This is a genomic window from Vibrio sp. M250220 (assembly GCF_036533795.1).
Taxonomy (GTDB): domain Bacteria; phylum Pseudomonadota; class Gammaproteobacteria; order Enterobacterales; family Vibrionaceae; genus Vibrio.
On record NZ_JATABI010000020.1, the window covers coordinates 1 to 53,614 of the forward strand.

Annotated in this window: 52 protein-coding genes; 32 read left to right on the forward strand and 20 right to left on the reverse strand. The window is 45.8% G+C overall.

Annotated elements, in window-relative coordinates:
• The first annotated feature begins 154 nt into the window (after positions 1-154).
• Together hslV and hslU are read left to right on the forward strand one after the other, a co-directional pair.
• On the forward strand, positions 155-700 hold the full coding sequence (gene hslV, locus QTN94_RS09145; RefSeq protein WP_269378378.1) for an ATP-dependent protease subunit HslV: 546 nt from the start codon (positions 155-157) through the stop codon (positions 698-700).
• Positions 701-736: 36 nt separating this feature from the next.
• Complete coding sequence (gene hslU, locus QTN94_RS09150) at positions 737-2,071, forward strand: HslU--HslV peptidase ATPase subunit (RefSeq protein ID WP_331427478.1); 1,335 nt, start codon at positions 737-739, stop codon at positions 2,069-2,071.
• A gap of 54 nt (positions 2,072-2,125) precedes the next feature.
• Here hslU and frdD read toward each other — a convergent pair whose 3' ends face one another.
• Genes frdD through frdA form a run of 4 tightly spaced genes read right to left on the reverse strand, consistent with a single transcriptional unit; the run spans position 2,126 to position 5,483 of the window.
• Positions 2,126-2,503, reverse strand: coding sequence for a fumarate reductase subunit FrdD (frdD, locus tag QTN94_RS09155; protein WP_138973547.1), 378 nt, complete (start codon positions 2,501-2,503; stop codon positions 2,126-2,128).
• A 12-nt stretch (positions 2,504-2,515) separates the two neighbouring features.
• Positions 2,516-2,899 (reverse strand): fumarate reductase subunit FrdC, encoded by a 384-nt coding sequence (gene frdC, locus QTN94_RS09160; protein WP_331418545.1) that lies wholly within the window; start codon positions 2,897-2,899, stop codon positions 2,516-2,518.
• Positions 2,900-2,901: 2 nt separating this feature from the next.
• Positions 2,902-3,666, reverse strand: a complete 765-nt coding sequence (locus tag QTN94_RS09165) for a succinate dehydrogenase/fumarate reductase iron-sulfur subunit (protein WP_138973545.1) — start codon at positions 3,664-3,666, stop codon at positions 2,902-2,904.
• On the reverse strand, positions 3,666-5,483 hold the full coding sequence (frdA, locus tag QTN94_RS09170) for a fumarate reductase (quinol) flavoprotein subunit (protein WP_331427479.1): 1,818 nt from the start codon (positions 5,481-5,483) through the stop codon (positions 3,666-3,668). Before frdA ends, QTN94_RS09165 begins: the two co-directional genes overlap by 1 nt.
• A gap of 422 nt (positions 5,484-5,905) precedes the next feature.
• On the opposite strand from frdA, the gene epmA reads away from it, so the two are divergent.
• The 5 genes from epmA to cysE all read left to right on the forward strand — a co-directional run bounded on the left by epmA (position 5,906) and on the right by cysE (position 10,176).
• Entirely contained in the window at positions 5,906-6,877 is a 972-nt protein-coding gene (epmA, locus tag QTN94_RS09175) for an elongation factor P--(R)-beta-lysine ligase (protein ID WP_331427480.1), read from the forward strand.
• Between the two features lie 146 nt (positions 6,878-7,023).
• Complete coding sequence (locus QTN94_RS09180) at positions 7,024-7,458, forward strand: rhodanese-like domain-containing protein (RefSeq protein WP_331418548.1); 435 nt, start codon at positions 7,024-7,026, stop codon at positions 7,456-7,458.
• Positions 7,459-7,617: 159 nt separating this feature from the next.
• A complete protein-coding gene (gene secB, locus QTN94_RS09185) occupies positions 7,618-8,085 on the forward strand; it encodes a protein-export chaperone SecB (RefSeq protein WP_138971081.1) in 468 nt (155 codons plus the stop codon).
• Positions 8,086-8,261: 176 nt separating this feature from the next.
• Positions 8,262-9,293: an NAD(P)H-dependent glycerol-3-phosphate dehydrogenase gene (gene gpsA, locus QTN94_RS09190; RefSeq protein ID WP_331427481.1), complete on the forward strand. Its 1,032-nt coding sequence runs from the start codon at positions 8,262-8,264 to the stop codon at positions 9,291-9,293.
• A 61-nt stretch (positions 9,294-9,354) separates the two neighbouring features.
• Positions 9,355-10,176 carry a serine O-acetyltransferase gene (cysE, locus tag QTN94_RS09195; protein ID WP_138971079.1) on the forward strand — a complete coding sequence of 274 codons (822 nt, stop codon included), beginning with the start codon at positions 9,355-9,357 and terminating at the stop codon, positions 10,174-10,176.
• Positions 10,177-10,276: 100 nt separating this feature from the next.
• Here cysE and QTN94_RS09200 read toward each other — a convergent pair whose 3' ends face one another.
• The 3 genes from QTN94_RS09200 to argE all read right to left on the reverse strand — a co-directional run bounded on the left by QTN94_RS09200 (position 10,277) and on the right by argE (position 15,303).
• Positions 10,277-10,816: a PadR family transcriptional regulator gene (locus tag QTN94_RS09200; protein WP_331418549.1), complete on the reverse strand. Its 540-nt coding sequence runs from the start codon at positions 10,814-10,816 to the stop codon at positions 10,277-10,279.
• A 394-nt stretch (positions 10,817-11,210) separates the two neighbouring features.
• Complete coding sequence (gene ppc / locus QTN94_RS09205; RefSeq protein WP_269378369.1) at positions 11,211-13,844, reverse strand: phosphoenolpyruvate carboxylase; 2,634 nt, start codon at positions 13,842-13,844, stop codon at positions 11,211-11,213.
• Positions 13,845-14,166: 322 nt separating this feature from the next.
• Positions 14,167-15,303, reverse strand: coding sequence for an acetylornithine deacetylase (argE, locus tag QTN94_RS09210; protein WP_331427482.1), 1,137 nt, complete (start codon positions 15,301-15,303; stop codon positions 14,167-14,169).
• Positions 15,304-15,456: 153 nt separating this feature from the next.
• On the opposite strand from argE, the gene argC reads away from it, so the two are divergent.
• From argC to argH, 4 genes are all read left to right on the forward strand, one after another.
• A complete protein-coding gene (gene argC / locus QTN94_RS09215) occupies positions 15,457-16,461 on the forward strand; it encodes an N-acetyl-gamma-glutamyl-phosphate reductase (RefSeq protein ID WP_331427483.1) in 1,005 nt (334 codons plus the stop codon).
• A 37-nt stretch (positions 16,462-16,498) separates the two neighbouring features.
• Positions 16,499-17,293 carry an acetylglutamate kinase gene (gene argB, locus QTN94_RS09220; protein ID WP_331417652.1) on the forward strand — a complete coding sequence of 265 codons (795 nt, stop codon included), beginning with the start codon at positions 16,499-16,501 and terminating at the stop codon, positions 17,291-17,293.
• A gap of 111 nt (positions 17,294-17,404) precedes the next feature.
• The gene (locus QTN94_RS09225) at positions 17,405-18,619 is read left to right on the forward strand and encodes an argininosuccinate synthase (RefSeq protein ID WP_138971075.1); all 1,215 of its coding nucleotides are present in this window, start codon (positions 17,405-17,407) and stop codon (positions 18,617-18,619) included.
• A 245-nt stretch (positions 18,620-18,864) separates the two neighbouring features.
• A complete protein-coding gene (gene argH, locus QTN94_RS09230) occupies positions 18,865-20,739 on the forward strand; it encodes an argininosuccinate lyase (protein ID WP_331427484.1) in 1,875 nt (624 codons plus the stop codon).
• Positions 20,740-20,944: 205 nt separating this feature from the next.
• On the opposite strand, the gene QTN94_RS09235 is transcribed toward argH, so the two are convergent.
• The 3 genes from QTN94_RS09235 to QTN94_RS09245 all read right to left on the reverse strand — a co-directional run bounded on the left by QTN94_RS09235 (position 20,945) and on the right by QTN94_RS09245 (position 23,684).
• On the reverse strand, positions 20,945-21,199 hold the full coding sequence (locus tag QTN94_RS09235) for a DUF3624 domain-containing protein (protein WP_331417654.1): 255 nt from the start codon (positions 21,197-21,199) through the stop codon (positions 20,945-20,947).
• 116 nt (positions 21,200-21,315) lie between these two features.
• Positions 21,316-22,773, reverse strand: a complete 1,458-nt coding sequence (locus QTN94_RS09240; protein WP_331417655.1) for a dihydrolipoyl dehydrogenase — start codon at positions 22,771-22,773, stop codon at positions 21,316-21,318.
• Between the two features lie 182 nt (positions 22,774-22,955).
• Positions 22,956-23,684, reverse strand: a complete 729-nt coding sequence (locus QTN94_RS09245; RefSeq protein ID WP_269378362.1) for a redoxin family protein — start codon at positions 23,682-23,684, stop codon at positions 22,956-22,958.
• Between the two features lie 170 nt (positions 23,685-23,854).
• On the opposite strand from QTN94_RS09245, the gene oxyR reads away from it, so the two are divergent.
• On the forward strand, positions 23,855-24,751 hold the full coding sequence (gene oxyR / locus QTN94_RS09250; RefSeq protein ID WP_331417656.1) for a DNA-binding transcriptional regulator OxyR: 897 nt from the start codon (positions 23,855-23,857) through the stop codon (positions 24,749-24,751).
• 55 nt (positions 24,752-24,806) lie between these two features.
• Here oxyR and QTN94_RS09255 read toward each other — a convergent pair whose 3' ends face one another.
• Positions 24,807-27,323 carry a penicillin-binding protein 1A gene (locus tag QTN94_RS09255; protein ID WP_331427485.1) on the reverse strand — a complete coding sequence of 839 codons (2,517 nt, stop codon included), beginning with the start codon at positions 27,321-27,323 and terminating at the stop codon, positions 24,807-24,809.
• Positions 27,324-27,459: 136 nt separating this feature from the next.
• Here QTN94_RS09255 and pilM point away from each other — a divergent pair, with 136 nt between their 5' ends.
• The 12 genes from pilM (at position 27,460) to trpS (ending at position 38,416) form a co-directional block, all read left to right on the forward strand.
• On the forward strand, positions 27,460-28,440 hold the full coding sequence (pilM, locus tag QTN94_RS09260; RefSeq protein WP_331417658.1) for a type IV pilus assembly protein PilM: 981 nt from the start codon (positions 27,460-27,462) through the stop codon (positions 28,438-28,440).
• On the forward strand, positions 28,430-28,996 hold the full coding sequence (locus QTN94_RS09265) for a PilN domain-containing protein (RefSeq protein WP_331417659.1): 567 nt from the start codon (positions 28,430-28,432) through the stop codon (positions 28,994-28,996). The genes pilM and QTN94_RS09265 overlap by 11 nt, the downstream gene beginning before the upstream one ends.
• Positions 28,989-29,576 (forward strand): type 4a pilus biogenesis protein PilO, encoded by a 588-nt coding sequence (locus QTN94_RS09270; RefSeq protein ID WP_331427486.1) that lies wholly within the window; start codon positions 28,989-28,991, stop codon positions 29,574-29,576. The genes QTN94_RS09265 and QTN94_RS09270 overlap by 8 nt, the downstream gene beginning before the upstream one ends.
• A complete protein-coding gene (locus QTN94_RS09275) occupies positions 29,566-30,042 on the forward strand; it encodes a hypothetical protein (protein ID WP_331427487.1) in 477 nt (158 codons plus the stop codon). The genes QTN94_RS09270 and QTN94_RS09275 overlap by 11 nt, the downstream gene beginning before the upstream one ends.
• Before the next feature lie 42 nt (positions 30,043-30,084).
• Positions 30,085-31,488, forward strand: a complete 1,404-nt coding sequence (locus tag QTN94_RS09280; RefSeq protein ID WP_331427488.1) for a type IV pilus secretin PilQ — start codon at positions 30,085-30,087, stop codon at positions 31,486-31,488.
• 152 nt (positions 31,489-31,640) lie between these two features.
• Entirely contained in the window at positions 31,641-32,159 is a 519-nt protein-coding gene (gene aroK / locus QTN94_RS09285) for a shikimate kinase AroK (protein ID WP_138971063.1), read from the forward strand.
• A 25-nt stretch (positions 32,160-32,184) separates the two neighbouring features.
• Positions 32,185-33,273, forward strand: coding sequence for a 3-dehydroquinate synthase (aroB, locus tag QTN94_RS09290; protein ID WP_331427489.1), 1,089 nt, complete (start codon positions 32,185-32,187; stop codon positions 33,271-33,273).
• Positions 33,274-33,351: 78 nt separating this feature from the next.
• On the forward strand, positions 33,352-34,845 hold the full coding sequence (locus QTN94_RS09295) for an SPOR domain-containing protein (protein WP_331427490.1): 1,494 nt from the start codon (positions 33,352-33,354) through the stop codon (positions 34,843-34,845).
• A 90-nt stretch (positions 34,846-34,935) separates the two neighbouring features.
• The gene (locus QTN94_RS09300) at positions 34,936-35,763 is read left to right on the forward strand and encodes a Dam family site-specific DNA-(adenine-N6)-methyltransferase (RefSeq protein ID WP_331417665.1); all 828 of its coding nucleotides are present in this window, start codon (positions 34,936-34,938) and stop codon (positions 35,761-35,763) included.
• Positions 35,764-35,887: 124 nt separating this feature from the next.
• Positions 35,888-36,559 (forward strand): ribulose-phosphate 3-epimerase, encoded by a 672-nt coding sequence (gene rpe, locus QTN94_RS09305; RefSeq protein ID WP_331417666.1) that lies wholly within the window; start codon positions 35,888-35,890, stop codon positions 36,557-36,559.
• A gap of 4 nt (positions 36,560-36,563) precedes the next feature.
• Positions 36,564-37,247: a phosphoglycolate phosphatase gene (locus QTN94_RS09310; protein WP_331417667.1), complete on the forward strand. Its 684-nt coding sequence runs from the start codon at positions 36,564-36,566 to the stop codon at positions 37,245-37,247.
• A gap of 131 nt (positions 37,248-37,378) precedes the next feature.
• On the forward strand, positions 37,379-38,416 hold the full coding sequence (trpS, locus tag QTN94_RS09315; protein WP_331427491.1) for a tryptophan--tRNA ligase: 1,038 nt from the start codon (positions 37,379-37,381) through the stop codon (positions 38,414-38,416).
• 278 nt (positions 38,417-38,694) lie between these two features.
• On the opposite strand, the gene trmL is transcribed toward trpS, so the two are convergent.
• From trmL to QTN94_RS09330, 3 genes are all read right to left on the reverse strand, one after another.
• Positions 38,695-39,171, reverse strand: coding sequence for a tRNA (uridine(34)/cytosine(34)/5-carboxymethylaminomethyluridine(34)-2'-O)-methyltransferase TrmL (trmL, locus tag QTN94_RS09320; RefSeq protein ID WP_331417669.1), 477 nt, complete (start codon positions 39,169-39,171; stop codon positions 38,695-38,697).
• A 96-nt stretch (positions 39,172-39,267) separates the two neighbouring features.
• A complete protein-coding gene (gene cpxA, locus QTN94_RS09325; RefSeq protein ID WP_331417670.1) occupies positions 39,268-40,647 on the reverse strand; it encodes an envelope stress sensor histidine kinase CpxA in 1,380 nt (459 codons plus the stop codon).
• Positions 40,647-41,342, reverse strand: coding sequence for a response regulator (locus QTN94_RS09330; protein WP_331427492.1), 696 nt, complete (start codon positions 41,340-41,342; stop codon positions 40,647-40,649). The genes cpxA and QTN94_RS09330 overlap by 1 nt, the downstream gene beginning before the upstream one ends.
• Positions 41,343-41,526: 184 nt before the next feature.
• Between QTN94_RS09330 and QTN94_RS09335 the strand changes: the two genes are divergently transcribed.
• The 3 genes from QTN94_RS09335 to pfkA all read left to right on the forward strand — a co-directional run bounded on the left by QTN94_RS09335 (position 41,527) and on the right by pfkA (position 44,267).
• Positions 41,527-42,012, forward strand: coding sequence for a CpxP family protein (locus tag QTN94_RS09335; protein ID WP_331417672.1), 486 nt, complete (start codon positions 41,527-41,529; stop codon positions 42,010-42,012).
• Positions 42,013-42,124: 112 nt separating this feature from the next.
• Positions 42,125-43,033, forward strand: coding sequence for a CDF family cation-efflux transporter FieF (fieF, locus tag QTN94_RS09340; protein ID WP_269378344.1), 909 nt, complete (start codon positions 42,125-42,127; stop codon positions 43,031-43,033).
• Positions 43,034-43,304: 271 nt separating this feature from the next.
• On the forward strand, positions 43,305-44,267 hold the full coding sequence (pfkA, locus tag QTN94_RS09345) for a 6-phosphofructokinase (RefSeq protein WP_138971051.1): 963 nt from the start codon (positions 43,305-43,307) through the stop codon (positions 44,265-44,267).
• 73 nt (positions 44,268-44,340) lie between these two features.
• On the opposite strand, the gene QTN94_RS09350 is transcribed toward pfkA, so the two are convergent.
• The 4 genes from QTN94_RS09350 to epmB form a co-directional block, all read right to left on the reverse strand.
• Positions 44,341-45,666, reverse strand: coding sequence for an anaerobic C4-dicarboxylate transporter (locus QTN94_RS09350; protein ID WP_331427493.1), 1,326 nt, complete (start codon positions 45,664-45,666; stop codon positions 44,341-44,343).
• A 172-nt stretch (positions 45,667-45,838) separates the two neighbouring features.
• Positions 45,839-46,333, reverse strand: a complete 495-nt coding sequence (locus QTN94_RS09355) for an MgtC/SapB family protein (protein WP_331427494.1) — start codon at positions 46,331-46,333, stop codon at positions 45,839-45,841.
• Positions 46,334-46,412: 79 nt separating this feature from the next.
• Positions 46,413-46,904, reverse strand: coding sequence for a type II secretion system protein (locus tag QTN94_RS09360; RefSeq protein WP_331417673.1), 492 nt, complete (start codon positions 46,902-46,904; stop codon positions 46,413-46,415).
• A 2-nt stretch (positions 46,905-46,906) separates the two neighbouring features.
• Entirely contained in the window at positions 46,907-47,929 is a 1,023-nt protein-coding gene (epmB, locus tag QTN94_RS09365; protein ID WP_331427495.1) for an EF-P beta-lysylation protein EpmB, read from the reverse strand.
• 32 nt (positions 47,930-47,961) lie between these two features.
• Here epmB and efp point away from each other — a divergent pair, with 32 nt between their 5' ends.
• The 3 genes from efp (at position 47,962) to rraA (ending at position 50,163) form a co-directional block, all read left to right on the forward strand.
• On the forward strand, positions 47,962-48,528 hold the full coding sequence (gene efp / locus QTN94_RS09370) for an elongation factor P (RefSeq protein WP_331427496.1): 567 nt from the start codon (positions 47,962-47,964) through the stop codon (positions 48,526-48,528).
• A gap of 116 nt (positions 48,529-48,644) precedes the next feature.
• Complete coding sequence (locus tag QTN94_RS09375) at positions 48,645-49,562, forward strand: 1,4-dihydroxy-2-naphthoate polyprenyltransferase (RefSeq protein WP_331417676.1); 918 nt, start codon at positions 48,645-48,647, stop codon at positions 49,560-49,562.
• A gap of 76 nt (positions 49,563-49,638) precedes the next feature.
• Complete coding sequence (rraA, locus tag QTN94_RS09380; protein WP_138971044.1) at positions 49,639-50,163, forward strand: ribonuclease E activity regulator RraA; 525 nt, start codon at positions 49,639-49,641, stop codon at positions 50,161-50,163.
• 47 nt (positions 50,164-50,210) lie between these two features.
• On the opposite strand, the gene QTN94_RS09385 is transcribed toward rraA, so the two are convergent.
• The gene (locus QTN94_RS09385; RefSeq protein ID WP_331427497.1) at positions 50,211-51,554 is read right to left on the reverse strand and encodes an MATE family efflux transporter; all 1,344 of its coding nucleotides are present in this window, start codon (positions 51,552-51,554) and stop codon (positions 50,211-50,213) included.
• A gap of 109 nt (positions 51,555-51,663) precedes the next feature.
• Positions 51,664-52,434, reverse strand: coding sequence for a triose-phosphate isomerase (gene tpiA, locus QTN94_RS09390; RefSeq protein WP_331427498.1), 771 nt, complete (start codon positions 52,432-52,434; stop codon positions 51,664-51,666).
• Positions 52,435-52,705: 271 nt separating this feature from the next.
• Between tpiA and QTN94_RS09395 the strand changes: the two genes are divergently transcribed.
• Positions 52,706-53,053 (forward strand): 5-carboxymethyl-2-hydroxymuconate Delta-isomerase, encoded by a 348-nt coding sequence (locus QTN94_RS09395; protein WP_138971042.1) that lies wholly within the window; start codon positions 52,706-52,708, stop codon positions 53,051-53,053.
• A gap of 41 nt (positions 53,054-53,094) precedes the next feature.
• A complete protein-coding gene (locus QTN94_RS09400; RefSeq protein WP_331427499.1) occupies positions 53,095-53,490 on the forward strand; it encodes a DUF805 domain-containing protein in 396 nt (131 codons plus the stop codon).
• The last annotated feature ends 124 nt before the right edge of the window (positions 53,491-53,614 follow it).

Sequence of the window (53,614 nt, forward strand, 5' to 3'; positions counted from 1 at the left end):
CTCTCGCCTCTCGCCTCTCGCCTCTCGCCTCTCGCCTCTCGCCTCTCGCCTCTCGCCTCTCGCCTCTCGCCTCTCGCCTGCCCCTTGAATTTCCAATCCCTAAACCTCATATAATCTCTAACATTGAGATTAAAATAACTATGAGGCCCTGCTCGTGACTACCATTGTATCTGTACGTCGTAATAACAAAGTCGTCATCGCTGGTGATGGCCAAGTATCACTAGGTAACACCGTGATGAAAGGCAATGCACGAAAAGTGCGTCGTCTGTACAACAACAAAGTGCTAGCTGGCTTTGCGGGCGGTACTGCAGATGCCTTTACGCTGTTTGAAAAGTTTGAAAGTAAACTGCAAATGCATCAGGGTCATCTAACTAAAGCTGCGGTAGAGTTAGCGAAAGATTGGCGAAGTGACCGTGCCCTACGCAAACTGGAAGCTCTATTGGCTGTTGCTGATGAAACGGCTTCTTTGATCATTACTGGTAACGGTGATGTTGTTCAGCCAGAAAACGATCTGATCGCAATTGGTTCGGGCGGTAACTTTGCTCAGGCTGCGGCTACAGCTCTGCTAGAAAATACAGAATTAGATGCTCGTGAAATCGCAGAAAAGTCACTCAAGATTGCAGGTGATATCTGTGTGTTTACGAACCATTACCACACTATTGAAGAACTAGAAATTCCAGCTCAACAAGCAGCTGAATAACCAAAGATAGTGGCTAACTAATTTAAGGAAAAGATTATGTCTGAAATGACACCTCGCGAAATCGTCCATGAACTTAACCGCCATATCATTGGTCAGGACAAAGCTAAGCGATCGGTAGCGATTGCATTACGTAACCGCTGGCGTCGCATGCAGCTTGATGAAAGCCTGCGTGTAGAAGTGACACCGAAGAACATTCTGATGATTGGTCCAACGGGTGTGGGTAAAACTGAAATTGCCCGCCGTCTTGCGAAGTTGGCGAACGCACCTTTCATTAAAGTTGAAGCGACAAAATTTACCGAAGTAGGTTATGTCGGTAAAGAAGTCGAAACCATCATCCGTGACCTAACGGACGTGGCGATTAAGATGACTCATCAACAGGCAATGGAAAAAGTGAAATTCCGTGCCGAGGAGCAGGCTGAAGAGCGTATTCTTGACGCACTGCTACCGCCAGCGCGTGATGCTTGGGGGCAAAATGAGCAGCATGACGAAACTTCGTCTAACACGCGTCAGGTTTTCCGTAAAAAACTACGTGAAGGGCAGCTAGACGATAAAGAGATCGAGATCGATGTCGCAGCACCACAAATGGGTGTTGAAATTATGGCGCCTCCTGGCATGGAAGAGATGACGAATCAGCTGCAAGGCATGTTCCAGAATCTAGCCGGTGATACGAAGAAAAAGCGTAAGCTCAAAATCAAAGATGCGATGAAAGCTTTAACTGAGGAAGAAGCGGCCAAGCTTGTTAATCAAGAAGAGCTAAAGGAGCAGGCGATTTTCAACGTAGAAAACAACGGTATCGTATTTATCGATGAAATCGACAAGATCTGTAAACGTGGTGAGAGCTCGGGTCCAGATGTTTCTCGTGAAGGTGTTCAACGCGATCTCCTACCATTGATTGAAGGCAGTACGGTTTCAACCAAGCACGGTATGGTTAAGACAGACCACATTCTGTTTGTTGCTTCAGGGGCATTCCAAGTGGCAAGACCTTCAGATTTAATCCCTGAACTTCAAGGTCGTCTGCCTATTCGAGTGGAACTTGAAGCGCTGTCTAGCGATGACTTCAAACGTATCCTAACTGAGCCTAAAGCGTCTCTGACGGAGCAATACGCTGCGCTGATGAAGACAGAAGATGTCGACATCGAGTTTACGGAAGAGGGGATCATTCAAATTGCACAAGCAGCATGGACAGTGAATGAAAGAACTGAAAATATCGGTGCGCGCCGTCTACATACTGTGATGGAGCGATTAATGGATGAGATCTCATTCGAAGCGACCGATAAAGCGGGCTCCAAGCTAACGATTGATGCCGAATATGTGAAAGCGAAACTTGGTGAAACAATCGAAGATGAAGATCTAAGCCGCTTTATTCTTTAATTGAGCCACATAAAAAAGCCCGCTAACTGAGCGGGCTTTTACTTTGAGTGCTTGTTAAAGCATAAAGATAAAAATGACAGCTAGAGCAGAAATAAGACCTGCAAACGCGTAGCACGCAACTTTACCAACAATACCTGTATGGAATTTAAGATCGTGCATGCCGTGGTGAACACGGTGCATCGCATGCCACATTGGTAGTGCCAGTGTCGCGATGATAAATAGCGCGCCAATGATGCTGGTTGCAAAGTCTACAACACGTTCATAGCTTAGCGCGTCAGCACTGATCACACCGAGCGGTACCAGTACACCTAGCACCAAAATTGTGATTGGTGTGATCATTGCGAACCAAGTACCGCCTGCGCCAAACAGACCCCACCAGATTGGCTCATCAGAACGTTTAGGTGCTCTATCTACAGAGAAATTCGGTTTCATCGTTAAAGCTCCTTAAACCACGATCAAGACAATAAGTGAGATGAAAGCTACCGCCGCCCACTGAGTCAGTACAATGATCTTCTTATCGACAAGTTTACCTTTCAAGCGAATCGGCATTACTTGCGGCATCATACTGAAGAAGGTTTGAGCATGCAGTAGGCTGCCCGCTAGCGCCACGATGTTAATCGCGACGACTACTGGATTCGCCATAAAATCAAGCCAAGTTTGCCAAGCGTCAGGGCCTTTTACCAATGAACCTAAACCAACGGTTAGGAATAGAGTAAACAGGATTAGAGGCAATACAGTTGCTTCACGAAGCATGTAGAAGCGGTAAAAAGGATGATCTTTCCACCAAGTGCGTTTTACTTCACGAACGTAAGGTTTACGGTTACTCATCCTTATGCCTCCTCTGCTGTTTTCGCTGGTGTACCATCAGGCTTCAACATCGCAATAACGAAATCCATCGAAGATTCGACTTTACCTTGGTTCACTGCCGCGGCAGGGTCAACGCTCTTAGGACAAACTTCAGAACAATAACCAACAAAGGTACAGCCCCAAGCGCCGTTTTCGCCATTGATGAGTGCCATACGTTCAGCTTTACCGTTGTCACGGCTATCGAGGTTATAGCGGTGAGCAAGCGTTAGTGCTGCTGGACCAATGAACTCTGGGTTTAGACCAAATTGAGGACACGCGGCATAACATAGACCACAGTTGATACAACCAGCGAACTGCTTGTACTTCGCCATTTGTTCAGGAGTCTGGATGTTAGTCCCATCTTCTGGCTTGCGGTCGTTACCGATAATGTATGGTTTGATCGCTTCAAGGCGCTCAATGAACGGCGTCATATCAACGATAAGATCTTTCTCAATCGGGAAGTTCGCTAGTGGTTCAATCTTCACACCGTTCGGGTAGTCACGCAAGAAGCTCTTACACGCTAGCTTAGGTACACCGTTTACCATGATGCCGCATGAACCACAGATAGCCATACGACAAGACCAGCGGTATGACAGATCTTTGTCTAGGTTATCTTTGATGTAGCCTAGCGCATCAAGCGTAGACATGGTTTCATCAAACGGTACTTCAAAGGTTTGAAAGTGCGGCTCTGCGTCATGCTCAGGGTCATAGCGCAGAATCTCGACTTTTTGGATGCGATTGCCTGACATTATGCTTGCTCCTCTGCATTCTTCTCTGCTGCTTTAGCTGCTTCTTCAGCCGCTGCTTTCTCTGCTGCTTCACCGTATAGACGAGCTTTTGGCTGTGACTTAGTGATTGTCACTGTGCTGTAGTCGATTTCAGGTGCTGCATCTTCTTTGTAGAAGGCCAGAGAGTGCTTGAGGAAGTTTACATCGTCACGCTCCGTACAACCATCATCTAGACGCTGGTGGGCACCACGAGACTCTTTACGTAAGATTGCTGAGTGAACCATAGCTTCTGCTACTTCTAGGCCATAACCCACTTCGATAGCGTATAGAAGGTCAGTGTTAAACACTTTGCCCTTATCTTTGATGCTGATGCGCTTGTAACGCTCTTTTAGTTCAGTGATTTTGTCGATCGTCGCTTGCATCAGATCTTCTTGGCGGTAGATACCACAGCCCGCTTCCATGGTGTGACCCATTTCAGTACGGATTGTTGCCCAGTTCTCATCACCTTCTTGGTTCATCAGAGCGGCAATACGTTCTTCAACCGCTTTAACTTGAGCTGCGATGGACTCTTCGTTCCAGCCTTTGAATTCAGCCGCACGTTTCACAGCTTGCTCACCCGCTACACGACCGAATACCACAAACTCAGCCAGTGAGTTTGAACCTAAACGGTTCGCACCATGCAGACCTACAGACGCACACTCACCGACGGCGAACAGACCTTTAATGCGTGTTTCACATTCGCCGTTAGTCTCAATACCACCCATGGTGTAGTGCACGGTTGGACGAATTGGGATTGGTTCTTTTGCTGGGTCTACGTTTACGTAAGCTTTAGCCAGTTCACAGATGAACGGTAGACGTTCTTGAAGGTACTCTTCACCCAAGTGGCGAAGGTCTAGGTGCACCACGTCACCCAGAGGGTGCTTGATGGTGTTGCCTTTTTGTTGTTCATGCCAGAAAGCTTGAGAAACTTTGTCACGTGGACCCAGTTCCATGTATTTGTTCTTCGGTTGACCAACTGGAGTCTCAGGTCCCATACCGTAATCTTGTAGGTAACGGTAGCCGTTCTTGTTAACGATAATACCGCCTTCACCACGACAGCCTTCCGTCATTAGGATGCCTGTACCTGGTAGACCGGTTGGGTGGTATTGAACGAACTCCATATCACGTAGAGGTACGCCGTGGCGGTAAGCCATTGCCATACCATCACCCGTAACGATACCGCCGTTCGTATTACAGTGGTAAACGCGGCCAGCCCCACCAGTAGCTAGAACAACCGATTTGGCTTTGATCGTAACCAATTCACCTTCTGACATGTGAATCGCGATAAGACCCTGAACCTCGCCTTCATCGACAAGAAGGTCTACCACAAAATATTCATCAAAACGTTTGATGTTTTGGTACTTCATCGAGGTTTGGAACAAAGTGTGAAGCATATGGAAGCCAGTCTTATCGGCAGCAAACCATGTACGTTCAACCTTCATACCGCCAAAGCGACGAACGTTAACTTCACCGTTCTCTTTTCGGCTCCATGGGCAGCCCCACTGTTCCATTTGAATCATTTCGCGAGTTGCGTTCTTCACGAAGTACTCAACAACATCCTGTTCACAAAGCCAGTCACCACCACCAACGGTATCGTTGAAATGGTTGTCTAGGCTATCTTCATCCTTGATAACTGCGGCTGAGCCACCTTCTGCAGCGACCGTATGGGAACGCATTGGATAAACTTTAGAAATCAGTGCAACTTCTAAGTCAGGGTTTGCTTCAGCTGCTGCAATAGCAGTGCGAAGACCAGCGCCGCCTGCGCCGATCACTGCGATATCTGTGGTGATAATTTGCACAGTTATCCTCCAGTGTGAAAATGCGGAATAGTCCGCTTGTTATAATTAATTGGGGAATGCCCCAAAAGTGGTAGGGCTAGTGTAGAAGAGCTACATGGCAGAAAAATTGATGTATTTGGGTTTTTGCTCCGGTAATGCATATAAGAGCATAAAATTTATAGGTTATGTGATTGCAATCACGGCAAAGAAGGTTTGCTCTTCTTAGATTGCACCGTGTTTTGTTAAATGACTGTTGCATAACATTTGATTGATTGATAACAGGCTGGCGGCGAATGTTTTCTGTGCTGTAATACGACAAATGCTTGCTTCAAAAATAAGCAGAGTGGTGTGTTGTGCAGAGTACAAATGTCGACGTTTATTGCTAGGAAAAGTCGGATAAACTTGATACTTTCTCGCCAGATTAACCCAAAGAGAGTTTTCCAATGAACCACGACTGGCAGCCAACTGCTTCAATTGAACAGCTTCGTCAACGTGCTGATCTAGTGAGTCAGATTCGTCAATTCTTTAGTGCCCGAGATGTATTGGAAGTCGATACACCCGCGATGAGTCATGCCACCGTCACCGATATTCATCTGCATACTTTTCAAACAGAGTTTGTCGGCCCTGGTTATGCCGATGGTAGCAAACTCTATTTTATGACCAGTCCAGAATTTCACATGAAACGCCTACTGGCAGCGGGTAGTGGCTGTATCTATCAGATTAATAAAGCTTTTCGCAATGAAGAAAATGGTCGTTACCATAATCCGGAGTTTACTATGCTGGAGTGGTATCGCGTGGGTTTTGACCACCATAAATTGATGGATGAGATGGACGATTTGCTACAACTTGTTCTCAAATGTGGCCAAGCTGAGCGCATGACCTACCAGCAAGCCTTCATCAATGTACTTGGAGTGTGCCCTTTAGAAAGTACGATGGGTGATCTGAAGGAGGTTGCAGCCAAGTTGGGTTTAAGGGATATCGCTGAACCAGAACAGGATAGGGATACGCTTCTCCAACTGCTGTTCAGTGTGGGTGTGGAAGCTAAGATTGGCCAAAATGTCCCTGCTTTTGTTTACGATTTTCCAGCGTCACAAGCGGCATTGGCAAAAATCAATGCGGAAGATCCAAGAGTGGCGGATCGTTTCGAGGTTTACTTTAAAGGTATCGAACTGGCGAATGGCTTCCATGAGCTCGACAATCCGAGTGAACAACTAAAACGCTTCGAATCAGACAATGCTAAGCGAATAGAGATGGGGCTCAGCCCACAGCCGATCGACTACCATCTTATTGCCGCTCTGAAATCGGGGCTGCCAGAATGTGCTGGAGTCGCCTTAGGCATTGATCGCTTAATTATGCTTGCGATCAGCTGTGATCATATTGATCAGGTGACGGCATTTCCGTTTCCAATTGCGTAGCGAAAAGTGCAACAGATTCTTATTCTGAGTGTAATTGGCTCGCTTAGGCATCTTAACCTCGCTATACTTCCAATCTGAATTTTTAGCCTAGGGCAGTCACACATTGTTGGAAATGTGGGCGGTTCTATCATCAAAGAGCACAGGACATGCAAGAGTACATCGCATTTTTTCAAGAGAACATGATTCTATCTTTGGTATGGGTGGGTCTATTAGTCGCCCTTATCATGAACATTGTTAAATCATCTACTGCCGCTTACAAAGAGATTACAGCTGCACAAACGACACAACTTATGAACCGTGAAAATGGTGTAGTTGTTGATATTCGTAGTAAAGATGAGTACCGCAAAGGGCATATTACGGATGCAGTTCACATTTTGCCGTCTGATATCAAGGTTGGTAACTTGGGTAGCCTTGAAAGCCACAAATCCGCCCCAATCATTGTAGTATGCAAGACAGGTCAAACGGCTCAAGAGAGTGCTAATCTTCTTGCCAAAGCAGGCTTTGAAAACGTCAACCTGCTTAAAAATGGTTTGATTGCTTGGAGTGAAGCCAACATGCCTTTGGTTAAAGGTAAAAAGTAAATTAACTCGCTAATACCTTAAACGCTGATTGAAAAATCAGCGTTTGTCTTAGAGAGATGTGAACAGTTCCACGAAAATCATTGGAAACCTAGTCATTCCCAACTCTCTCGGTTAACCTCCAAGCAGATATTTTATTGCAGGATTAAAGGATTTTTTAAAATGGCTGAAGCAGCACCACAACAAGAAGCGCAAAACTTCGCAATCCAACGCATCTTCCTTAAAGATGTTTCTTTTGAAGCTCCAAACTCACCTAGCATGTTCCAAAAAGACTGGAACCCAGATGTTAAACTGGATCTAGATACTCAAAGCCGTGAACTTGGTGAAGGTGTTTATGAAGTGGTTCTTCGTCTAACAGTGACAGTGAAGAACGCAGAAGAAACAGCGTTCCTATGTGAAGTTCAGCAAGGTGGTATTTTCACTGCTGAGAAAATGGAAGCAGGCCAGCTAGCACATTGTTTAGGTGCATTCTGCCCGAACATCCTATTCCCATATGCGCGTGAGACGATCTCAAGCTTAGTCGTTAAAGGTACGTTCCCTCAACTAAACTTAGCACCAGTTAACTTTGACGCTCTGTTTATGAACTACCTACAGCAGCAAGCTCAGCAAGAAGGCCAAGCTGAAGCATAATCAGTGAGACCTCTGATCAGTCAGAGGTATGGTATAAAATGCACAGAGTGTCTTGCACAAGATACGATGTGCATTTTTTGTTTTAAGTGCCAGTTACTGGGTTTTTGTTACTAATTTCTAAACGCTAGAGAGTAGTAACAAGATTCTAGTCAACCTAATGACAATCAGGCGGAACAATGAAAGACAACACCAACAATGCTTACGGTAAAGAAATTGCAATGACAGTCCTAGGTGCTGGCTCATACGGCACTTCACTTGCAATTTCACTCGCGCGAAATGGTGCGAACGTAATCATTTGGGGCCACGAACCAGAACATATGGCTCGTCTAGAAGCCGACCGAGCTAATCACGAGTTTTTACCTGGGATTGAATTCCCAGATTCACTGATCGTTGAATCCGATTTAAAAAAAGCGGTTCAAGCGAGTCGCGATCTTTTGGTGGTCGTTCCAAGCCATGTGTTTGGTATTGTGCTGAATAACGTCAAGCCATACCTGCGTGAAGACTCTCGAATTTGCTGGGCGACGAAAGGTTTGGAGCCAGAAACGGGTCGGCTACTTAAAGATGTAGCAAATGAAGCGCTTGGTGAAGGGTACTCGTTAGCAGTCCTTTCAGGTCCTACCTTTGCTAAAGAGTTGGCGATGGGAATGCCGACTGCCATTTCTGTGGCTTCTCCTGATGCTGATTTTGTTATCGATCTTCAAGAGAAAATTCATTGCAGTAAGACGTTTCGAGTTTATGCCAACAGTGACTTTATCGGCATGCAATTAGGTGGTGCGGTTAAGAACGTGATTGCGATTGGTGCAGGCATGTCTGATGGTATCGGCTTTGGTGCCAATGCGCGTACAGCACTCATCACCCGTGGTCTTGCTGAAATGACACGTCTTGGTGCTGCGCTAGGTGCTCAACCAGAAACCTTTATGGGTATGGCTGGTCTTGGTGATCTTGTTCTGACCTGTACCGATAACCAGTCGCGCAACCGTCGCTTTGGTTTAGCGTTAGGTCAGGGTAAAGATGTCGATACGGCACAGCAAGAAATTGGTCAAGTAGTGGAAGGTTACCGCAATACCAAGGAGGTCTACCTATTGGCTGAGCGTATGGGCGTAGAGATGCCGATTGTTGACCAAATTTATCAAGTATTGTATCAAGGAAAGGATGCCAACTTGGCGGCCAAAGATTTACTTGCCCGAGATAAGAAAGCGGAAGCATAAGAGAACGACAGCAACACTGGATTTGTATCTAGATACTAGGGATTCAGTTCTAGGAAACGACATGAAACAATGTGAGAAACAGAAGGTATGGCACACCATTGTGAAGGAAGCACGTGAGCTTTCTGAGCAAGAGCCAATGTTAGCCAGCTTTTATCATGCGACTATTATTAAGCATGATAGCCTAAGCGCAGCGCTTAGCTATATTTTGGCAAACAAGCTAAATACGGCTTCTATGCCTGCAATGGCGGTTAGGGAAGTGGTAGAAGAAGCGTTGAATGCTGATCCGAGTATCAGCTCAGCAGCGGCCTGTGATATCTGCGCTACTGTTACTCGAGATCCTGCTGTTGCTATGTACTCAATGCCACTGCTCTATTTAAAAGGCTACCACGCGCTTCAGGGGTATCGAGTTGCCAACTGGCTATGGAAGCAGGGGCGTATCGCTTTAGCAACCTATCTACAAAATCAAATTTCTGTTGCGTGTCAGGTTGATATCCACCCAGCGGCTAAGATTGGCTATGGCATCATGCTTGACCATGCCACTGGGATCGTCATTGGTGAAACAGCTGTTGTTGAGAACGATGTGTCGATTCTTCAGGATGTTACGTTGGGCGGGACAGGTAAAGAGTGTGGCGATCGCCATCCTAAAATCCGTGAAGGTGTCATGATTGGTGCGGGTGCCAAAATACTGGGTAATATTGAAGTGGGCGAAGGGGCGAAGATTGGTTCTTGCTCGGTCGTGCTTCAACCAGTGCCAGCCCATACAACCGTTGCTGGTGTACCTGCTAAGATTGTGGGTCGCCCAACAACCGATAAACCGTCGTTGGATATGGATCAGCAATTTAACGGCAAGTCGCAAAGTTTTATCGGTGGCGATGGGATATAGCGTTAAGAACGCTTCGTTCCGAGTTTGGGCTTGATTAATTAAATTTTAAAGAAAAGGGTTGGCACTAGGTGCCAACCCTTAAATTTTTCTCACTTCTCGGTTACGCTAGCGTATCCAATTCAGTCAGTACTTCTTGAGCCCACTCAACCCATGCTTGGCGAATCAGTAGGTTTCTGCGAAGCGTTAGACGCTCTAGACGTTGCTGCTTATCAAGTGTTGATGGCGTTGAGTAGTAAGCGTTTTCAATCTCTTGATAGTGAGCAACGAGCTTACGTGACTCTTCAACAAGTTCACCTAGCTGGGTACGGAATGGCGCAGAAGGTTGCACGGCACAAGCCATCAGCTTTGCAGAGAACTCGTCACGAACCGTTGGGTGTGCGGTTGGTTGGTCGAACCATTCACCAAGAGTGGTGCGGCCCGAATCAGTAATTGAGTAAACCTTACGGTCTGGTTTTCCTTCTTGGGGTTCAAGAACACAAGTAACAAGATTGTTCTGAGCCATCTTACTAAGCTCACGGTACACTTGCTGGTGGCTCGCCTTCCAGAAGTAACCAATAGTCGCTGAAAATTCTTTAGTGATATCGTATCCAGTAGCGTCGCGCGTGCTTAATACGGTCAAGATAACGTGTGGTAATGACATGTCTTCAATCCAAATGGTCAATAAACTACAAAACTTAACCACTTCTTACTGTCGTGCTTCTAAAGGCATTCATTATCAGTATTTAAAGTGGCACCAACAAAGTTGGTCATGTCACCTAAAAAAGCCGTTTATCACCTAGGATCGATAAAAAGATTATCGAAAGCTGCAGTCTGTAGATTATATATAGTTAACCGCAACGGTTGAGTAGTATATCTAAATAATAAGCATAAAGTAGAATAGAAGGGCAAAATATCCCAAAAAAGTTATAAATGACTGCTTTGAATTTGTTTTGTGGGATATTTATCTTTGTTGTGATTGCTAATGTCTCTCGGGTGACATTATTTGCTATCAAAGAAAAGGTTGGTGTGATGACACCAACCTTTAACTGTGAGGGTTAGCCCGTGTTTCGCATACCCGCAGCAATACCCGCTATCGTAACCATCAGCGCTTCTTCCAGTTCTGGAGCGGCTTCTTGATCTTGACGAGTGCGGTAAAGCAGTTCTGCTTGCAGCATGTTCAATGGTTCAACATAGATGTTACGTAAGCGGATGGACTCTTGTCCCCAAGGGTCACTTTGCATCAGGTTCTCGTTGTTCTCTACATTAAGCACTGCTTTGATATCTTTTTGCAGTTGTTCACGTAGACGATCACCCAGTGGCAGTAGTTTAGGGTCTACCAAGCGTTCATCATAGTAACGAGAAATTTCCATATTGCACTTAGTGTAAACCATCTCAAGCATACCAAGACGTGTAGAGAAGAATGGCCATTCGCGACACATTTCCTCTAATAGCGCTTGATGTCCTTTGTCTACGGAGTATTGAATTGCCTCACCTGCACCTAGCCATGCTGGAAGGACAAGACGGTTTTGACTCCAAGAGAAAATCCATGGAATCGCACGTAGGCTTTCTACGCCACCGTTAGGATTACGTTTAGCTGGTCGAGAACCAAGCGGTAACTTACCCAGTTCCAACTCTGGCGTTGCTTGACGGAAGTAAGGCACAAAATCTGGCTCGCCACGAACGATGTTTCGGTATGCTTCACAGCTGACCTCTGACAAGACGTTCATCAAATCACGCCATTCTTGTTTTGGCTCTGGTGGTGGTAGTAGGTTTGCCTCAAGGATTGCACTTGCATAGAGGCTAAAGCTATTGACAGCAACTTCTGGAAGCCCAAGCTTGAAGCGAATCATTTCGCCTTGCTCTGTCACACGCAGACCGCCTTTTAGACTCTTTGGTGGTTGAGAAAGTAGTGCTGCATGCGCTGGTGCGCCACCGCGACCAATAGTACCGCCTCGGCCATGGAATAGGGTCAGTTCGACGCCCTCATCTTCAGCCACTTTTACAAGAGATTCCATAGCATGGTATTGAGCCCAGCCAGCAGACATCACGCCTGCGTCTTTAGCCGAATCTGAATAACCGATCATGACCATTTGATGGTTTTGAATAAAGCCACGGTATAGGTCGATGCCCATCAATTGTTTGATGACAGACTCTGCGTTGTTTAAGTCGTCTAAAGTTTCAAACAATGGACAAACGTCCATACGATAAGGACAACCCGATTCTTGTAGCAACAGGTGAACGGCGAGTACATCGGAAGCGGTACGAGCCATCGAAATGACATAGGCACCGAAAGCTTCACGAGGTTGAAGGGCGATGATATTACACGTGTCCAAAACCTCTTGAACGGCTTCAGATGGCTGCCAATCGCGTGGTAGTAGTGGACGTTTAGAGGCTAACTCGTTAGTTAGAAAAGCAATCTTATCTTGCTCGCTCCAATGGTTGTAATCACCAATACCTAGGTAGCGAGTCAGCTCAGACAATACATCTGAATGACGGGTACTTTCTTGACGAATATCGAGACGAACTAGATGGACACCAAAAGCTTTGATTCGGCGTAGGGTATCGAGTAATGAACCGTCAGCAATGATACCCATGCCACATTCGTGTAGGGATTGGTAACAGGCGTAGAGAGGTTCCCACAACTGTTCGACACGTTGCAGCGGCGCTTTGACGGCCAGTTTTTGACCATGAATCTTGGCGTCGAGAATCTCTTTGGTTTCGTTTAACAGCTCTCGAAGTTGCTTCAGTACAGCACGGTAAGGTTCATGTTCATCGTCACCCGCGAGTGCACGAACCGCGTCGTTACATTTGGTCATCGACAATTCGCTAACCAGCTCGTTGATATCGCCTAGATAGAGATCGGCCGCTTTCCAACGTGAGAGCAGTAATACTTCACGAGTAATGGTATGGGTGACAAATGGGTTACCATCTCGGTCACCGCCCATCCATGATGAGAAGTGCACTGGTCGTGCATCAATAGGTAGCCCTTCGCCTAGATAGCCTTCCAAACGTTGGTCTAGTTCTCTTAAGAAATCAGGTACCGCTTCCCATAATGAGTTTTCAACCACTGCAAAGCCCCATTTGGCCTCATCAAGTGGTGTTGGGCGCTGTTGACGGATGGTATCCGAGTGCCAACTTTGTGCGATTAACTGCTCAAGACGACGTTCCGTTTTTTGGCGCTCTTTAACGGATAGATCACTCAGTTCAAGTTTAGAAAGGCACTTGTTGATCTTAATCAGCTTGTGAATCATGGTTCGACGAGTGATTTCAGTAGGATGCGCGGTTAGTACCAACTCAATGTTTAGATCGCGTACAGCTTGGGCTGTATCAAGTTTACTGATGTCGTTTTGAGCCAGTTTTGAGAAAAGCGTATTGATAGCGTCTGGTTCGCATACATGAGCATCACAGTGACGTGAAATCGTATGGTACTGCTCTGCCATGTTAGTTAGGTTTAGAAATTGGTTGAATGCATGAGCAACTGGAGTCAGTTGATCATTTGGCAGGCTTTTTATTTCATCAATTAAGCTTTTTCTATCTTGCTGATTGCCTGCGAGGGCGGACTTGGAAAGTTTACGAATGGTTTCTACTTTCTCTAGAAGTACGTCACCATGTGCGTCCTTGATGGTGTTGCCGAGCAAGTGTCCTAGCATGCTCACATTGCTTCTGAGCGCAGAGTATTTCTCGTTCATTATCTTCCTGCCTTGTAAAAAAATTACATCCAATGTTTCTTTGTTAGGTAGACAATCTAGCGAAAAATATCGCTGCGAGTCAAATACTGTAGGCTAAGTTTGCAAATATTGTGCAAATGAATGTAACGCCCCAAGATGCATGCGATTGACTAATTATGTTGAAAATTTATTACAAAAACGGACTTTCTGCTTTGAATTGCTAGAAAACTTCGTGCCGATAATCCAGTTCAAAGCGTTCTCAAACAAAAAGGGTTGGCGTAACGCGCCAACCCTTCAATTTATCCGCATCCACTATTCAAGAGCGATTGCTTCTTCTTTGCCTCTAAAAACAATACTTATGCATCGCTTTTGACAAAACATCGATCGTTGGATCAATAAACTCGAACGCGAGGAATTCATCCGGTTGGTGCGCTTGATCGATTGACCCCGGCCCTAGAACGAGAGTCGGGCAGAGTTGTTGCAGGAAAGGCGCTTCTGTGCAGTAGTTGACAGTTTGAGATTCGAGCCCACAGATCTCTTCCACACCACCAATAAATGGGTGGTCATGCTGACATTCATAACCCGGAATGGGTTCATGAAGTGGAGTAATGCTGATTCGGCCAGGCCACTTAGCTTCAACTTCTTTAAGTGCGCCGCGCAACATATTGTCCAAACCGTCTAAACTGATGCCCGGTAAAGGACGTACATCATAATGTAGTTCGCAACAACCACAGATGCGGTTCGCACTGTCGCCACCATGAATATGACCAAGGTTAAGAGTGGGACTAGGGATAGCAAAACCTGGATGGTGGTACTCTTTGATCAATTTATCGCGTAGCTGCATTAGTGCAAACAGAACTTCATGCATGATCTCAATCGCATTCACACCTAATGAAGGATCTGAAGAGTGCCCGGATTTCCCCGTAACTCGCACGGCATTGGCGACATGGCCTTTGTGACCTCGGATAGGTACTAAGCTGGTTGGCTCACCAATAATGCAGTAGTCCGGTTTAAACGGTGCATTCTCAGTAAAGTGGCGTGCACCCAGCATGGTTGTCTCTTCATCACAGGTTGCCAGTATATAAAGAGGCTTGGTCTGTTTACTCCAATCGACTTTTTTTACGGCTTCTATAATAAAGGCGAAAAAGCCCTTCATATCTGCCGTACCTAAACCATAGAAGCGATTGTTTGCTTCAGTTAACGCGTGAGGTTCAAAATTCCATCGCCCTTGATCGAATGGCACGGTATCGCTGTGACCCGCGAGTAGCAGTCCACCTTCTCCACTGCCTTTCTTGGCAATTAGATTGAGTCTCCCTTCTTCGACGGTTGTGACTTCGACGCTGAAGCCGACATCCTTTAGCCATCCTGCTAATTTTTCAATGACTTTGGCGTTGCCTTCATCCCAACTTGGGTCTGTCGAGCTAATAGAAGAGGTGGAAATCAGGCCGCTGTAGACCTCAAGAAAACTTGGTAATTTCATATTTAGTTTACATTCCCTGTTGACAGAGTACGGTTAAGAAGGTAAAAAACATATTAAATCACTTTTATTGAATAAAAAACCAATAAAAGCGAAATTAATTAAATTTATAGTCACTCATTGAGTGGTGATTTTAGGTCGAATTGGATGTCTCAGATGCTTAAAGCCACAATCATAGGCGCAAGCGGTTATACCGGAGCAGAGCTTGCTCTGATGGTGCACAAACACCCTGAACTTACGCTATCAGGTTTGTATGTTTCCGCCAATAGCTTAGATGCGGGGAAATGCATCTCGCAATTACACGGTAAGTTAGCTGGGATTATTAGTCAGTCTGTACTTCCTCTTACTGATGTTGAAGCTGTCGCAATTGAAAGTGATGTGGTGTTTTTAGCGACCGCGCATGAAGTCAGCCACGACCTGGCCCCTCTTTTTCTTGCTCAAGGCTGTCAGGTCTTCGACTTGTCTGGCGCTTTCCGTGTAAAGAAAGAAGGGTTTTATAACCAGTTTTACGGTTTTGAGCATCAGCATGAATCTTGGCTAGATAACTCGGTTTATGGCTTAGCGGAATGGAACGATGACGGAATCAAGCAGTGTCAGCTTATCGCTGTTCCTGGTTGTTACCCAACAGCGTCTCAATTGGCAATTAAACCGTTATTGGAAGCGGGTCTTGTTGATGAGAGTCAGTGGCCAGTGATCAATGCGACTAGCGGTGTCTCTGGAGCGGGTAGAAAGGCAACCATGACCAATAGCTACTGCGAAGTGAGCTTACAGCCTTACGGTGTATTTAATCATCGTCATCAGCCAGAAATTGCTAGCCACTTAGGTCGTGAGGTGATTTTCACACCGCATCTTGGCAACTTTAAACGCGGGATACTTGCCACGATCACGCTCAAACTTGCTCAAAATGTGACAGAGCAGCAGGTCGCTCAAGCATTTCATGCAGCTTATGAAAATAAGCCGGCAGTGCGTCTCACCGTTGACGTGCTACCAAGTATTCAAAATGTAGAAAATACACCTTTCTGCGATATCGGCTGGAAGGTTCAAGGTGAGCACATCATCGTAGTCTCTGCGATTGATAACTTACTAAAAGGTGCATCAAGTCAAGCGATGCAATGTTTAAACATCCACTACGGATTTCCAGAGTTAACTGCCCTTATTTAGGCAAATACGCTTAAGCAAGTAGGTAAAGGGACGAGTAATGACAGATAACAAATCAACTCCATTAGTGATCAAATTAGGCGGTGCTGCACTGTCTTGTACTGAGACTCTTAGCCAGATATTTGGCGCAATTGCGAATTATCAAAAGCAGGCTCAGCGACGAATTGTGATCGTCCACGGAGGGGGTTATCTGGTGGACGATCTAATGGCTGCCCTACAACTTAAAACAGTGAAAAAGGACGGACTAAGAGTCACTCCTTACGATCAAATTGGAGTGATTACCGGTGCTTTGGCAGGCACGGCAAACAAGATGCTACAAGGTCAGGCGATTAAAGATGGGCTGAATGCGGTCGGTCTAAGCCTTGCGGATGGCGGGCTATGCCATGTTGAAGAGCTCGATCCTGAGTTGGGTGCGGTTGGCAAAGCAACCCCAGGCGACTCAACCGTGCTTCAAGCTGTTCTTGCCGCTGGCGCTTTGCCAATCATTAGCTCGATCGGCTTAACAGCAAATGGTCAGATGATGAATGTGAATGCCGATCAAGCGGCAGTTGCTGTCGCAGGTGCTCTCGACGCTGAGTTAGTTCTGCTATCAGACGTGAGTGGTGTTCTCGATGGAAAAGGTCATTTGATCAAGAGCCTCGATGAAAAGCAAGCACAGAGCTTAATTCAAGGGCATGTGATCACTGACGGTATGATCGTCAAAGTGAACGCTGCACTTGAAGCTGCGAACGATTTAGGTCGACCAATTGAAGTTGCGACTTGGCGTTACCCAGACAAGCTGGTTGATCTGTTTGCCGGACAAAGCATCGGAACTCAGTTCTTACCTAAGCAATAAACCAATGAATTAGCTGCAACGCATGTAGCGGTGCAGCCAAAAAAAACAATCAGGATGTAACCCGTAGCACTGACCGCCAAGCGCAGAGCCGGGATTTTGGAGAAAAGAAAGATGAGCAAAGTTCAAGTAAATAAAGTTGTTGTCGCATACTCTGGCGGTCTGGATACTTCAGTCATTATTCCGTGGCTAAAAGAGAACTATGACTGTGAAGTTATCGCATTTGTCGCAGATGTTGGCCAAGGTGCAGAAGAGCTAGAAGGTATCGAAGCAAAAGCAAAAGCTTCTGGTGCATCTGAGTGTTATATCGCGGATCTAAAAGAAGAGATGGTCGCGGAATACATTTATCCAACGCTTAAAACGGGCGCTTACTACGAAGGTAAGTACTTACTAGGAACCTCAATGGCGCGTCCGATCATTGCTAAGGCTCAGGTAGAAGTAGCACGTAAAGTAGGTGCGGATGCACTGTGTCACGGTTGTACTGGTAAAGGTAATGACCAAGTTCGTTTTGAAGGAGCATTCGCCGCTCTAGCACCGGATTTGCACGTTATCGCACCTTGGCGTGAGTGGGATCTTGTTAGCCGTGAAGAGTGTCTTGACTACCTCGCTGAGCGTAATATTCCGTGTACCGCATCATTAACGAAAATTTATTCACGTGATGCAAACGCATGGCATATCTCAACCGAAGGTGGTGTTCTTGAAGAGACTTGGAATGCGCCGAATGAAGATTGCTGGGTTTGGACCGTTGATCCAGAGCAAGCGCCAAACGAAGCGGAATATGTCACGCTAAAAGTTGAAAAAGGCGAAGTGGTTGCTGTTGATGGTGAAACAATGACGCCATACAACGCACTGGTTTACCTAAATGAAAAAGGTGCTAAACACGGTGTAGGGCGTATTGATATCGTCGAGAACCGTTTGGTTGGTATGAAGTCACGCGGTTGTTACGAAACTCCAGGGGGCACTATCATGATGGAAGCACTACGTGCAGTAGAGCAACTGGTGCTGGATAAAACATCATTTGAGTTCCGTGAAGAGCTAGGCCTAAAAGCATCTCATCTAGTGTACGACGGCCGTTGGTTCACACCGCTATGTAAATCGATTCTCGCTGCATCAGAAGAGCTGGCTCAGGACGTGAACGGTGAAGTAGTGGTTAAACTATACAAAGGTCAAGCGACAGTGACTCAAAAGCGTTCAGACAACAGCCTATACTGTGAGAAGTTTGCGACCTTCGGTGAAGACGAAGTGTACGATCAAAGCCACGCGGAAGGCTTCATTCGTCTCTACTCGCTATCAAGCCGTATTCGTGCGCTGAATAGCCAGAAAAAATAATTGAGATATGCATTAACAGTTAGAGCCCATTTGGTATCCAAATGGGCTTTTTACGTATATGTTCATCGCAGATGAGTGATAGATTTTGTCGTGAATAAATATGTAAAAATAATGAATTAATACTTTATTTTTGTTGGGTTTTGCCGTAACTTTGATTCATCATAAAAACTGAATCAGATTCAGAGTCATTTTAAGCAATATAGCTACTAGCACAAATAGTGAGCAAGGTAATCAGGAGAAACGCGATGGCATTATGGGGCGGAAGATTTACCCAAGCGGCAGATACGAGATTCAAAGACTTTAACGACTCATTGCGCTTCGATTACCGACTAGCTGAACAAGATATTGTAGGGTCAATCGCTTGGTCTAAGGCTCTGATGTCTGTTGGCGTGCTGAGTGAAGAAGAGCAGCAGAAGCTCGAACTGGCATTGAATGAACTCAAGCTAGAGGTGATGGAAGACCCACACCAAATTTTGCGCTCAGATGCGGAAGACATCCACTCTTGGGTTGAGCAGCAGTTGATTGGCAAAGTGGGAGACTTAGGTAAAAAGCTCCACACTGGTCGTTCGCGTAACGATCAGGTCGCAACCGACTTAAAGCTATGGTGTCGTCAACAAGGGCAGCAGTTACTTATGGCGCTTGATCGTCTTCAAGCTCAGATGGTATCGGTAGCGAAACTACATCAGGATACGGTTCTTCCTGGCTATACCCATCTACAACGTGCTCAGCCAGTGACCTTTGCTCATTGGTGTTTGGCGTATGTTGAAATGTTCGAGCGTGACTACTCGCGCTTACATGATGCGATTACCCGTCTTGATACCTGTCCATTAGGTTCAGGTGCGCTAGCAGGCACGGCTTATCCGATCGATCGTGAAGTGTTAGCGCATAATCTGGGTTTCCGCAGAGCAACACGTAACTCTCTTGATTCAGTTTCCGATCGTGACCATGTTATGGAGCTGATGTCTGTCGCCTCTATTTCGATGCTGCATTTGTCTCGCCTTGCTGAAGATATGATCTTTTACAACTCGGGTGAGTCTAACTTTATCGAATTGGCTGATACCGTCACCTCTGGCTCATCACTGATGCCACAGAAGAAAAACCCTGATGCTCTTGAATTGATTCGTGGCAAAACCGGTCGTGTTTACGGTTCATTGGCAGGCATGATGATGACGGTTAAAGCTCTGCCTCTTGCGTACAACAAAGATATGCAGGAAGACAAAGAAGGCTTGTTCGATGCGCTCGATACGTGGAACGATTGTATGGAGATGGCTGCACTCTGCTTTGACGGCATCAAGGTAAATAAAGAACGTACGCTTGAAGCGGCCAAGCAAGGCTATGCGAATGCGACTGAGTTGGCTGACTATTTGGTCGCGAAAGGGATCCCATTCCGTGAAGCTCACCATATTGTTGGTGTGGCTGTCGTGGGTGCGATTGCTAAAGGCAGTGCTCTAGAAGAGCTCTCTATCGCTGAGCTCAAAGAGTTTTCAGACGTTATCGAAGAGGATGTATACAGTATTCTGACCATCGAGTCGTGCTTAGAAAAACGCAGCGCTTTAGGTGGGGTTTCACCTAAGCAGGTTGCCTATGCGGTTGAGCAGGCCGAAGGGCGTTTGATTAAACGTGATACCTCCGCAGTGAAGGTGAGACCTGCACGTCTGACGGATATTGAAGCATTGGAAGGTATGGTGGCTTACTGGGCGAATATGGGTGAAAACTTACCGCGTTCACGTAGCGAACTTGTGCGTGATATTGGCTCATTTGCTGTCGCGGAACATCATGGGGAAGTGACTGGTTGTGCATCCCTTTATGTGTATGACTCGGGTTTAGCTGAAATTCGCTCATTAGGTGTTGAAGCTGGCTGGCAAAAACAGGGACAAGGCAGTGCGATTGTTCAGTATTTGGTAGAAAAAGCCCGTTTGATGGCAATCAAAAAAGTGTTTGTTCTAACGAGAACACCAGAGTTCTTTATGAAGCAGGCCTTCTTGCCGACATCGAAGTCATTATTGCCTGAGAAGGTACTAAAAGATTGCGATCAATGTCCAAGGCAACACGCTTGTGACGAAGTGGCACTTGAAGTCAATTTGGTTGAGCAAGCCATTGCACGCGTCAGCGTCGCGTAAGTAATTGAATCTGAATGTATCAAAAAAAGATCAAAAAAGATCGTTCTTTTTTGGAACAAATAAGATTAAGCAGAGTCTATAAAAATACCACTGCTTTTTCTTAGAAGAATCTAAGAAGGCCCCAAACCAGATATTGGTTTTGGGGCTTTTTCTTTTTTAGCGTCTCGCTAAATTTGATTGGCTCGAGCACTTCGCTGTTATGGTGCTACTCTTTGCCATTGCGTTTTCGCCATGGAAGGATCACAAAGCGCATCCAAAGGTGCAGGAAGAGTAGACCGTTGAAAGCAAAACCAGCCAAAATAAGCGCGATCGATTCGATAGTTTTCGGGTTATCTTTAAACGCAAACCACCATACAATCCAACATAAAACAGAAAGCACAGAGAGTTGATCGATACATCTTTGGCAGCGGCCAAGTTTTTTCCAAAACCATTGGCTGTTTTTACAATACTGGCATGTCATGCTGGTGGCTTATTAGTGAGCGTATTGAGTGGTTTATATCCTAACCCAGAGAGAACGTGCTGTTCCACAACCAGATACAAAAAAGCGAGCCATTTAGGCTCGCTTTTGATTTTGGATTAGCAGCCTGGGCCGCAATCTAGACAGTGTTTGATCATCTCTGGACCTAGATGTAGTTTAGCGTTTAGGTCACGTAAGGCTGTGCGTACACCCTCTTCGATCACCGGATGATAGAAAGGCATATCTAACATCTCAGACACAGTCATTTTATTCTGGTGTGCCCAGGCTAGCAGGTGAGCTAGGTGCTCTGCATTCGGTCCCATCATCTCAGCACCGAGGAAGCGACCAGTACCCTGTTCTCCGTATACGTGAAGGATGCCTTTATTGCGTAACATAACGCGAGATCGACCTTGGTTTTCAAATGAAACTTCACCCGTCGCGAAACAGCCACAATTACCTAAACGTGTGGTTAGCTGCTTATAGGTCTCACCAACCATTGCGATTTGTGGGTCAGAGAAGACGGCTGATATTGGTGAACGACGCAGGCCTGCACGAATATCTGGGAAACGACCTGCGTTATCCCCTGCGATACGCGCTTGATCTGCTGCTTCGTGCAGCAATGGAATTTGGTTGCTGGCATCTCCAGCAATAAAGATGCTCTCTACTGACGTTTGCAGCGTGTAATATTCAGCGGTTGGAACGCCACGCTCATCCAGCTCTAGAGTGGTATTCTCCAAGCCTAGTTTATCAACGTTTGGTCGACGTCCAGTGGCTGCCAATACATAGTCAACGATAAAGCTTTCCAATTCACCATCTTGATTAATAAAGAGAATTTCAACTTTGTCTGTGCCGTCAATACGCTTCATGCTTTCGATTTTAACGTCCGCATCCAAGTAAAACTCTTGCTTGAAGGCTTTATCTGCGTAAGCCATGACTTCAGGGTCAGTGATTGGGCCTACTTGACCACCAAGACCAAACAGCTTCACGTTGACACCTAAACGATGCAGCGCTTGTCCAAGTTCAAGACCAATAACACCAGGGCCAAATACAGCAACAGCTTGAGGAAGATCATCCCAGTCAAACACATCGTCATTAATGATGAGACGATCCCCGAGTTCGTTCCAAACCGCAGGGTATGCTGGACGTGAACCCGTCGCGATAACAATACGTTTCGCGTGGATCTGAGTATGGTCATCGACGATCAAGGTGTTGTTGTCGATAAATTTTGCGTAACCAGCAATCTTGTCTTCTGCTGGGATCTCATCGACACCTTCCAGTACAAAGCCTACAAAACGGTCACGTTCACGTTTTACACGATCCATCACTTCGCGGCCGTTAATCACGATTTCGCCTTGAGGATGAACACCAAAACCTGGTGCTTTTTCGATTTGGTGAACGCTTTCAGCCGCAGCAATCAATAGCTTCGAAGGCATACAACCTACGCGAGCACAAGTGGTGCCGTATGGGCCGCCTTCAATCATCACAACGCTGTTTGTATGTGCTTTTGCTGCGCGGTATGCGCCTAAACCTGCTGTACCACCACCAATAACGGCAACATCGACATTTAACTGTTTCATAATTGGGTCTCGCTTTTTACTCCAAGCGTTTCCGAGTGAGAAAGCTTGAGGATTTGAATCTATGTTTGTATCAATCTGGATAAGTCGTGGGACTGCCCTGAGACAACGACTTATCAAGACTGGGGAGGAGTAGAATTTAGGTGTCCCCCGCACCGCAGTGGCACGGGAGACCGAGGGTTTTATTAGCCTAGGTAAGCTTCTAGCTCTTCGCTGCCACCGATGTGTTTACCACCGATGAAAACTTGAGGAACTGTAGAGCGGCCAGTGACTGCACGTAGACTTACTGTTGTCGCATCTTTACCCAAAACCACTTCTTCATACTGAAGACCGTGGTCAATCAGGTTTTGTTTCGCTTTCGCACAGAATGGGCAGCCTGGTTTAGTAAACACAGTGATAGATTCTTGTGTTTTGTAGTCAGGAGCGATGTACGCAAGCATTGTGTCAGCGTCAGAGACTTTGAACGGGTCACCTGGTTCGTTTGGTTCGATGAACATTTTTTCTACTACGCCATCTTTAACCAGCATGCTGTAGCGCCATGAACGTTTGCCGAAGCCAAGGTCGTTTTTGTCAACTAGCATACCCATACCGTCTGTGAACTCACCGTTACCGTCAGGAATGAAGGTAATATTTTCTGCTTCCTGATCCTGTTTCCATGCGTTCATAACGAATGTGTCATTGACCGATACACATAGGATTTCATCAACACCATGCTCTTTGAATACAGGGAACAACTCATTGTAACGAGGTAGGTGGCTTGATGAACAAGTCGGAGTAAACGCACCAGGTAGGCTGAATACTAATACAGTCTTACCTTTAAATAGCTCATCAGTGGTTACGTTAACCCATGCATCACCTTGACGAGTTGGGAAAGTAACTTGTGGTACGTTTTGACCTTCTTTAGATGCAAACATATTTGTTTCCTTTTGATTTTATGTAATTTGGTGGTAAGTCTTATCAGTGCTTTCACTGTGCTCCGTTTCGATGAAGCTATTATTAAAAAAATCCTTTGATAGCTCTAATCGTTTGATGCTATGGTTTTGATAGATAATTTCTATCTACTAGGATGGAGAAACAACCAATTATGAATATTCGAGATTTTGAGTATTTAGTCGCGCTCGCTGAGCACAAACATTTTCGTAAAGCTGCTGAGGCGTGTTTCGTCAGTCAACCTACGTTGAGTGGTCAGATCCGCAAACTAGAAGATGAATTAGGAGCGGCCCTACTGGAAAGGAGCAGCCGCAGGGTACTGTTTACCGACGCGGGGTTGCAATTGGTTGACCAAGCAAAGCGAATTCTCGCAGAGGTGAAAACCTTTAGAGATATGGCCAGTGGTCAAGCTGGTGAGATGGTCGGGCCAATGCATATCGGTTTTATTCCGACAGTCGGACCTTATCTGCTGCCTAAAATCGTCCCTATGCTAAAAGAGCGTTTTCCGGATTTAGAACTGTTTCTACATGAGGCTCAAACGCATCAATTGGTGCGCCAGCTAGAGGATGGCAAACTTGACTGTCTTGTTCTGGCGGCTGTGACAGAAACGGCGCCTTTCAAGGAGATTGAGATCTACAATGAGCCACTGAGTGTCGCTGTTCCTTGTGGCCATGAATGGGCTGATCTTGATGAACTTGATATGTTGGAACTCAATGGCAAAACTGTGCTGGCATTGGGTGATGGCCACTGCCTACGTGATCAGGCCTTGGGCTTTTGTTTTGCCGCAGGTGCGAAAGATGACGAGCGCTTTAAAGCAACCAGTTTGGAAACTCTGAGAAACATGGTTGCCGCAGGCGCGGGAATTACACTCTTGCCTGAGCTGTCATTGCCAAAAGAGAAGCAGAAGGATGGCGTTTGCTACGTTAAGGCGATCAATCCTGTGCCTTCACGTAGTATCGTGTTGGCTTACCGCCCAGGGTCTCCCTTAAGAGCTCGTTTCGAGCAGATTGCTGAAGCCATCGCACATCAGTTAGCGCAATCGCAGGCGTAGAATACTGAGATAAAAAAAGAGGTTGATGTCTGCACATCAACCTCTTTTTTATTGGTTAGAACAGCTCTTCACCACCATTTTCTGAGGTATAGATGTTGTTTGAGATCTCATTGGTGACAAACTCAGTCGGTTCTGTTCCTTCAAGGAAATATTCGAACATGGAGCTTGAATCAAACTTATTGGTAAGTAGACCTGAGTCTCTGTCGATACGAACACGGACAATGTTTTCAGGGATGACTTTCGTTTGTTCAGGTACCCCAACTAAAGCGGTGTGCATAAAGTCTACCCATGCTGGTTGAGCGGTTTTGGCTCCCGCTTCTGCACCTGAAATCTGATTTTTATCCAAGTTGCTGTTTGGCTTGGTTGTCCCTAGATTACGATTGTGGTCATCAAACCCAACCCAAGCGATTGCAACCATACCTGGGCCATAGCCGTTGTACCAAGCATCTTTAGAGTCGTTTGTGGTACCGGTTTTACCCCCTATATCACGACGTTCTAACGATTGAGCTCGCCAGCCTGTGCCGTTCCAGCCAGTACCGTCACGCCAGTTACCGCCACCCCAAATATTGCTGTACATCATTTCGCGCATTAAGAATGCAGTCTGCTCAGAAATAACTTGAGGTGCATACTGGGGTGGCTGTTGTTCAGTCACGTCTTGCTCAGCAAATTGGCCGCTAATGCTTTGCGCTGACTCACAGCCCTGACGGCAGATGGTTTTAGGTGTGGCTTCAAATTCTAGGTCTCCGAATGGTCCTTCTACGCGACTAATATAGAAAGGTTCCACATAGTAACCACCGTTGGCGAAAACAGAATAGCCTTGCGCCATTTTGATTGGCGTTAAGCTGCCTGCGCCGAGTGCAATTGTTTCTGAGCGTGGTAACTGATCAAGTTCAAAACCAAAACGCGTTAGGTACTCACGGGTCTCATCAAGGCCGACTTCACGCAGCACGCGCACTGCCATTACGTTTTTCGATTGAGCTAAACCAATACGTAGACGAGTTGGGCCAATGTAGGTTGGTGGTGAGTTCTTAGGACGCCACGCTGTTCCCTGACTTTGATCCCATTGGTTAATCGGTGCGTCATTGACCAGCGATGCTAGGGTCATTCCTTTGTCGATCGCGGCAGAGTAGATAAATGGTTTAATACTTGAACCTACCTGACGTACCGATTGTGTCGCACGGTTAAATTTGTTGTGGACAAAGTTGAAGCCACCCACCAGAGAAAGTACAGCGCCATTTTCAGGATTCATAGCAACGAAAGCCGTGTTAGCATTTGGAACCTGACTGAGATGCCATGCAAATGTTGCTTCGTCGTTATCTGAGGTGATCTTGACTTGGCGTACCCAGATTTGTTCACCAGCTTTGAGCACTTCTTTTGCATTTGATGGCGACTGACCTTGGCGGTCATCCGTTAGGAACTTACGTGCCCATTTGATGTTATCCCAAGTTAAGGTTTGAATGCCTTGTCCTTTTACTGAGATGGTTGCTTGTTTGTTTTCAACCTTAGTGACAACAGCAGGGATGAGTTCACCGTAGCTTGGCACATCGTTGAGAGTTTTATCTATTTGGGCTTGTTCAAACGCGGCTTGGTCTTCTTTCCACAATACTTTCTCAGCACCGCGGTAGCCGTGACGCTCATCGTAAGCGAGTAGGTTGTTAATCGCAGAGTCGTTTGCTGCGGCTTGCAGTTTAGAATCGACCGTGGTGTAGATCTTCATACCTGAGGTGTATGCCTCGTCTTCACCGTAGCGTGCAACCATCCAAGCACGAGCAAGTTCAGCTACATAAGGTGCACTTAGTTCAATTTCAGCGCCATGGTATTGAGACATGATCGGTTCTTCACGAGCTTGGTCGTACTCATCTTGCGTGATGTATTTTTCATCGAGCATACGAAGTAAAACAACATTGCGTCGATGAGTGGCACGTTCTAATGAGTAAATTGGGTTCATTGTCGACGGAGCTTTAGGCATGCCCGCTAAAATGGCAATTTCACTTAGGCTTAAATCTTTAAGCTCTTTGCCAAAATAGGTTTGTGCAGCGGCACCAAACCCATATGAACGGTAGCCTAAGAAAATCTTGTTGACGTACAGCTCCATGATCTCTTCTTTGCTTAGAAGCTGTTCAATATGGATGGCAATGAATATCTCTTTGATTTTACGCATTATCTTCTTCTCGTTGGAGAGGAAGAAGTTACGCGCGAGCTGCTGCGTAATGGTACTCGCACCTTGTTTCGCTGAGCCAGAAAGTGCCACCACAACCGCCGCTCGAGTAATACCAATTGGGTCAATACCTGGGTGGTCATAGAAACGGCTATCTTCGGTTGCGATAAGCGCTTCAATAAGATGTTGGGGAATGTCGTCATAGGCGACAGGTATGCGACGTTTTTCGCCGAACTGAGAGATCAGTTTGCCATCTTGACTAAATACCTGCATCGGAGTTTGCAGTTTAACGTCTTTTAGGGTGGCTACATCTGGTAGCTCGGGTTTGACATATAAATAGAAACCGAAAATAGTTCCGATTCCAAGAAATATGCAAATCAGTGTGAAAATAAACAAACGCTTTATGAACTTCACCGGAGATTCCCTGAATAATTGGGTTCACTATATGCAAACCCTTGTATTTTAAGCTAACAGTTAGCTCAATCATTTATGTGCTTATTGAACCACTCACTTACACATAAGAGCTTAGCAACTATAAGGCATTAGCAGCATGGGTAAATCAGTAGTTTCAGGTATTGATATCGGCCACCACAGTATAAAAGTGGTCGTACTTAAACCATACAAGGGCAGATACGCACTGGTAGGTTACCAAGAGTTACCGATTGAAGCTGGCATTTTCTCTGATAACCACATGTTAAATTATCAGAAAATTGTAAAGAAACTCAAAGAACTAAGGAAGACTTTACCAAGAATTAGTCGCAAAGTAGCACTTACTCTCGCTGATAATTCAGTAATAAGTAAAGTATTACAGATAGATAGTGCCACTAGTCGGCATGAAATAGAATTTGCTCTTCTCGATGCATTTTCGTCTCAGTCCCCCTTTCCTGTAGAGGAGTTGTGCTTAGATTACGTTGAGCTGGAGGAGCAAAACACCGATCAATTTCGATTGTTTCAAGTTTTCGCGACCAAAAAGGGTGTCGTGAATAATCGAATTGAAGTGCTGCGAGCCGCAGGAATGTCCCCGCTGCTGATAGACCTTCGTTCACACAGCCTAGCCCGAGTTTGGCAACTGGCGGCGAGTCAGTTAGGTCGCAATGACTGGATGCTCATCAATATCGATCGGCATCTCTCGACAGTGTGTATTGATTTTCCTCTTCATGCTCCTTATTGCAAGGATATTCATGTCGGCAATGAAGATGAGCATAAGCCGACCTTATCACAGTGCCAGTTCAAGGCATTCGCGCAAGGATTAGTCGAGAAGCTAAAACGACAAATTCAGCTCATTGCATCCATCTACAATGTCAACATTCAGGGAATTTGGTTATGCGGAGAGGCAGGGCAGCTGTCAAAACTCTCTAAATGGCTACACATTTACTTAAAGCTAGAATGTCAGGTACTTGATCCCTTTGAACTACTAGAGTGGTCGTCTTGTCGCGTGCCAAGAAGTGAGTTAGAGGGAGGGGCATTTGCGATCGCCACCGGAGCGGCCTTGCGAGGTGTTAGCTGGTTGGAGTCGAAGAGTGTTGTATAACGTTAATTTACTTCCTTGGAGAGAATGGCGCAGGCACCAACAAAAGCAGCGCTTGAAGTGGTTAGTTAACTCAGGTGTTATGGTGGCTCTTGCTATTCAAGGTTTGGCGGGTATCTATATTGATCACCAAATTGATATCAAGCTATCTCACTTGGCATTATTGAACTCAGAGTTAGCACAGACAAAACAGCAACAAGGAGAGTTGGACAATGTGCGGCGAGAGCTGAATAACGTACGTGGGCATCATGAAGAATTAGCTGAGCTGAAGCAACGAACCGACACCGTCGTTCAGTTTATTGAATCACTTCCTGTCTATATCCCGTTACGTGTGTATCTCGTTAGCCTTCAGATGGTGGGGAATAAGATTGAAATGGTGGCGATCAGCAGAGAGATCGCCAATATCAGAGCACTACTAGACTCACTCGAAAATTGCCAATGGTGCCAACAGGTCCGAATTCATTCGATAACCAATGACAGTTACTTTTCTGGTCTTCTTTACCACAAAGCGGAGCTCTCATTTTCGCTAGATGGCAGTGAGGGACTCCCAAATGGCTAAGCTAACTTTCAACATTGAACAATGGTCACAATGGCCATTGTGTTACCAACTACTCATCACTCTACTCTTTTTCGTGTTTATACAGGGTATTGGTTATCAATGGTATCTAACCCCAAAACTAGCCCAAGTCGTCGTCACTGAAAAACAGCAACAACAACTGCAATTGCTGATTGATGAGAGTTTGGTGAAACTTGCTGAATTGACAGATATTAAAGCGAACTACCGTCTGGCACTGGAACAAAAGAGGCAGATCTCGGCCCCCTTCTTGTCTCAACCCGATATCACCGATGTGGTGGTTGAAATGAACCGGCTTGGTGTAGAGCGAAACCTGACATTCACTCGTATCGAAGTGCAAGAGCAAGACACGGACCGATTATTCTATCGCCAGCTTATCAATATTGAGCTGAGTGGGCGCTATTTTGATATCGGAGCATTTATCCGCGATCTCGCTCAACTCCCTCAAGTGATCGTCGTTGAAGAGGTTCATTGGCAAAATAGCGCAGAGGCAAATTTGCCATTGAAACTCCGACTGCGGGTCTATCTTTATCAGTTGTTGATTGGAGAGAACAATGAAGACTAAGGTTCTCTCTGCCTTAGTGGTTGGCTTGATGGCAAAAGGATGCCTAGCCAAGCAAGAACTCGTGGCATCTAAGATGGATTATCTTACTGAGGCATCGGCATCTGTATTATTGGCTAGGGATGCACAAGGTCTTAGTGCTAAACGGGCGGTTCGAGATCCGTTTGAGCTGCCAGTCATCGAGATTCAGACTCAAAACAATAGTGTCGAGAACCAATTATCAACGTGCCAGCCCACGATTGATTGTCCGCTCAACAACTGGTTACTCAAAGGCACCATCATTGGTGCGAAAGCAGCCTCTGCGTTTCTCCAAACACCTCAAGGAGAGATAAAACGTGCGACGACAGAGCAATCTCTCGATTCGGGAACAATGGTTGTTGAGCAGATAACGGCTGACTCAGTCGTGATGCGAGAAGTGCTTTCTGAACCAGAACGGCGGTCAGTTCGACATTCTCTCAAACTGCGTTGAGTAAATAGAAGGTATCTTATGAGTGAGTCTTGGCCTAGGAAAATGAGTAGCAACATCCACTCTCTATCACTGTGGTTGCTTGTCACGATGCTATGTATATGGACAAGTGATAGCACTGCTAATGCGCTGGAGTCTACAGGTCGCGACGAATACAGCGACCAGCAAAGGAATGAGGTAGAGGTGGATGGAGACCAACTGTCGATTAACTTCCAAGATATTCCAGTGAGAATCGTATTGCAGTTGTTGGCGGAACATAGCGATTTTAACATTGTGGTGTCAGATTCGGTTAGTGGGAATCTGAGTTTACGACTCACTAAGGTCTCTTGGCAGCAGGTGTTTAATACCATTCTCAAGTCAAAACAACTGGGGAAATGGGTCGAAGATGGGGTGATCATCGTTGCGCCATTATCTGAAGTTGAAGAGCGGGAGAAACAGATTCTAGATAGCACTCGATCGGAGAGGGAACGACAACAGGCGATCTCGGAGGTTATTTGGGTCAAATACGCTAAGGCTGCCGATTTGTTACTGATGCTAAGTAACAATGAAAGTGGCAGTAACCCGTATCTATCAGAGAGAGGCACCCTGAGTGTTGATGAGCGAACCAACGCTCTACTTATTCATGATTTAGAACCTAATGTGATAGGCGTTAGAAACATCGTACGTTCACTGGATATTCCCCTCAAACAGGTGCAGATAGAGGCTCGTATTGTCACAGTGGATGAAGGGCAATTGGACGAGTTGGGCGTCCGATGGGGATTAGATCGCACAAACCGAAACACGGTGATAGGGGGCAGTATTGAGGAAAATACACTTGAAGAATTTACCCTCGACCAAATGCTGAATGTCAACCTCGGTTCGACTTCAGTTAATGCCGCCAATATCGCTTTTCAGCTTGCGACTTTAGGCTCGGATGTATTACTCGATCTTGAGTTGTCAGCAATGCAATCAGAAGCGAAGGCGGAGGTCATATCAAGACCGAGACTCATGACCACAAATAAACAGGCAGCCTACATAGAGCAAGGGACAGAAATTCCCTATTTTGAAACATCGGATAAAGGTGTGGTTAGTGTTGAATTCAAAAAGGCGGTACTGAGCTTAGAGGTCACACCGCAGATTTTGTCTGAAGATAAGTTGATACTCGATTTGAACGTGACTCAAGACCGGCCAGGTAATGTGGTCAAAGCGGGGAAAAATGAAGCGCTGGCGATCAATACTCAGAGACTCGAGACGCAAGTTTTGGTCAACGATGGTCAAACCGTCGTCCTGGGAGGGATCTATCAATACAGTGTGACTGATTCTATAGATAAGGTTCCTATGCTTGGTGATATTCCCATTCTGGGAACGCTGTTTCGTCGTACTTACCAAAATATCGCTAAAAGCGAGTTGCTGATTTTCGTCACTCCAACCATAGTCACTGAGTCAGATTTCTCTGAGGTGCGAAAATAAATTTGCATTAATGGCACCTTATCTAGATAATTTCGGGTCTTATCACGAATTATCTGTGAGGAATCGGTGCCACAAGCTTTTCCATCGCTAGTACTATACTGGCTTTTCTTGTGGCGATGTCATTGAATTAACGTTGTAAATTACTGCTAAACATGGCTGAGAAACGCAATATTTTCCTTGTTGGCCCTATGGGTGCCGGCAAAAGCACAATTGGTAGACATCTAGCTCAACAGCTTCATATGGAGTTTGTTGACTCAGATACTGTCATCGAAGAACGCACAGGCGCAGATATCGCTTGGGTATTTGACGTAGAAGGTGAAGAAGGCTTCCGCGTTCGCGAGGAAAAAGTGATTAATGACCTCACTGAAGAGCAAGGTATCGTACTTGCAACAGGTGGGGGTTCAATCAAGAGCAAAGAAAACCGCAATCGCCTTTCTGCTCGCGGTATTGTTGTTTACCTAGAGACAACAATTGAGAAGCAACTTGCGCGTACTAACCGCGACAAGAAGCGCCCATTATTACAAACTGATAGTCCACGTGAAGTGTTGGAATCCCTAGCGGGTGAACGTAACCCTCTTTACGAAGAAATTGCGGACTACACAGTACGTACAGACGATCAAAGTGCAAAAGTGGTAGCCAACCAGATCGTAAAAATGCTAGAAGAAAGTTAAGACTTTTAGCAACTGGAGAATACCCATGGAACGGATTACGGTCAGTTTAGGTGAACGTAGCTATCCAATCTCAATTGGCGCCGGATTATTTAATGATCCGGCCCACCTTTCTTTCTTATCTGCAAAACAAAAAGTTGTCGTCATCACCAATGTGACGGTGGCTCCTTTATACGCGGATAAAATCCTCTCTCTTATAGAACAACTTGGCTGTCAAGCCTCTGTGTTAGAGCTACCAGATGGAGAGCAATACAAATCACTCGATACCTTTAACACCGTCATGAGTTACTTGCTTGAAGGCAACTATGCCCGTGATGTTGTGGTTATTGCGCTAGGCGGTGGCGTGATTGGTGATTTGGTCGGTTTCTCTGCGGCTTGTTATCAGCGTGGTGTCGATTTTATTCAGATCCCAACAACGCTACTCTCTCAGGTTGATTCCTCGGTGGGAGGAAAAACAGCAGTAAACCATAAGCTTGGCAAGAACATGATTGGGGCTTTTTATCAGCCTAAAGCGGTCGTGATTGATACTGATTGTTTGAAAACCTTGCCGAGTCGTGAGTTTGCGGCGGGGATGGCTGAAGTCATCAAGTATGGCATCATCTACGATCCTGAATTTTTTGTTTGGCTAGAAGGTAACCTCGACAGATTATATCAACTGGATGAGCAAGCACTGACTTACGCGATTGCACGTTGTTGTGAAATCAAAGCGGAAGTGGTTGCACAGGATGAGAAAGAGTCGGGAATTCGCGCATTGCTGAACCTAGGTCATACATTTGGTCATGCGATTGAAGCCGAGTTAGGTTATGGTAATTGGCTACACGGAGAAGCCGTTTCGTCAGGTACCGTGATGGCTGCAAAAACCGCACAGCTTCAAGGGCTTATCACTGAGCAGCAAGTTGAGCGAATTATTTCTATACTGAAGAGAGCACAACTACCAGTCCATACACCGGAGCAGATGTCATTTGCTGATTTTATCAAGCACATGATGCGCGATAAGAAAGTATTGTCTGGTGAACTTCGACTGGTTTTGCCTACCAGTATAGGAACAGCCGAAGTAGTAAAAGGTGTTCCTGAGTCGGTACTTGAGCAAGCGATCGACTTCGCACGCACCGTATAATTCTTCTAGTCTGTAATACCAAACTGGCATCAATGATGTTGGTTTGGTACTACTCATATTGTCATTAGGATAACGCAAATGAGCTTGGCGCATGATCCACGTGTGTTGGAATTAGACTCTCAGACAGAACTGCTGGAACGATTGCAGCTGTTAACTAATTTTGGCTCAAACTTGGTGACATTAGGAGGAGCTCCGGGAGCTGGAAAAACTTGGCTAGCGCAATGCTATCTCGAAGCGTGGGCTCAAGATAAAAACCAGTCTCTACTCATGTGTCATGCCAACCAAGGTGATGACCAGCGTCGCTCGACAATCTTAACTCAGCTCGTGTCCGAGCCGCTATTTAACCCATCCGACTCTCTTGTGGAATCTTTTACGCGCTTAATGGAAGGTGAAAGCTGTGATGTGGTAATCGCAGTGGATGATGCTCATCTGCTGAGTGAGTCTTTTGTGTCTGAGCTTTGGATGTTAGTGCTTGAAGCGCAAACCAACCCGAGCTGGACTGTTAATGTGCTGTTGTTTGCAGAGTCTAACAGTATGGATGCGCTCCTGACTCGTTTAAGTTATGGTCAGGAACACAAACCAATTGATCTTGAAATTGAACCACTTAGCCAGCAGGAAGCGGATCGTTTTTTTGAACATTTGGTGATTCGATTTGTCGAAGATGACATGGAAAAACGGGTACGCAACGCGTATCGGACGGTCGCTCGCCGCCCTGGCGAGATCATGGCGTTAGGGGATTATAAAGTGGAAAAAAGGATTATTATCCGCTCGATAGTGGGTTCTCCGGTGAATATTGCATTACTGGTTATTACTTTGCTGGTATTAATCGGTGGCGGGTACTGGTGGATGATGATGCAACCATCTGCGGACGACAAAGCACAGCAAATTACCCAGTCGATGGAGCAGACGGTGATTCCTACTCTCCCTGAAAGTGAATCTGAAACAGAAGCTAGCGCAGTTATCATTGAATCAGAGCCCGTTATAGATCAGACCTTGGTGAATGCGGTTGATGACTCTATGGCTTTGCCACCCGATGTCACCGAGCAGGTAACAAGTGTCGGTACTGCCGATGATGCCCAACAGCGTGTAGTGATCACATCAGACGTTGTCGATGCGCTGATGGAAGGGAAACCTGAACAAGTGGATACCAGCGTGATCGATGAGGTGGTTGAACAATCTATGGTCGAAGAACCGACTCCGGTTGAAGAAGCGTTATCGCCTCAAGAACAGACGCCATCAACAACAGAAACGGTCATTAAGTTCTCCTTTACTAAAGATGAACTTAAGAGTTTTTCTTCACGCAGCTACACTTTGCAGCTTGCTGCCGTTAGCTCACTTCAAGAAGTTCAGAAATTTATCGATCAGCATCAACTTGCTAACCAAGTGTTTATTTATCCAACGGAACGCAATGGTGTTGAATGGTACATTATCACCTATCAAAACTACCCAACGATTCAGGTTGCACGTGATGCAGTGGCTGGATTATCGAGTGAATTACAAAAACTGGATCCGTGGGCAAAGTCGTTGAATCAAGTTCAACGCGAGATAGATCGTGGCAGCCAAGAGAACTAGATTGTTTTTCACCGCAAAATAGCCTGAGATTAATTACAAAATATGTTACATTCCGCAGCCTTAATTTGTGGTTGATAGATAGAGCACTAGATGAAGAAGCAGCGAGCCTTCCTGAAATGGGCAGGGGGTAAATATGGACTTGTCGAAGATATCCAGCGTCACTTGCCTGAAGCTCGTAAACTGGTAGAGCCGTTCGTAGGTGCTGGTTCTGTTTTCCTCAATACGGACTACGAGCAATACCTGCTGGCAGATATTAATCCGGATCTGATCAACCTGTATAACCTTCTTAAAGTAAATCCACAAGAGTACATCTCGGAAGCGAAGCGTTGGTTCTGTGCTGAGAATAATCGTAAGGAAGCTTATCTCGATATTCGTCAGCAGTTTAATGCCACTGACGATGTCATGTATCGCTCCTTAGCATTTCTTTATATGAACCGTTTTGGTTTTAATGGCTTATGCCGTTACAACAAGAAGGGTGGGTTTAATGTCCCTTTCGGTTCGTATAAGAATCCGTACTTCCCTGAAGCAGAGCTAGAGTTCTTTGCGGAAAAATCAAAGAAGGCGACTTTCGTATGTGAAGGCTACCATGAGACCTTCAAGCGTGCGCGAAAGGGCAGTGTGGTTTATTGTGATCCTCCTTATGCACCGTTATCTAACACAGCGAACTTTACGTCATACGCAGGCAATGGGTTCAGCTTAGATGATCAGGCCGCTTTGGCGGATGTTGCCGAGCGAGCTGCGGTAGAACGTGGAATCTCAGTTCTTATCTCTAACCACGATACAACACTCACTCGTCGCTTATATCATGGCGCAGAGCTTAACGTGGTTAAGGTGAAGCGTACTATAAGCCGCAATGGTGCAGGGCGAAATAAAGTCGATGAACTGCTAGCGCTATTTAAGCCAACAGACGGTGAATAATCACATTTCATCAAGCTTTCCTATCTTCTGACCTTTAGCTTAGGTAGAATTGCGCGCAAAATGCTCTGTAATTCAGAGAATCTGTTTTGAATGCAATGATGCCAATTACTACTAGAGGTCAGGTATGAAAGATTTCCTTATCGCTCCATCGATTTTGTCTGCAGACTTTGCTCGCTTGGGTGAAGACGTTGAAAAAGTGCTCGCAGCAGGCGCTGACGTGGTTCACTTCGACGTAATGGATAACCACTACGTACCAAACCTGACTTTTGGCGCACCTATCTGTAAAGCATTGCGTGATTACGGTATTACCGCACCGATTGATGTTCACCTTATGGTTAAGCCGGTTGATAGCATCGTTCCAGATTTCGCCAAAGCTGGCGCATCGATGATCACATTCCATATCGAAGCATCAGAGCACGTTGATCGTACGTTGCAACTGATTAAAGAGCACGGCTGTAAAGCGGGTGTTGTACTCAACCCTGCGACCCCTTTGTCACACCTTGAGTACATCATGGACAAAGTGGATATGATTCTACTGATGTCAGTGAACCCAGGCTTTGGCGGTCAGTCTTTCATTCCAAATACCCTTGATAAGTTACGTGCAGTGCGCAAGATGATTGACGAATCGGGTCGCGATATCCGTTTGGAAATCGATGGTGGTGTGAAAGTGGATAACATCAAAGAGATCGCGGAAGCTGGCGCGGATATGTTCGTAGCCGGTTCTGCAATCTTTAACGAGCCTGATTACAAACAAGTGATCGACCATATGCGCGCAGAATTGGCTCAGGTGAAGTAATTCGATGAATAAGCGTATTAAACTGATTGCCTTCGATTTGGATGGTACTTTGCTTGATAGTGTACCTGATCTCGCGGTAGCGGCTGATCAAGCTGTTCAAGCATTGGGCTTTCCCGCTGTCACTGAAGAGCAAGTTCGAGACTATGTGGGTAACGGTGCTGATATTCTTATCGGGCGTTCACTTAGCCGTAGTTTTACCGTGTCACCTGATCTTGACCCACAATTGCATGCCAAGGCTCGTGTGTTATTTGATGATTATTACCAACAAGGCGGGCACAAGTTAAGTCATTTATACCCAGCGGTAAAAGAGACTTTGGCTGAACTGCACCGTGCTGGCTTTACGATGGCGTTGGTGACCAACAAACCTTCCAAGTTTGTTCCTGAAGTGTTGGCTCAGCATAACATTGGCCAATACTTTGTAGATGTTATTGGTGGTGATACTTTCCCTGAAAGAAAACCTAACCCCATCGCACTTAACTGGCTGCTTGAGAAGCACAACTGCCAGCCTGAAGAAATGTTGATGGTTGGCGATTCAAGCAATGACATCAAAGCGGCGAAGAATGCAGGTTGTTACTCATTTGGTCTTACTTATGGCTACAACCACGGTGAGCCAATCTCTGACTCTGAGCCAGATTACGTCGCGGACACCATCGCAGATTTAGTCGATGCTGTAACGGTTTGCGCGTAAGTGCAATAAAATATCTTCCAAAATACTCGTTAATGAGTACACTGAGTAAACCGTGTCACTAGGTGATTGATAACCTGAATCGACACGGTTTTTTCATATATTTAGATTAAGAAGTCAAAGGAATCATTCCCATGAGCAAACCCATTGTATTGAGTGGTGTTCAACCATCAGGTGAACTAAGTATCGGTAACTACTTGGGTGCTCTACGTCAATGGCAACAAATGCAGGACGATTATGATTGCCAATACTGTGTAGTAGACCTTCATGCAATTACTGTTCGCCAAGATCCAAAGGCACTGCATGAAGCGACGCTTGACGCATTAGCAATCTGTCTTGCCGTTGGTGTTGAACCGAAAAAGAGCACGCTATTTGTTCAGTCTCATGTACCAGAGCATGCTCAACTTGGTTGGCTTCTTAACTGCTATACCCAGATGGGTGAACTTGGTCGTATGACTCAGTTTAAAGATAAGTCTGCTCGTTATTCAAAAGATACCTCTAGCCAGTTCGGTGATGTGAATGTGGGTTTGTTTGACTACCCTGTATTGATGGCAGCTGACATCCTGCTTTACGGTGCTCACCAAGTGCCAGTAGGTAGCGATCAGAAGCAGCACTTGGAGTTAGCACGCGATATTGCTAACCGTTTTAACAACATCTATTCGCCAGAGCAGCCTATCTTCCAAGTACCAGAACCGTATATTCCAACAGTGAATGCACGCGTGATGAGCCTTCAAGATGCGACTAAGAAGATGTCAAAATCAGACGATAACCGTAAAAACGTGATTACTCTGTTGGAAGAGCCTAAGTCAATCATTAAAAAGATTAACAAAGCTCAAACAGACGCAGAGACACCACCACGTATCGCGCATGACTGGGATAACAAAGCCGGTATTTCTAACTTGATGGGTCTTTACTCGGCAGCGACGGGTTTAAGCTTTGAAGAGATTGAAGCTAAGTACCAAGGCGTTGAAATGTATGGTCCGTTCAAGAAAGATGTCGGCGAAGCCCTTGTCGCAATGCTTGAGCCTATCCGAGCTGAATACCATCGTATCCGCGCTGATCGTGCTTACATGGATCAAGTGATGAGACAGGGTGCGGAAAAAGCGTCAGCTCGTGCTGCTGAAACATTGAAGAAAGCATACCAAGCAGTAGGTTTCGTTACACGCCCGTAGTGCTGAGAAAAGCCAGAACGCTGCGCTTCGAGATCGGGCTACGCCCTTCGAGATGCTAGATCGCTTCGCTCCGAGAACGGACTTCGTCCTTCGAGAGGCTCTTGTGGTGAGTGAGTCGAAAGTTGCAGGCAGCGCTGGCTAACGCTTAAGTCTAATTGTCTGATTTTAAAAGAAAAGGGTTGATATACACTGTCAACCCTTCCAAGTTTTTCTCGCTTCTCGCTTCTCGCTTCTCGCTTCTCGCTTCTCGCTTCTCGCTTCTCGCTTCTCGCTTCTCGCTATTGCGCGCCCTCAAAGCCCATTTGACGCCACGCTTCAAAAGCAATGATCGCCACCGCATTGGAGAGGTTGAGACTGCGTGCATCAGGCATCATTGGAATGCGGATGCGCTGTTCCATAGGCATACTTTCAATCAAATCAGCGGGTAGGCCGCGAGTTTCTGGGCCGAATAACAGCACGTCACCTTTATGGAATTGAGCGTCGACGTGATGACCTGTGGTTTTTGTTGTGCAGGCAAAGATGCGATAGTCACCGCGCTCTTTCTCTAAGTATTCCACAAATGCCTGATAGTTTTTGTGTCGAATAACGCGAGCAAGATCATGATAGTCGAGCCCTGCGCGACGTACTTTCTTCTCTTCCAAATCAAACCCTAGTGGCTCAATCAAATGTAAGTTGGCACCACAGTTGGCACATAGACGAATAATGTTACCAGTATTAGGTGCGATCTCAGGCTCATATAGGGCGATATCAAACATATTGTGATTCTTTAATTACTGACAGGATTGAGGCCTGAAAGTATAAGGCGGCTTGCCACAGCCGCCAAGTCTGATGTAGTGATTTTGTAGGGATACTTAGTGATGGAGAGGGAGTGTGATCGTCACGCACAGTCCACCTAGCTTGCTGCGCGTTGCACTCACGGTTCCGCTGTGCTGCCTTACCGCACTTTCGGTGATGGTTAATCCTAGTCCGGTACCACCACTGTGCCTATCACGAGCCGTTGACACGCGATAGAAAGGGCGGAAGATCGCATCGAGTTCATGGTCAGGTACCCCATCACCGTTGTCATCAACAGTGATCGTAATGTACTGGTTGGACTCTACCACTTGAACTTCGATACGATCCTTTCCGTAGTAGATGGCGTTGCGGACGATATTGTCTACCGCACTCATCAGCAACTTGGGATTACCTGATATTGCACAACTTGGCAAGGGAGTGAAAACCAGTTCTTTATCCATTTGTTCTGCTTCAAATTGAGCATCAGAAAGGATGGCTTCCCATAGACTACTGACGGGCTGTAGCTCTCGATTTAAGTGGCTGTCGACTTGCATTCGTGACAGCTCAAGAAGTTCAGCAATCATCTGCTCTAAGCGTTGCGCTTCGGTATCTATGCGAGTTAATTCCGCGCTCTCTCCTTGTTTTCTGGTGGCAAGCGCGTTTGCCATGCGCAGACGAGTGAGAGGAGAACGAAGTTCATGGGATATGTCGGACAGCAGTCTCTGTTGACCTGAGATCATCTGGTTCACGGCCTCAACCATTTGGTTGAAGCTAGCTCCTGCTTGGCGGAATTCACTGGTGCCTTTCTCCAAGCTAGGGTCGACAACAAACTCACCTTTCGCGACACGCTTTGCCGCTCGTTCAAGCTTACGAGCGGGTTGACTTAATGCCCACGCTAACCAAAGCAGTAAGGGCGTACTTACGATCATTACCGCAAATAGTAGCTGGAACGGTCGGTCAAACATTCGTAGCAAGAAAGGAGGTGGCTGATTCCACTTTACACCAACAAACAGTAATAGTTCCTGTTTTGCTAATGTCACAGGGAGGGGACCGGCAAACATGTAGTGACCGTATAGTTTTTGTTTTGGCTTTCCTGAAAGCTCGACACTCGTGATGAAGTTTTGTAGCGCTTTCGATCTATGTTCTCTTGAATCTTGTGTGGTTAGCAGGCTACCGTCGAGGTCGGTAACAAAAAAGCGCGGCCGTGTATCGCGAGGCGAGCGAGAAGGACCTTCAAGTTTGAATAGAATATTGGCAAGGTTTTCCCCGTTGGCGAACTGCTTCTCAATCGTCATTTTGAGTTCGATCAGACGATCATATTGATCGGCGGGAATATCACGAGCTTTCCTTGGATCAAGGTGAGGCAGAGACAGTACCGCCATCAGCACCAGAAACATAGTAAACCAAAAGATCGCAAAGATACGACCGTACAGACTGGTGATTTTTGGAAGTCGCATTAGTCCTCCTCAACCAGTAGATAGCCACGACCACGAAGCGTTTTGATACGTGATTTGCCATCTTCTCTATCCGGAAGTTTTTTCCGCAAGTTAGATACATGCATATCGATAGCGCGATCAAAAGCGGCTAGACGTTTGCCCAGTACATCGAGGCTAAGGGTCTCTTTGGTTAGTGTCTGTCCCGGATTTTGAACAAAGTGGCTCAACAATGCGAACTCAGTGGTGGTCAGATCAAGCAGTTGGCCCTGACAGTAAGCCTCCTGCTTGCCGGGATAGATTTGAATATCTTGGTATTCGACACAGTCTGAGTTTTTACCTTGCTTGCCATTGTCTGAGCTTTGAGTGCGACGTAAGATTGCTCGGATTCGCGCGAGTAATTCACGATCGCTGAACGGTTTAGGTAGGTAGTCATCAGCACCCAGTTCGAGACCAATAACACGGTCAATCTCTTCACCTTTGGCCGTGAGCATCAATACTGGGGTTTGCCAGTCTTCTCGGAGACGTTTGAGAGTTTCCATCCCATTGAGTTTAGGCATCATGACATCGAGCAGAATTAAATCAACATCATCGCTAAGTCGTGCTAGTCCTTCTTCACCATTGTTTGCTTCCGATACGTCGAACCCCTCAAAAGAGAGAACTTCTTTCAACAGGCTTGTGAGTTCTGTATCGTCGTCAATTAACAGTATATGTGGCATAGCAAGGTCTCAACTTAGTTTGGTTATCGTTAGTTTACTGGGAAAACGTCCATTGATTTAGTGTCATTATTGTTCTTTACGATTCTTTACGCTCTATAGACGTTGCTTTACGCTGCAAGTCGTATTCTACACTTAACCGCTGTGAAGACAGCTCATTCAACAGATTAACGTGAAGGGTACGATTATGAAATTAGCAAAAAAGGTAGTATTGGCAGCCGCTGTTCTTCCACTAGCATTAGGTACAGCAAGTGCTTACGCATTTGGCGGAAAAGATCACAATAATGGTGGAAATGGTCGACACGGCGAATGTGGTGGTGGTTTTGACCGAGGCATTATGCGTCAATTAGACCTCACAGATGCGCAAAAAACTCAGCTTCAAGAGATGCGCGAAACGAATAACCAGCAGAAAAAAGCGGTATTCCACGCAGAGAAATTAGCTCAAAAAGCTAAAGTAGAACAGTTGCTACTTGCTGATAATTTTGATCAGGCTGCGGCAAACGAATTAGCCAAAGCTATGGTTGAACAACAAACTGAACGCAAAGTGAAAATGTTAGAAAGACAGCACAAGATGCTAAGTATTCTGACACCTGAGCAAAAAGCGAAGTATTTCGAGTTGCAACAAGAGCGAGCTACAGAGCGTTCAGAAAAGATGCAAAAACATACCAACTAAGTTCTAGAGTTAGTGGATCAAAGGCGGCTGAAAAGTCGTCTTTTTTATATCATTTTTATTCAACTTGTGAAGCGTTATACTTAGGGAATGTTTGCTTACTAATCAAAGTACTATGAAACAGGAATACGCTCGCCTTGTCACCATGGCGGCTTGGACAGCTACGATAGTGGCTACGCTTTTACTTATTGTTAAAGTCGCAGCTTGGTGGGTCACGGGATCGGTCAGTCTTCTCGCGTCACTAATTGACTCGATGCTTGATATTGCCGCCTCACTGGTCAATTTGGTTGTCGTGCGGTACTCATTACAACCAGCAGACCGAGAGCACACCTTTGGTCATGGTAAAGCAGAGTCTTTAGCTGCCTTAGCTCAAGCGATGTTCATTTCAGGTTCGGCGGTCTTTCTTATTCTTAACGGTATAGAACGTTTCTTCAGGCCTCATGCTCTCCAGTCACCAGAGTATGGCGTATATGTCAGTTTGTTTGCCATTGCGGTGACATTGGGTTTGGTTACCTTCCAAAAACAAGTTGTCAAAAAAACGGGCAGCCAAGCGATCGCAGCCGATTCACTTCACTATCAGTCTGATCTCTATATGAACGCGGCTATTATGTTGGCGCTGGGTTTAAGTTGGTTTGGTATCACACAGGCAGATGCGGTGTTTGCTGTCGGGATCGGTGTGTTTATCTTATACAGCGCATTCAAGATGGTTCAGGAAGCCATTCAAACGCTACTGGACAGAAAGCTTCCGGATGATGAACTTAAAGCCATTCGACAGTGTTGTTTGAATGTGAAGGGGGTACTGGGCGTTCATCAACTAAGAACACGGATGTCTGGCCCGACACGTTTTATTCAGCTTCATTTGGAATTGGAAGATAATATGCCATTGCTTGAGGCGCATCGAATCTCTGATCAAGTCGAGGATAAATTGCTTGAGCTTTTTCCTCAATCGGATGTACTAATTCATCAGGATCCCTATTCTGTGGTATTGGGAGCGGAGAAAGTCCAGAAATCTCAAGATTGGTAAGAGTAATAACGCAGACAAACCGTCAACTATTGACTATCTTTTCAGCGATACCACTTTTAACTGTGATCCTGATGTGTATCAAGTAAGTCAATGTGCAAAGCTGTAATACTCTTACATAAGTAGAAAACTTACATAATTTGATGCAAATAAAAGTAGTATTCCTTTCTAGGAAAGGTAACATATTGCACAGTTAAAGGAATTTTGTTGGTGGCTTGTTTGAAAGCGGCTGACGTAAAAATTGAAATAAGATTCCCAAAAATCGAGGGTGAGCATGATTAAGAAGATCGGTGTCTTAACAAGTGGCGGTGACGCACCTGGTATGAACGCAGCAGTCCGTGGTGTAGTTCGTACTGCACTATCTGAAGGGTTAGAGGTTTACGGTGTATTCGATGGCTACTTAGGCCTATATGAAGATCGTATCAAACAACTGGATCGTTCAAGCGTTTCTGACGTGATCAACAAGGGCGGTACGTTCCTAGGTTCTGCACGTTTCCCTGAGTTCAAAGAAGTCGAAGTTCGCCAAAAAGCGATCGAAAACTTACAGAAACACGGCATTGAAGCTCTTGTTGTTATCGGCGGTGACGGCTCTTACATGGGTGCGAAGAAGCTGACTGAAATGGGTTACCCATGTATTGGTCTTCCTGGCACAATCGACAACGACATCGCAGGTACAGATTACACAATCGGTTACCTAACTGCTCTAAATACAGTTATCGATGCGATCGACCGTCTACGTGATACTTCATCTTCTCACCAACGTATTTCTATCGTAGAGATCATGGGTCGTCACTGTGGTGATCTTACGCTTATGTCTGCGATCGCTGGTGGCTGTGAGTACATCATCACACCAGAAACGGGTCTAGATAAAGAGAAGCTAATTGGTAATATCCAAGATGGCATCGCTAAAGGTAAGAAGCATGCGATCATTGCTCTAACAGAGCTAATGATGGATGCGAACGAGTTAGCTAAAGAGATCGAAGCGGCAACAGGTCGTGAGACTCGTGCTACAGTTCTGGGCCACATTCAACGTGGTGGTCGTCCAACTGCGTTTGACCGTGTACTCGCTTCACGTATGGGTAACTACGCTGTACATCTTCTAATGGAAGGTCAAGGTGGTCGCTGTGTTGGTATTCAGAAAGAGCAACTTGTTCACCACGATATTATCGATGCAATCGAGAACATGAAGCGTCCTGTACGCACTGACCTGTTCAAGGTAGCGGAAGAGTTGTTCTAAGCACATCGCTAAAATGATTCAAATAAAAAGCCAGTTGGGAAACCAACTGGCTTTTTTACTATTTGTCGTTTGGTTAGTTCACAATCATGGTTGAGATAACGTAACCGACAGTCGTAGCGGTAACCACGCCAATGAAACCTGGTAGCAAGAAGCTGTGGTTGAGAATGTACTTCCCGATTTGGGTTGTCCCTGAGCGGTCGAAGGTAATCGCGGCTAGGTCACTTGGATAGAACGGGAAGAAGAAGTAAGCATAACATGCGGGTAGTACACCAATCAGAACAGGGGCTGGAATGCCCATCGCAAATCCAAGTGGCAGCATGATGGTAAGAACCGCAGCCTGACTCTTGAGGAATACTGACACCACAAACATCGCGATGGCGAAAGTCCATGGATGCGCGGCCACAATGTCACTCACCAAACTGATTAAGTAGGGTTTGTGGAAGCCGATAATCGTGTCACTCATCCAAGCAATACCAAAGATGATGATCACCGCCGTCATACCTGCGATAAACACGTTACTGTGGACGATTTTTTTCGGCTCTACTTTAGTGGTGAGTAGAATCAACGCACCGACAGATAGCATCAGGAACTGAATCGCTACCGACATCTTAACTCCGCTTGGTAGCAGACCTAAATCTTTACCAAACATCGCGACAAATATGACGGTGGCAATACCCGCTAGGAAGATGGTTAAGCCTTTCTTAGCGATTCCTTCATGAGCTTGGTCATCTTCTTCGTCACTAGTGGCATCAACCAGTTGTGCTTTGAACTCAGGATCTTGGCAACGCTCAATAAACGCTGCGTCTTGGTCGAGCTCTTGACCGCGTTTTAAGCTCCATAGACAGCCGACGAGCACGCCAATCAGAGTGGCTGGAATGGTCACAAGTAATACGTTAACTAAGCTGATATCTAGGCTGTTATCTGCTGCTGTTGCCATGACGACCGCTGCTGCTGCCGCTATCGGACTGGCGGTAATGCCCATTTGTGAGGCTACGGTTGCCATTGCCATTGGGCGCTCAGGACGAATGCCTTTCTTATAGGCGACATCGTAAATAACAGGCAGTAGTGGGTAAACGGAGTGACCCGTGCCGACAAGTACTGTTAATGAGTAGGTACAAAGTGGGCCGAGGAAGACGATTTGACTTGGGTGCTTACGTAATAAACGTTCGGCAAATTTAACTAGCAGCTTGAGGCCGCCAGTGGCTTCTAAGGTTGCCGATGCGGCGACCACCGCGAGAATGATCAGCATTACGCTGATAGGTGGCGAGCCCGGAGCGATACCAAAAACAAAAGCGAGGACCGAAACGCCTAGGCCCCCGAGTAGACCAAAAGCAATGCCTCCGTGGCGGATACCGATAAATATCACCGTCAGAAGCAGGAGCATATGCACGTAAAACATAAGTAAACCCTACAATGGTAATGAAACTATCTGTACATTACCCAAAAGTGGTAGGCGTTAATGTGAGGCTTAGTGCTTATATCGTGACAAGCTTTTGTTTTCGAACGCTTCTTTGTCTTTCATCAAAATGCGGCGTTGTATCGATAGATTTGTTTCGATTTCGCCGCAATGATCATGGTTTTGGACGAGATACTTTGCGGCTATGGAATTTTTGGTGCACACCACGGCGCAATGCTTTGATTCTATTTTCGGCTCTATCTACCCCAAGCAGGACACTTAATACCAGCAGAGTGATGACAACAGATTGTTGTAAGTAGCCGAGTCCGATCATCATACCTAGCGCAGCTAATACCCAGATAACTGCTGCAGATGTAACGCCATGGATCTTACCATCTAAGGTCATCATTACACCGGCGCCTAAGAATCCAACACCGGTAATGATCTGGCCGAGCACACGCGCTTGATCTAGGGTATTTGGCGACAGAGAGACTGCCATCGACATAAAGAAATAGGTGCCAGAAATGATCAAGATTGAGGTTCTGATACCAACAGGTTTACCGCGAGTCTGACGCTCGACACCGACTAGAATGCCATTGATGGCGCAGCAAAGTAGCGCTAGCCAACTAAACGGTCCTAAGTCTAATAGTTGATCTAAAGTTGGTTGCATTATGACCTCCAAAACGCTTGAGTATGCATAGATTACAGGTGTCGATCGAACAAAAGATTTCTATCTTTAAGACAAAAAACTAGCAGCCATTTGTGGTAAGAATGAAACTCGGAGGATCGGTTTCCGTCGCCTCGGTGTACTGCAAGAAGCAGTTTAGTCCAACTTGTCTTCGACTCGCCGGCATATAGAGAATGATGCCATCGTCACCATTGGTATTGCTAAAGTACCAGTCAGCATTGTCGCGGCCCCAAGTGGTATTTTCTATGTTGGCATCAATAAGATGAGCCCATGCGTTTGCATTGTCTGCTCTCGCATAGCCGTAGACGAGCAAGACATTCTCACCTTCAATTTCAATCGAAGCGTTCTCCTCGGTGTTGAGACCTCGAACCGATGACAAACCAATTAACTGATCGTTTGCTCCTTGCATGGCACTACGTAACCCTTGTAGGGCTGAAATGCGTGCGTCCGACTGGATATTTAACATACGTGGCAATGCTGTGACCGCTAGGATACCGAGCACAACAATGACGATAATGAGTTCAATCAGGGTAAATCCACGTACGTTTTTCATTACTACTCTAAATGTAGGTCGAGAGGGGTTTTACTGGCGCGGCCGCCAATTTCTCTAGTCAGTTTCGGTACCAAGTAACCAGAGACTTGTTCCAGCACGCCGGCCATGATTCTTTTGGCTTCCTGATCGGAAATAAAGAAATGCGCAGCGCCTTGCACCTTGTCTAGTACATGGATGTAATACGGCAGAATGCCTGCATCAAACAGTGCGTTGCTCAGCGCAACTTGGCTAGCAACACTGTCATTCACACCTTTAAGCATCACGCCTTGGTTGAGTAGAGTAACACCAACTTGTTTGAGTCGAGACAATGCGTTGGTCAGAGTTTGATCTATCTCCTGTGCATGATTGATATGCGTAACTAAGATCACTTGTAGACGAGTTTGAGCCAATGTGTCCGTCAGAGTCTGGGTGATGCGATCTGGGATGACGACAGGTAAGCGAGAGTGAATACGTAAGCGCTTAATATGGCCAATATCTGCAATATGCTTGATGAGCCAATTTAACTCCTCATCCTTGGCCATGAGAGGATCGCCACCGGATAAAATGATCTCATCGATTTCAGGGTGCTGCTGAATGTAGTCGAGGCTGGTTTGCCAAACTTGCTTAGACCCTTTGTTTTCGTCGTACGGGAAATGACGACGGAAACAGTAGCGGCAATTGACGGCACAGCCGCCTTTTACAATCATCAATGCGCGATTACGATATTTGTGCAGTAATCCTGGGATGGCATTGTTCTGCTCTTCGAGCGGATCGTTGGAATATCCTTGATGAATTTCAAACTCCTCACTCAATGGCAGCACCTGACGTAAAAGCGGGTCATAAGGGTTGCCTTTTTCCATTCTATCGACAAAACTTTGCGGCACACGCTGCGCAAAAAGCTTTCGAGCTTCAAACCCGTTCAGCCAAGGGGTCGGATCAATTTCAAGTTGTTCGAGCAGTTTTGCAGGATCCGAGATCCCATTCGCTAGCTGTTTAAGCCAGTTTTGCTCAACAGATTCAACTTTTCGGGTTATGATGTGCGGCATTGAATTTAGCTCTAAGAATGTAAGAGGAAAAAATGGCTACTGTTAGCACCAATGAATTTAAAGGCGGTCTAAAACTAATGCTTGATAACGAGCCTTGCGTTATCTTGGAAAACGAATACGTTAAACCTGGTAAAGGCCAAGCGTTCAACCGCGTAAAAATTCGTAAACTTCTTTCTGGTAAAGTGCTAGAGAAAACCTTCAAGTCTGGTGATACTTGTGAAGTTGCAGACGTAATGGATATCGACCTAGATTATCTATATAACGACGGCGAATTCTACCACTTTATGAACAACGAAACATTCGAGCAGATTGCTGCTGATGTTAAAGCGGTAGGTGACAACGCTAAGTGGTTGGTTGAAAACAACACTTGTATGTTAACTCTTTGGAACGGCAACCCAATTGTGGTAACGCCACCAAACTTCGTTGAGCTAGAAGTAACCGATACAGATCCAGGCCTAAAAGGCGATACTCAAGGTACGGGTGGTAAACCTGCAACACTGTCTACAGGTGCAGTAGTACGCGTTCCTCTGTTCATCTCTATCGGCGAAGTGATCAAAGTAGATACTCGCTCTGGCGAATACGTTAGTCGTGTAAAATAAGCATTACTTAGGTTAAGTTTTAGAAAAAGGTCACTTCGGTGGCCTTTTTTATTTTTATCTGCAAGGTTTGATGTGCCACAATTCTAGGTCAGTCCGATGGTACTAAACTATAACCTATGAAACAGTCTCTTAAAATATGGCTGGATGCCGCTCGACCAAAAACCTTGCCTCTCGCATTGGTTTCTATCTTAACGGGTAGCGTATTGGCGTACTCCACTCACCAATTCTCTTTTGTTGTTGCGTTATTGGCGTTTTTGACAGCGACTCTGCTGCAGATTTTATCGAATCTTGCCAATGATTATGGCGATGCAGTGAAAGGAACCGACAATGAAAATCGACTTGGACCGATGCGTGCGATTCAGTCAGGTGCAGTGAGTCAGTCTGCTATGAAGCAGGCGATGATGATTAATGTGGTCCTGACTGTTATTGCGGGTCTGACGTTGGTGATGTACGCGTTAGAAAGCTTACAGAGCATCTTGGCCTTTATTGGCTTGGGGATGTTGGCAATCGTTGCGGCAATTGCTTACACCGTTGGCAATAAACCTTATGGCTATGTTGGCTTAGGTGATATTTCCGTCTTTATTTTCTTTGGTTTACTTGGCGTAGCAGGGACTTACTTCTTGCATGCCGGCATCGTGGCGCCTTTGCTGATCCTGCCAGCGATTGGCTGTGGTTTACTGGCTGTCGCAGTCCTTAATATCAATAACATGCGCGATATTGATAACGACCAAGAATGCGGTAAGAAGACGGTCGCCGTGCGTCTTGGGCAAAAACGTGCCAAGCAGTACCACTTTGTCCTACTAGTGGGTGCTGTTATTGCTTTTGCCGCCTATTTGGTGCATCAACCTAGCCCAATATGGATCAGTCTGCCTTTTCTTCTCAGTCTTATTGTGACCTACAAACATGGTCGAGCAGTCTGGTTGGCACAGCAACCAGCGCAGATTGCGCCAATGATGCCTGCAATAGTGAAATGCTCAATGGTGACCAACTTGCTGTTTGCTGGAGTGGTCATAGCTCAAACTCTGGTGAGTTAAATGATGCATGTCATTGCAATGACTTAATGACCCTATATACTCGATGGAGATAACGAACGGTATGGGAAGGAATACTATGGAATACAATACCTCTGCCTTGTGCGACATCTACTTAGAGCAAGTCGATGTCGTTGAGCCCATGTTTAGTAACTTTGGTGGGTGCGCATCGTTCGCAGGCCAGATCACTACGGTGAAATGCTACGAAGACAATGGATTAATCCGTGAGATCTTAGAGCAAGACGGCCTTGGTCGAGTACTGCTTATTGACGGTGGTGGATCTTTACGCCGAGCTTTGATTGATGCAGAACTTGCGTCAATGGCAGAAGAGAACGAGTGGGAAGGTATTGTTGTTTACGGTTGCGTCCGAGAAGTGGATGAACTGGAAGACATGAGTATCGGTATTCAAGCTATTGCTTCTATTCCAGTAGGCGCAACGTCCCAAGGTGTGGGGGAGGTTGATATTCCGGTTAACTTCGGTGGCGTCACTTTCCTTCCAGAAGATTACCTATACGCAGACAACACAGGGGTGATTCTTTCTCAAGAACCACTTGATGTTGATTTAGAAATCGACGATGAAGAAGAAATCGTGGTTAATGAATAACCCGTGAATCTTTGCACAAACACTGGCCGAAAGGTCGGTGTTTTGTTTTATGGCCGTGAAGTAAGATAAGTACGACGAAGTTTGGTTGCATAAAGATAGCCCGCTGTTCCTCCGACAATATTGCCTAGTGCAATTCCGACAAATAGTCCTTCAATACCGTACCACTGACCGCCAAGCCACGCGCATGGTAAGGTAAAAAGAAACAAACGCATAAAGCTCCATTGGAAAGCACGCATCGGTTGATGAAGGGCATTGAGTCCAGAGACCAACATCATCATTATGCCTTGAAAACCATAGCTAAAAGGCACCACCAACAGGTAATGCCAAAGCAGATCTTTTACCGCAACCTCTTGAGAGAAAAGGGCTGCAATCGGGATACTGAGTGGCACCATCATAATGAATATCCCGAGCTGGAAGACGATGGAAAAGCGCATGCCAAGAAATAGACCAGCAAAACTTCTTGTTGGATTATTCGCTCCCATATTCTGGGCGATGAAGGGCGTTAGAGCTGAAGTCAACGCCATTAAAACTAATATCAGAATTGACTCAACTCTCTGCGCTGCGCCATAAGCGGCAACCGCTGCTGTGCCATGAGAAGAGAGCATCATCATTAAAATAGCGCCCGAGATAGGAGTTAGAGCATTAGATAGTGCCGCTGGAGTACCAATCTTAAGGATTTGTTTCCAGTCTTTTAAGAGAGAATCAAAGTTAGGCAGAGCAAGAAGCTTCTCACGTTTCGCCAATACATAAAGCGAACCGATTAAAGCCCCAAGCCAACTGAATGCACTGGCGATGGCAGCGCCTTGAATTCCAAGTTCTGGAAAAGGTCCGTAGCCAAAGATCAGTAGCGGGTCGAGTAGCCCGTTAATAAATCCAGCTAACATCATGATTTTTGCTGGGGTTTTTGTATCGCCTGTGGCACGAATTGCACTGTTACCCGCCATTGGGATCACCAGCAGAGGAATGGTGAGATACCATATCTGCATGTACTGTTTTATCAGCGGCAGTAAATCAGCTTTTGCGCCAAGAGCTAGAAATAAAGGCTCTATGGAAAAGAAACCTATCGCTGAAGCGAGCACCACAAGAGTCACAGCCAAGATTAGACCGTGGGTAGAAAATCGCGCAGCGTCTTGAGCTTGACCTTGTCCCAGCAAACGTCCAATGCTGGTCGACAGACCAATACCGATTCCCATAGTGATACAGTTGACCGCGAAGGTCACTGGAAAGGTATAGCTGATCGCCGCTAGGGCTTGTGTACCTAGCAGAGAGATAAAGAATGTATCGACTAAGTTGAACATCAGAATCGCGATCATGCCGAACGTCATCGGAACGGTCATCTGACGGAGAACTAGGGGAATTGAGCCTGTTAAAAGGCCATGCTTATCCTGCATTCGGCACAACTACTAGTGTTCGGAAAAGCGTAGGATACTTGATTGAGCCAACAGACACAAAAAAGGCCAGCAAAAGCTGACCTTTATTCTATTCTATTATCTAGAAAAATTACGCTTTAGCCGCTGCTGCCGCTTTTGCGATTGCTGCAAAGCTCTTAGCATCTAGAGATGCACCACCAACTAGCGCACCATCGATGTCTGGTTGAGAGAAGTAAGCTTCTGCGTTTTCAGGTTTAACAGAACCACCGTATTGGATAATTACTTGTTCAGCGACTTCTTGGCTCTTCGCAGCGATTAGAGCACGGATAGAAGCGTGAATACGCTGTGCATCTTCAGCTGTTGCTGCTTTACCAGTACCGATTGCCCAGATTGGTTCGTAAGCGATGATTGCATCGTTAAGTGCTTCTATACCGTAAGTATCGATAACAGCGTTGATTTGACGCGCACATACCGCTTCAGTTTCACCAGCTTCGTTTTGAGCTTCGGATTCACCGATACAGAAAACAGGCTTTAGGCCGTTCTCTTTCAGGAAAGCGAATTTCTTAGCGATGAACTCGTCTGATTCGTTGTGGTATTCACGACGTTCAGAGTGACCGATGATGATGTGAGTTGCACCGAAATCTTTCAACATTTCTGGAGACATGTCGCCAGTGAATGCACCACTGTTGTTTAGGTCAGTGTTTTGTGCACCAAGGATGATTTTGTTGCCACCTTTAGCGATTAGCTGTTCCGCTAAGTCAATGTATAGCGCTGGTGGAGCTACAGCAACGTCTACACCTTCAACGCCTTCAAGCTCAGCGTTTAGACCATTTAGCAGCTCTTTTACCATTGTTTTGCTGCCGTTAAGTTTCCAGTTACCCATCACTACAGGACGACGCATAGGAATATCTCCGTGTTTAATCAATTAATGTAAAAAATCTTCGTAAGAATATAACAGATAAAATGGGTTAGATCATGATTACCGTCATGTCTTAACCGGATATCATTTATTGGTAGGAGCAGTCATGCCACATATCTGGTGCAATTGATGGACATATCAGTGACCCATGGTACAAATTGGCTGAAACATGCTCGGAATTAAGCATAGAAATTGGTAATAGTGTTGTCCATTCACCCTTTCTCGTGAAACTCTCTTACATTTGAGGAATACTATGCCAAATCTAGTCATGGAATACTCCAACTCTGTGGATGAACGTGTCAATGTTCAAGGGTTGTTGGAAGATTTACATCAGGTTGCGATCCAGTGTGGGTTGTTTGATATCGGTTCAATCAAGTCAAGGGCACTGCGTTACCACAACTGGTTGATTGGCGATGAAGGAGACAGCGTTGACTTTATCCACATCAGTTTTGAACTGTTAGATGGGCGCAGTACAGAGCAAAAAAGAGAGCTGTCACGTCAATTGATGGATGTGCTGTCAGAGCAGGCAGGGCATGTACGTAGTCTAACGGTGAATATCCGCGACATGGATAAAGAGAGTTTTCAGAAAGTGGTAAATTAGATTACTTTGATCTAATTATTTTTAAATTTTGGGTATTCAAGATGTCAATGAAAGAACTGTTATTCTCGTTTCACGGTCGTATAGGACGTAAAACCTATTGGACTTGGAATGTGGCTTATTACTTACTAATTGTCGGTTTTGCGTTGGGAATGAATGTTCTGTTTCCATCCATAGCGCATCTTATTTTGCCGGTATTCTTGCTGATTGTTCTTTTACCGGATCTCGCCATCACAGCCAAACGTTGGCATGACAGAGGTAAGTCAAGTTGGTGGTTGCTGCTCAATATTCCTTTAGTGATTGGCCGAATGACAATGCCTGTTGGCGATCCAAGCCAAAGCGCGCAACCAACCACTTTACAAGCAGTGAGCTCAATGGCAGCACTGATTTGTGGTCTATGGATTCTAGTTGAGTGGGCGTTGTTGATCAAATCAGCTTGAAGATCAACGACGCCATATATGACTAGCCGTTAGCTTCTAACAGGCATACCTAGTCCTATGACTTTGTTCATTGCTTTGACATTTGCCAGTGCCTCACCAACTTGAGCGTTATAACATCTCAAGC

Coding starts and splice junctions, on each gene's coding strand:
- hslU (WP_331427478.1), top strand. CDS start 737: ATGTCTGAAATGACACCTCGCGAAATCGTCCATGAACTTAACCGCCAT.
- frdD (WP_138973547.1), bottom strand. CDS start 2,503: ATGAAACCGAATTTCTCTGTAGATAGAGCACCTAAACGTTCTGATGAG.
- frdC (WP_331418545.1), bottom strand. CDS start 2,899: ATGAGTAACCGTAAACCTTACGTTCGTGAAGTAAAACGCACTTGGTGG.
- QTN94_RS09165 (WP_138973545.1), bottom strand. CDS start 3,666: ATGTCAGGCAATCGCATCCAAAAAGTCGAGATTCTGCGCTATGACCCT.
- epmA (WP_331427480.1), top strand. CDS start 5,906: ATGAACCACGACTGGCAGCCAACTGCTTCAATTGAACAGCTTCGTCAA.
- QTN94_RS09180 (WP_331418548.1), top strand. CDS start 7,024: ATGCAAGAGTACATCGCATTTTTTCAAGAGAACATGATTCTATCTTTG.
- secB (WP_138971081.1), top strand. CDS start 7,618: ATGGCTGAAGCAGCACCACAACAAGAAGCGCAAAACTTCGCAATCCAA.
- gpsA (WP_331427481.1), top strand. CDS start 8,262: ATGAAAGACAACACCAACAATGCTTACGGTAAAGAAATTGCAATGACA.
- cysE (WP_138971079.1), top strand. CDS start 9,355: ATGAAACAATGTGAGAAACAGAAGGTATGGCACACCATTGTGAAGGAA.
- QTN94_RS09200 (WP_331418549.1), bottom strand. CDS start 10,816: ATGTCATTACCACACGTTATCTTGACCGTATTAAGCACGCGCGACGCT.
- ppc (WP_269378369.1), bottom strand. CDS start 13,844: ATGAACGAGAAATACTCTGCGCTCAGAAGCAATGTGAGCATGCTAGGA.
- argE (WP_331427482.1), bottom strand. CDS start 15,303: ATGAAATTACCAAGTTTTCTTGAGGTCTACAGCGGCCTGATTTCCACC.
- argC (WP_331427483.1), top strand. CDS start 15,457: ATGCTTAAAGCCACAATCATAGGCGCAAGCGGTTATACCGGAGCAGAG.
- argB (WP_331417652.1), top strand. CDS start 16,499: ATGACAGATAACAAATCAACTCCATTAGTGATCAAATTAGGCGGTGCT.
- QTN94_RS09225 (WP_138971075.1), top strand. CDS start 17,405: ATGAGCAAAGTTCAAGTAAATAAAGTTGTTGTCGCATACTCTGGCGGT.
- argH (WP_331427484.1), top strand. CDS start 18,865: ATGGCATTATGGGGCGGAAGATTTACCCAAGCGGCAGATACGAGATTC.
- QTN94_RS09235 (WP_331417654.1), bottom strand. CDS start 21,199: ATGACATGCCAGTATTGTAAAAACAGCCAATGGTTTTGGAAAAAACTT.
- QTN94_RS09240 (WP_331417655.1), bottom strand. CDS start 22,773: ATGAAACAGTTAAATGTCGATGTTGCCGTTATTGGTGGTGGTACAGCA.
- QTN94_RS09245 (WP_269378362.1), bottom strand. CDS start 23,684: ATGTTTGCATCTAAAGAAGGTCAAAACGTACCACAAGTTACTTTCCCA.
- oxyR (WP_331417656.1), top strand. CDS start 23,855: ATGAATATTCGAGATTTTGAGTATTTAGTCGCGCTCGCTGAGCACAAA.
- pilM (WP_331417658.1), top strand. CDS start 27,460: ATGGGTAAATCAGTAGTTTCAGGTATTGATATCGGCCACCACAGTATA.
- QTN94_RS09270 (WP_331427486.1), top strand. CDS start 28,989: ATGGCTAAGCTAACTTTCAACATTGAACAATGGTCACAATGGCCATTG.
- QTN94_RS09275 (WP_331427487.1), top strand. CDS start 29,566: ATGAAGACTAAGGTTCTCTCTGCCTTAGTGGTTGGCTTGATGGCAAAA.
- QTN94_RS09280 (WP_331427488.1), top strand. CDS start 30,085: ATGAGTAGCAACATCCACTCTCTATCACTGTGGTTGCTTGTCACGATG.
- aroK (WP_138971063.1), top strand. CDS start 31,641: ATGGCTGAGAAACGCAATATTTTCCTTGTTGGCCCTATGGGTGCCGGC.
- aroB (WP_331427489.1), top strand. CDS start 32,185: ATGGAACGGATTACGGTCAGTTTAGGTGAACGTAGCTATCCAATCTCA.
- QTN94_RS09295 (WP_331427490.1), top strand. CDS start 33,352: ATGAGCTTGGCGCATGATCCACGTGTGTTGGAATTAGACTCTCAGACA.
- QTN94_RS09300 (WP_331417665.1), top strand. CDS start 34,936: ATGAAGAAGCAGCGAGCCTTCCTGAAATGGGCAGGGGGTAAATATGGA.
- rpe (WP_331417666.1), top strand. CDS start 35,888: ATGAAAGATTTCCTTATCGCTCCATCGATTTTGTCTGCAGACTTTGCT.
- QTN94_RS09310 (WP_331417667.1), top strand. CDS start 36,564: ATGAATAAGCGTATTAAACTGATTGCCTTCGATTTGGATGGTACTTTG.
- trpS (WP_331427491.1), top strand. CDS start 37,379: ATGAGCAAACCCATTGTATTGAGTGGTGTTCAACCATCAGGTGAACTA.
- trmL (WP_331417669.1), bottom strand. CDS start 39,171: ATGTTTGATATCGCCCTATATGAGCCTGAGATCGCACCTAATACTGGT.
- cpxA (WP_331417670.1), bottom strand. CDS start 40,647: ATGCGACTTCCAAAAATCACCAGTCTGTACGGTCGTATCTTTGCGATC.
- QTN94_RS09330 (WP_331427492.1), bottom strand. CDS start 41,342: ATGCCACATATACTGTTAATTGACGACGATACAGAACTCACAAGCCTG.
- QTN94_RS09335 (WP_331417672.1), top strand. CDS start 41,527: ATGAAATTAGCAAAAAAGGTAGTATTGGCAGCCGCTGTTCTTCCACTA.
- fieF (WP_269378344.1), top strand. CDS start 42,125: ATGAAACAGGAATACGCTCGCCTTGTCACCATGGCGGCTTGGACAGCT.
- pfkA (WP_138971051.1), top strand. CDS start 43,305: ATGATTAAGAAGATCGGTGTCTTAACAAGTGGCGGTGACGCACCTGGT.
- QTN94_RS09350 (WP_331427493.1), bottom strand. CDS start 45,666: ATGTTTTACGTGCATATGCTCCTGCTTCTGACGGTGATATTTATCGGT.
- QTN94_RS09355 (WP_331427494.1), bottom strand. CDS start 46,333: ATGCAACCAACTTTAGATCAACTATTAGACTTAGGACCGTTTAGTTGG.
- QTN94_RS09360 (WP_331417673.1), bottom strand. CDS start 46,904: ATGAAAAACGTACGTGGATTTACCCTGATTGAACTCATTATCGTCATT.
- epmB (WP_331427495.1), bottom strand. CDS start 47,929: ATGCCGCACATCATAACCCGAAAAGTTGAATCTGTTGAGCAAAACTGG.
- efp (WP_331427496.1), top strand. CDS start 47,962: ATGGCTACTGTTAGCACCAATGAATTTAAAGGCGGTCTAAAACTAATG.
- QTN94_RS09375 (WP_331417676.1), top strand. CDS start 48,645: ATGAAACAGTCTCTTAAAATATGGCTGGATGCCGCTCGACCAAAAACC.
- rraA (WP_138971044.1), top strand. CDS start 49,639: ATGGAATACAATACCTCTGCCTTGTGCGACATCTACTTAGAGCAAGTC.
- QTN94_RS09385 (WP_331427497.1), bottom strand. CDS start 51,554: ATGCAGGATAAGCATGGCCTTTTAACAGGCTCAATTCCCCTAGTTCTC.
- tpiA (WP_331427498.1), bottom strand. CDS start 52,434: ATGCGTCGTCCTGTAGTGATGGGTAACTGGAAACTTAACGGCAGCAAA.
- QTN94_RS09395 (WP_138971042.1), top strand. CDS start 52,706: ATGCCAAATCTAGTCATGGAATACTCCAACTCTGTGGATGAACGTGTC.
- QTN94_RS09400 (WP_331427499.1), top strand. CDS start 53,095: ATGTCAATGAAAGAACTGTTATTCTCGTTTCACGGTCGTATAGGACGT.